Below are 54,483 nucleotides of genomic sequence, written 5' to 3'. Positions count from 1 at the left end.
CGAATTCCGGCCAGCGTGGTTTAACGGGGCGCCTGAGATCAAGATCAAAAGCAGAGCAAGAGCAAGAGCGGCTCGCTTCGCATCGTGGTTACTGTTGGTCGTTATTGAGCTGTCTATCGGGCAAATAGGCCAACTGACCCACCGCTATCGCAGGCAAGCCAGCTCCCACAGGGGGGGCGGTGCTTCTAGAGTTGGTTGAGAGGGATTTTCAGGTACGTCACGCCGTTCTCTTCTGCCGGCGGCATATTTCCAGCCCGCACATTCACCTGGATCGCCGGCAGCAACAACGTTGGCATGCCCAATCCAGCATCACGCTGGGTGCGCATCTGTACAAACGCCGCTTCATCCACGCCATCATGCACATGAATATTCCCCGCTCGTTGTTCCGCCACGGTGGTCTGGCACTTGGCCTCTCGACCCTCGGGCGGGTAGTCATGACACACGTACAACTTGGTGTCCGAAGGGAACGCCAACAGCTTGCGCATCGATGCGTACAACTGCCGCGCATCGCCGCCGGGGAAGTCGCAACGGGCGGTGCCGACGTCGGGCATGAACAGGGTGTCGCCCACCAGGATCAAGCGGCCGTCGATCAGATAGGCCATGTCGGCGGGGGTGTGTCCGGGCACATGCAACGCCTGGGCCTTCAAGTTGCCGATATGAAAGATCTCATCCGGCGCAAACAGGTGATCGAACTGCGAGCCGTCCACTCGAAATTCCGGCTCCAGGTTGAACAGGTTCTTGAACACACCCTGCACCTTGCTGATGGATTCGCCGATCGCGATCTTGCCGCCCAAGGTGCGACGCAGGTAGGGCGCGGCGGACAGGTGGTCAGCATGGGCGTGGGTTTCCAGCAGCCACTGCACGTGCAGGCCATGCTCTTGCACAAAGGCAATCACCTTGTCGGCCTGGGCGGTGTCGGTGCGGCCGGACGCCGGGTCGTAATTGAGTACCGAGTCGACAATGGCGCAGGGGCCGCCATCGGCCTCATAGACGATATAGGTGTAGGTCGACGATGCGTCATCCAGAAAGGCTTGAATCAACGCTGGCATGGCGGCTGTCTCTGCTTGGGAAAAAAGTGGTTACAATCAGTTTACGTTTACACATAATGTTTTGAGCTTAAGTGACATAAAGGACCCGAGGCAAATGGAATCTACGTTGAGTGAGGGCGAGGTCGCCCAGTTGCGTGCTTCGGCGTCCAAGGCCTGTGCCTTGCTCAAGGCCCTGGCCAATGAAGACCGCTTGTTGATCCTGTGCCAGTTGACCCAGGGCGAGCGCAACGTCGGTGAGCTGGAAGCCCTGACCGGCGTACGCCAGCCCACCCTGTCACAACAGTTGGGCATCTTGCGCGATGAAGGGTTGGTCGCCACCCGTCGGGAAGGCAAATACATTTTCTACGGGCTGGCCAGCCACGAAGTGATTCAAGTGATGAAGACCCTGTCCGGCCTGTATTGCGGCGCGGTCATAAAAAGTTGGGCGTGACGCCATCCGGCAGCGACCCTTGTGTGCATTGACTCAAAAAGGCAGTAGACAATGACCGAACAACACTGGGGACCCACCATCAGTGGCGATATCGTAGTCATCGGCGGCGGCTCGGCAGGCATCGGCCTGCTGGCCAGCCTGCTCAAGCGCGACCCGCACCTGAACATCACCCTCATCGAACCTAACGACTACCACTGCTACCAGCCGGCCTGGACCCTGGTCGGCGGCGGCGCCTACGACCTGCACAAGACCCGCCGGCCCCTGGCCGATGTGCTGCCCAATGGCGTGAGCTGGGTGCAGGCCGCTGTCAGCGAAGTGCTGCCCGATGAAAGCACCCTGGTGCTCGACAACGGCCAACGCGTCACCTGGAAAGACCTCATCGTCTGCCCTGGCCTGCGCCTGGCCTGGGAAAGAATCGAAGGCCTGCAAGACACCTTGGGCCAACACGGCGTCACCTCCAACTACAGCTATGAGCACGCCGCGTACACCTGGCAGTTGGTGCAGCAGCTCAAGGGCGGCAAGGCGTTGTTCACCCAGCCGGCCATGCCGATCAAATGCGCCGGCGCGCCGCAAAAAGCCATGTACCTGTCCTGCGACCACTGGCTCAAGCAGGGCAACCTCAAACACATCGACGTCGAATTCAACCTGGCCGGTGCCGCGTTGTTTGGTGTGCCGACCTTTGTGCCGCCCTTGATGAAGTACGTCGAAAAATACAACGCGCGCCTGGCGTTCAATTCCAACCTGGTGAAAGTCGATGGCCCGGCGCGCAAAGCCTGGTTTGAAGTCAAAGACGCCCAAGGTAACGCGACGGTCGAAGAGAAAACCTTCGACATGCTCCACGTCGTACCGCCGCAGTTGTCCCCGGACTTTATCCGCCAGAGCCCACTGGCCGACGCCGCCGGCTGGTGTGAAGTGAACCCCCACAGCCTGCAACACCTGCGCTACCCGCATATCTTCGGCCTGGGCGATGTGTGCGGCACCACCAACGCCAAGACGGCGGCAGCGGTGCGCAAGCAGATCGTGGTGGTGGCGGAAAACCTGCTAGCCCTGCGCAAACAGGCGCCATTGCCGCTCAAGTACGACGGTTATGGTTCCTGCCCATTGACGGTGGAGAAGGGCAAGGTGGTGCTGGCCGAGTTTGGCTATGGCGGCAAGTTGCTGCCGACTTTTGCTCTCGATCCAACGCAGGCGCGCCGTTCGATGTGGTTCCTCAAGGCCACGCTGCTGCCGTGGTTCTACTGGAACGGCATGCTCAAGGGCCGCGAGTGGCTGACCCGCCTGAGCAAGGTGGACTGAATGCTGCTCGCCAGTCTGTTAGGGGTATTGATGGGCCTGGTCATGGGCCTGACCGGCGCGGGCGGCGGCATCCTCGGGGTGCCGGCGCTGGTGCTGGGGCTGGGCTTGACCATGACCCAGGCCGCGCCCGTGTCATTGCTCGCGGTGGGCGCAGCGGCAGCGGTGGGGGCCATTGATGGCTTGCGTCATGGCCTGGTGCGTTACCGCGCGGCACTACTGATCGCCTTGCTCGGCGCGCTGTTTTCGCCGTTGGGCGTGTTCGTCGCCCACCAACTCTCGGAACCGGTGCTGATGGGCCTGTTCAGCGCGCTGATGGTGCTGGTGGCCTGGCGCATGCTGCAACGGGAAAAGCGCGAGGCCGGGCCGAGTGACCATGGCTCGGCGTCGTGGGGCCAGAAGAACTGCATGCTCAACCAGCAGACCGGGCGCCTGGCCTGGACCGCCAAATGCAGCGCCACTTTGGCAGCGTTGGGGGCGGTGACCGGCGCCGTGTCGGGGTTGCTGGGCGTGGGTGGCGGCTTCCTGATTGTACCGGCGTTCAAGCAACTGACCGACGTGCAGATGCGCGGCATCGTCGCCACTTCCTTGATGGTGGTCAGCCTGCTGTCGCTGATCGGCGTGGCCGGTGCCTTTCATGCGGGCGTGAGTATCGAGCCAGTGGGTTGGGTGTTTATCGGCGCGAGTATCGTCGGCATGTTGGCGGGACGGCGGTTGTGTTCGGTGATCCCCGCGCGGGCCTTGCAAGTGGGGTTTGCTAGCCTGTGTGTGGTGGTGGCAGTCGGTATGTTGCTTAAAGCCTCTCTCTAAGAACGGCATGGATTGCAGTGTGGGAGCGGGCTTGCTCGCGAAGTCGTCGTGTCAGTCAATGCATCAGCAACTGATCTACCGCATTCGCGAGCAAGCCCGCTCCCACATTTAGCTGTGTCTGCCTGGGGATCAAATGCGTCCTCAAGATGGCAACATGAACGCCTCTCAGGTTACTGTTCCTCTGTGTAACGGATTCACCGGCCTTGCACCCCGGCTTACCAAGGTCACCGAATGGATAAATACACCCCCCACACCTGGCAACCCCACGAGCGGCCGAGCCTGCCTGGCTCGCCGTCGACGCCGCTGCACCCTACGCATAAGCGCTGGCTCTTCGCGATGGTCGGCGTGCTGGTGGCAATTACCGGCGGCTTGGGTAACGCCCTGGTTATCGCCAACCTGCAATACCTGCAAGGCGCCCTGGGCGCGACCACCGCGGAAATGGCCTGGTTGCCCGCCGCCTATGTGATGACCAACGTGTGCATGAACCTGCTGCTGGTGAAGTTTCGCCAACAGTTCGGCCTGCGTGCGTTTACCGAGGTGTTCCTGGTGCTCTACGCGCTGGTGACCTTCGGGCATTTGTTCGTCAATGACCTCAGTTCGGCGATTGCGGTACGGGCCGCCCACGGCATGGTGGGTGCGGCGCTGAGTTCGTTGGGCTTGTACTACATGATCCAGGCATTCCCGGCCAAGTGGCGGTTGAAAGCCCTGGTGCTGGGGCTGGGCACCGCGCAGTTGGCGTTACCGCTGGCGCGGCTGTTTTCCGAAGACTTGTTGCAAATCGCTGAATGGCGGGGGCTGTATTTGTTCGAACTGGGCCTGGCGCTGATCTGCCTGGGCTGCGTGTTCCTGCTCAAGCTGCCGCCGGGCGATCGCTTCAAAACCTTTGAAAAACTCGACTTCCTGACCTTCGCCATCCTCGCCAGCGGCGTGGCCTTGCTCTGCGCAGTGCTATCTTTGGGGCGCATCGACTGGTGGCTGGAAGCGCCGTGGATCGGCGTGGCCTCGGCCTGTTCCCTGGTGCTGATCATGGCCGGGCTGGCCATCGAGCATAACCGCAGCAACCCGATGCTGATGACGCGCTGGCTGGGCAGCGGCGTGATGATCCGCCTGGCGCTGGCGGTGGTTCTGATTCGCATGGTGCTGTCCGAGCAGTCCACCGGTGCGGTGGGGTTCATGCAGATGCTGAACATGAGCTACCAGCAGATGCATACCCTGTACGTGGTGATGTTGGCCGGCGCGATTGCCGGGCTGGTGGTCAGCGCGCTGACGATCAACCCGGCGCACCTGCTGATGCCGCTGATCATCTCCCTGGCGCTGATGGCGACAGGTTCGGTGATGGACAGTTTTTCCAGCAACCTGACCCGCCCGCAGAACCTCTATATCAGCCAGTTCCTGCTAGGCTTCGGCGGTACGTTCTTCCTGGGGCCGACCATGGTGCTGGGCACCAAGAATGTGCTGACCAACCCACGCAACCTGGTGAGCTTCTCGGTGATGTTCGGGATCTGCCAGAACCTCGGTGGCCTGATCGGCGCGGCGTTGCTGGGCACCTTCCAGATCGTGCGCGAGAAGTACCATTCGAGCATGATCGTCGAGCACCTGACCCTGATCGACCCGCTTGTGGCGGCGCGGGTGCAGAGTGGTGGGGCGGCCTATGGCAAGATCGTCGCCGACCCGGAACTGCGCAACCTCATGGGTATCCGCAGCCTGGCCACGGCGGCGACCCGTGAGGCGAACGTCATGGCTTACAACGATGTCTTCATGCTGATCGCGATTATCGCGATCCTGACCATGCTGTGGATCTTCACCCGCAGCCTATGGCTGATGAGTACCACCAAGGCAACTCCTCCTGTTCAACCCAGCGGCGCGACTTCATGACTGAACCTTCAACCACCACCACGACCGCCATTGCCGCCACGCCGGAAGGCAGCACGCCACCGGGCGCGGTGCCGACCCAATTGCGGCCCTTGCGCGTGCGGATCATCTCGTCCCTGGGCTTTGCCGCCATCGCCATCATCGGTGTGCTGATCGTGTTATACGCCTGGCAACTGCCGCCGTTCAGCAGCGCGGTGGAAACCACCGAAAACGCCCTGGTGCGTGGGCAGGTGACGATTATCGGCCCACAGCTCAGCGGTTATGTATTCGAAGTGCCGGTGCAGGACTTCCAGTACGTCAAGACCGGCGACCTGCTGGTGCGCCTGGACGACCGCATCTACAAGCAGCGCCTCGACCAGGCCCTGGCGCAACTGGCGGTGCAGAAAGCCTCGTTGGCCAACGTGGTGCAGCAACGCAACAGCGCCGAAGCGACCATTAAGCTGCGCCAGGCCGCTCTGGTCGACAGCCAGGCCCAGGCGCGCAAGAGCACTGCGGATTTGCGCCGCAATGAAGAACTGATCAGCGATGGTTCGGTCTCCAAACGCGAACTGGACGTGACCCGTGCTGCCAACGCGCAGACCATCGCTGCCGTGGCCCAGGCCCAGGCCAGCCTGGAAATTGCCCGCCAGGATTTGCAGACGGTGATCGTCAACCGCGGCTCCCTGGAGGCCGCTGTCGCGAGTGCCGAGGCGGCGGTGGAACTGGCGCGCATCGACCTGTCCAATACCCGCATCACGGCACCACGGGATGGTCAGCTCGGGCAGATCGGCGTGCGCCTGGGCGCGTACGTCAATTCCGGCGCGCAACTGATGGCGCTGGTGCCCAAGCAGTTGTGGGTGATTGCTAATATGAAAGAAACCCAGATGGACAATGTGCAGGTCGGCCAACCGGTGACGTTCACCGTGGATGCGCTGAACCACCGCAAATTCCATGGCACGGTGCAGCATATTTCCCCGGCGACCGGTTCCGAGTTCAGCCTGTTGCAGGCGGACAACGCCACCGGCAACTTCGTGAAGATCGCCCAGCGGGTGCCTGTGCGCATCACCGTAGACCCGGACCAGGCCGAAAGTGAACGCTTGCGACCGGGGTTGTCGGTGGTGGTGAGTATCGACACGGCGGGGCGCCTGAAAAACAGCCCACCCTGACACTGACGCATCCTCCAACTGTAGGCGCGAGCTTGCTCGCGAAAAACGTCAACGATAACGCGTGTTTTCTGAATGAACGCGGCGCCTGTGAGTTTTTCGCGAGCAAGCTCGCTCCTACAGTTCAGGCATTTGGCGTGTATTTCAGGTTGAATGCCAGGTGGGTTGACTGGCCTTGCTCCAGCAGTTTCAGTCCAGGCCTGCCTGGAAGGTGATGGGCATTCACCGGATGACTCACCGGCTCGATGCAGAAAAATTCCAACCCCGGCGGGCAGTACAGCAGGAAGTAATCGGCGCCCCTGGCCTGGCATTCAAGGCGGTAGCCAAGCTCCGGTTGCTCGATCAGGCAGTGCCCATCCCAGCCGCAAAAGCCGTTGTCCACCAGCCCGTCTGGCAGTTCCTTCAGTTGCCGGAAATCCCAATCTTCTGGAACCGGTGCCAACCCTGTGGGCAGCTTGGCTGCATCACTCATCCACACTTGCCTAGCCTTGGCCTGCAGCCGCGTACCCGGCCGGCGCGGCAAGTACGGATGCAAGCCCAACCCATGCCACGCCGGTTGCTCGGCCAAGTGAGTCACGCACAAATCGATATTCAACTCACCGTTGTCCAAGTGCACCCGCTGGCGGGCGTGATAGGCGAAGGGCGTTTCGCAGCGCAGCTCCAACACCACTTCATGTTCTGACTGGCTTGTCACCTGCCACGGCTGCTGCCAGGCTGAACCGTGAATCGGTAGAGGGTCAGTGAGGCTATTGGGTGCCAGTGCCAGCCAGCCATCGGGGTTGTCGAACCCACCTTGAGCGATTCGGTTGGACCAGGGTGCCAAGGGATAGCAGCCCAGCTTGCCCGGCAGTCCGGTATTGATCGCCTGTGCATCGCTGTGCCGTAACAGCGGCTGCCCGGTGGCGCGCACCGTCCAGTTGACGAGGCTGCCGCCGATGGCCGGGGCGAGCACCAGATGGGTGAATTTATCCGAAAGCTCAATCACGATTGACCTGCCTGATGAAGTCAAAACAAACACTGAGGATGCAAGTGTGGGAGCTGGCTTGCCTGCGATAGCGACCTGTCAGTCAATGCATCCGTGACTGATACACCGCTATCGCAGGCAAGCCAGCTCCCACAGTTGCTCACCTTGTTTCTGAAAGAAGGTTTACAGCACCAAATGGGGCAACCACAGCGACAACGCCGGGATGTAGGTCACCGCAATCAGCACCAAAAACAACACCGCATAAAACGGCAGCAGTGCCTTCACGGTTTTTTCAATGCTGGTCTTGCCCACCGCCGCCCCGACGAACAGCACCGCGCCCACCGGCGGGGTGATCAGGCCGATACCCAGGTTCACCAGCATGATCATGCCAAAGTGCACCGGGTCGACGCCGATGCCCAGGATCACCGGCATCAGAATAGGCGTGAGGATCAGAATCAGCGGCGCCATGTCCATCACCGTGCCCAGCAACAACAGCATGACGTTGATGCACATCAGGATCACGTAGCGGTTATCCGACAGGGTCAGGAACAGCGTGGTGATCTTCGCCGGGATCTGCATCAGGGTCATGATGTAGCCGAAGCTGGCGGCGAAGGCGATCAGGATCATCACGATGGAAATGGTGCGCACCGTGCGATGCATCAGCTTGGGGAGTTCGCGCCATTTGTAGTCGCGGTAGATGAACATGGTCACGAAGAACGCCCACAACACCGCAATCGCCGCCGACTCGGTGGCGGTGAAGATGCCCGACAGGATGCCGCCCAGGATGATCACCATGGCCATCAGGCCCCAGAGCGCATCGGCGGCGATCTTCAGCGCCTGCTTCAAGGGGATGACTTCGCCTTTGGGGTAGTCGCGTTTTTTCGCGAAGATCAGGCACAGCACCATCAGGCACGCGCTCATCAACAGGCCTGGCACCACACCGGCCATGAACAGCGAGGCGATGGAAACCGTGCCGCCAGCGGCCAGGGAGTACAGCACCGAGTTATGGCTGGGTGGCGTCAACAGCGCCTGCACCGAACCGCTGACGGTCACTGCGGTGGCGAATTCGCGCGGATAACCACGCCGTTCCATCTCTGGAATCAGCACCGAGCCGACCGACGCGGTATCGGCCACGGATGAACCGGAAATCGCGCCGAAAAACGTCGAGGCCATGATGTTGACCAAGGATAAGCCACCGCGTACAAAGCCCACCAGCACCCCGGCAAAGGCCACCAGGCGCCGTGACATGCCGCCCTCGGCCATGATCGCCCCGGCCAGTACGAAGAACGGAATCGCCATCAGCGAAAACTTGTTCACCCCACCGGCAATCTGAATCATCAGGGCCTGGAACGGGATGTCGATCCACCACGCACCAATCAACGCCGACAGCCCCAACGCATAGGCCACCGGCATGCCGATCAGGATCAACGCAACAAAGCTACCCAACAGAATCAACGCGTCCATATCAGGCGGCCCCTTCGTTTTCTTCAACCAGGTCGAAACGCACCACCTTGCGGTTGCTCTGGTCACCGAGCAGCAGCTTTTCGACCACGAACACCAGGGTCAGCACCCCGCCAATCGGGATCGGCATATAGGTAATGCCCACGCGCAGGGTAGGGATGGCGCTCATGAACTGGTTCCAGGTGGACAGGCACAGCTTGGTGCCCCAAATCGTCATGAACACGCAGATGGTGCCCATCAGCAGTTGCGAGAGGATGCCGACGAGGCGGCGTTGGGTTGGCGGCAAGCGGTCAGTAACCATCGCCACCGACATGTGCGCACCGGCACGGTAACTGGCAGCAGCGCCGATAAAGGTGAACACCAGCATCAGCAGGATAGCGGTGGGCTCCGGCCAGCTGGAACCGGTGCCGAGGGCGTAGCGGGTGAAGATACCCCAGGGAATGATCAAGGCGACCCCCAATACCGACAGGCCGGCGACCCAGATGCAGGTCATGTAGAGGCGGTCATTGAAGCGCAGCAGTAAAGTCTTCATGGCGTTCACCGTGACCGGGCGCGTCGATACCGACCGCGCCGGGCCTTATGCAGGGCAGGGGAGGTTATTGAACCGCGTCGATGCGCTTGATCATGTCCGCATACGGCGCACCGTACTTGGCACGCACCGCGGCGGTGGCCTCATAGAAGGGCTTTTTATCGACGGTGATGAACTCCACGCCGGCCTTCTTGAGTTTCTCTTCACTGCTGGCGGACTTGGCGTCCCAGAGCACGCGCTCATCGGCCTGGGCGGCCTTGGCGGCGGCCTTGACCATGTCCTGCTGGGCGGGGTCGAGCTTGTTCCAGGTGATTTTCGACATCACGATGGGTTCGGGCAGGATCAGGTGTTCGGTGAGGGTGTAGTACTTGGCGTTCTGGAAATGGTTGTGTTCCAGCAAGGTCGGCGGGTTGTTTTCCGCGCCGTCGATAACCCCGGTCTGCAGGGCGCTGAAGATCTCGCCGGTGTCCATGGCGATGCCATTGGCGCCCATGGCGTTGAAGGCTTCGATGAAAATCGGGTTGCCTTGCACGCGGATCTTCATGCCCTTGAGGTCTTCGATCTTGCGCACCGGTTTCTTGGTGTAGAGGTTGCGCGTGCCGCCATCCATCCAGGCCAGGGCCACCAGGCCGAACTCGGAGTTGGTGATCTTGGCGAGGATCTCGTCGCCGATCTCGCCATCGATGACCTTGCGCATATGCGCCTGGTCGCGGAACACGAACGGCAGGTTGAACACGTTCACGTCGGGCACCACCGGGCCGACGATACCGAGGCTCACGCGGGTCATCTGCACGGCGCCGACCTGGGCCTGTTCGACCACTTCCTTCTCGGAGCCCAGCACACCGCCGGGGAAATACTTGAAGGTCAGCTCGCCGTTGCTCGCCTTGGTCAGGGCCTTGCCCATGTTTTCTTCTGCGACCACGGTGGGGTAGCCAGCGGGGTGGATATCGGCGAACTTGATTTCCAGCGCGTGGGCGGCGCTGCTGAGGGTGAAGATTGCAGCGGCGAGCAAGGTGCGTTTGAAGTCCATGGAAGTCACTCCTGTCTTGTTATTGTTGTATTCAAGGCACAGCGATTAAACGATGAAGCGGGGTTCGGGCAGCCCTTGGACGCCGGGGTTGAGGGCGAACACGCCACCGGACAGCGACTGTTCACTCGGGTCGTCACGGATGGAAGTGACGTACAGAGTGTCCAGGCGGCTGCCACCGAAGGCGCACATGGTGGGTTTTTTCACCGGCACGCTCAGGGAGCGGTCCAGGCGACCGTCGGGGGTGAAACGGTGGATCAGCCCGGCGTCGTTGGCGCAGATCCAGTAGCCGCCCTCGGCGTCCACGGCCGCACCGTCGGGGCGCCCAGGAAAGTCGTTCATATCAATGAACAGGCGGCGATTGGACGGTGTACCGGTCTCGATGTCGTAGTCGAACGCCCAGACCTGTTGCACCCGCGGGTGTGAATCGGAGGCGTACATCGTGCGGCCATCGGGGCTGAAGGCCAGGCCGTTGAGGGTGATGAACCCGCCCAGTTGCGCGTGGGGCGCAGTCCCGGACGCATAGCGATAAAGGACGCCCTCGGCGGCGTTCAAGCCCATGTCCAGCACCATGCTGCCGGCCCAGAAACGGCCCTGGCGATCGCAGCGGCCATCGTTCAAACGCATGTCCGGGCGTGAATGCTCGATGCTGGCCAGCGGCACGGTGTCGAGGCTGCCGTCGTTGTGGGCCGTGAGTTGAAAGAAGCCGGTTTGCATCCCCGCGACCCAATTGCCCGCTTGGGTGCGCGCAATACAGGCGAGCATCTCTGGGGCTTTCCACGCCGCCAGATGGCCGGTGGCGGCGTTCCAGCATTGCAGGCCGCCGTTGGGGATATCCACCCAATACAGCGCGTTTTCTTCAGGCACCCACACCGGGCATTCGCCCACGGCGTTACGGGCGTCGACAATCAATTCAGCACACATGGTCATTCCCTTGGGTTGCTGGGCACTCAGTCACCGAACGGCCCCGCCGCGCAGAACGCACCGCCCTGGTAGACCTTGGCCGGGTCATCGGCGGCCACAGGCGGTTGGGCTTCAACCTCGGCGCGGAACACTTCGGAGCTGTCCTTGGGCGCAAAGCCCAGGTGCGCGGCGTAGCGGTTGTCCCACCAGGTATCGAGGTTGGCCGACATGCCGTACACCACGGTGTGGCCGACGTTGGGCGTGTACAGCGCGCGTTCGAGCAGTTGAGTCAGGTCGTCGAAGCTCAGCCAGGTGTGCATCATCCGGCGGTTCTGCGGTTGCGGGAACGAGGAGCCGATACGGATGCTCACGGTCTGTATGCCATACCGGTCGAAGTAGAAGCTGGCCATGTCTTCGCCGTAGGATTTGGACAGGCCGTAGTAACTGTCCGGACGGCGAGGGGAGTGGGCGTCGAGTTGCTCGCCCTGTTTGTAGAAACCGATCACGTGGTTGGAACTGGCGAAGATCACCCGCTTGACCCCGTGGCGGCGGGCGGCTTCGTAGATATGGAAAATGCCACTGATGTTCGCGCCCAGCACCTCTTCGAACGAGCGCTCCACCGACACACCGCCAAAGTGCAGGATGGCGTCGACGCCCTCTACCAGCTGATGCACGGCGTGTTTGTCGGCCAGGTCGCAGGTTTGCACTTCTTCGCGAGCATCGGTGGCGGGGGCCATTTCAGCGATATCCGAAAGGCGCAGCACCTGGGCATAAGGACGCATGCGTTCACGCAGGACTTTGCCCAGGCCACCGGCGGCACCGGTAAGCAGCAGGCGGTTGAAGGGAGTGGGAGTGGTGGTGGTCATGGGCCTTCCAGATTTTTGTTGTAGGTTGTCGTATGACTATGGGGAAATAGTGTTAGGGATTCCTGGTGTTGTCAACTTCCTTCCCGGCGCATGAGATCAAATGTGGGAGCTGGCTTGCCTGCGATAGCGGTGGGTCAGAAAAGGGTGTGGTAACTGACCCACCGCCATCGCAGGCAAGCCAGCTCCCACATGGATGTGCGGCACCTTTGAGATCGAGTTCGACACTGGAACCTACAACAATGAAATCGGATAACTGATAAAAATCCGATTCTCATCGAACTCGTTATTGCTGAAGTCCCGGCGCATGGTTGAGTTGCGCCACTTTACATTCAGGTTCTTCAGCGCACCGCTCTGCACCGTGTAGGCCAGCTCCGACTCACGCCCCCACTCTTTGCCGTCGGTGATCGCCCCAGTGTGTACGTTGCTGCCGCTGATATAACGGTTCATCAGGGTCAGCCCCGGAACCCCGAGCACCACAAAGTTAAAGTCATGGCGCACCTGCCAGGACTTTTCCTTGGCGTTGTCGTAGCTGGCGTTGTAGCTGTCGTTGGCCAGGGTGCCGCCGCTGGTGCCGTTGATGCGCATCCAGGCGCTGTCGCCACTGAGTTTTTGCAGGCCAACGTAGAAGGTGTGGCCGTTGTATTTGGCTGAGAGCAGGGCGAACAGGGTTTTGTTATCGAGGTCGCCGGCCAGGGCGCTGCCGTCTTCCTTGCCGTTGAAGAAGCCGAGGTTGGCCCCCAAGGTCCAGTCGCCCACCGGCTGGCTGTGGGTGAGGTTGAGGTACTGCTGCTGGTAGATATCAGTCAGTTCGGCGTACCACAGGCCGACCTGGGTACGTTTGTCATTGAAGGTGTATTCGCCGCCGCCGAAGTTGAAACGGTCCGAGGTGAACGCGGCTTTGCCGTTCATGAACATGTCTTCCATGCTCGCGTCGTTGCGCGGGCTGTTGCCGCGAAACTGACCGCCATAGAGGGTTAGCCCGGCAATCTCATTGGAGGTGATTTGTCCGCCACGAAAGGTCTGGGGCAGAGAACGGCCATCGTCGGAACGCAGGATTGGCAGCACCGGCATCCATTCGCCAACCTTCAACTCGGTTTTCGACAGCCTGGTTTTCAGTGCGACACCCAGGCGCCCGAAATTGTCGGCGGGGCGGCCATCGTCATGTACCGGTAGCAGTTGCGTGCCGGCGGTGCCTTTGCCGCCATCGAGCTTTTGCGAATACAGGCCCAACACGTCTATCCCGAAGCCGACCGTGCCCTGAGTAAAGCCGGACTTGGCATCGAGGATAAAATTCTGCGTCCACTCTTCGGCCTTGCCCTGGGGGTTGGTCGGGTTGGTGAAGTTGCGGTTGAAGTAGGCGTTACGCAGATTGAGCGTGGCCTTGGCGTCGTCGATAAAGCCTTCGGCATGGGCACCCAGCGGCAGGGTGACGGCCAGGCTGCCGAGACCGAGAAGGCCCAGGCGCGTGCAGGAATGGCGGGCGGATTGACTCACAGTGAGGCTCCCTTTGTTTTGTTGTTTTTATTATTTGTTATACGTCGTCGTACAACATTGGGCGCGATATTTGCGAGGTTTTCGGGGCGTGTCAAGCAGAAGTTATATGATGACTTGGGTGAAACGATTCAACGCAGCGGCACGGCTGCCCTCTGTAGGAGCGAGCTTGCTCGCGAAAAACGTCAACGATAACGCGTGCTTCCTGAATGAACGCGGCGCCTGTGAGTTTTTCGCGAGCAAGCTCGCTCCTACATGGATTGCATTGCGACGCAGGTTTCAGTCAGCCATCACCATCGGCGGTAACGTTCCAAGCAGGGAAACCGCCGCCACCGCTGCAAGGCCCAGCAGCCACTCCATCATCACACTGGCTTTCAAACTGCCCAGGCGTTGCTCGCAGCGCTCGATACGCAACCGGTTCAACAACGCCAACCCCAGCATACCCAGCACCAGCCCCACCTTGATCAGCAAAATCAAGGCAAACCCTTGGAATAGCGGGGTAGGCCATAGTTGCCCGGTGAGCACGCGCACGTTGATCAGCCCGGTTACCAGCAAGCCGCCGACCAGGCCATATCCCACACCACTGAAGCGACGCAAAATCGGCTCCAGGCGCTGGCCTTGCGCCTGCTGGAGGATCAGCACCAACACCAGCAACCCCCCGAGCCAGGCCCCAACGCACAGCAGGTGCACCACCTGGTTGAGAATCAGCAACTGTCCACTCAGCCCGTCGAGCATGGCGCCGTGACCTACGGGTGCCAGGGTTGCCAGCAGCAGGGCGAGCAGCGGCAAGCGCAAGGCCGGCCAGGGCTTGATCAGCACGATCACCAGCAGCAGGTTCAGCAGCAGATGCCAGGCCCATACCTGACCAAAAAAGGTCTTGCCCAGCACCAACTGGAGGGTGGCCGGTTGCAGCGCCGCGTCCCAACTGCCGGCCATGCTGGCGGTGATCAACAGCAACCACGCAACACCGGTGACGAGCCCCAACCCAGCCAGGCCACGGGTGATGCGCAGCAGTTGCCGGTCCAGTGTCGGTTGCACATCAGCGCCGAGCAGCCAGGGCCTCAACCCCCAGGCCCCGAACATCAACAGCACGACGATGAAATGCAGGAAGCGGCACAGCACCAGCAGGGTTGCCATGGGTTATTGGCCGACCTTGAAACTGTAAGTGCCTTCGCTTTTGTGAGTGTCGACGGACACTGCATGCCATTCGACTTTATAGGTGCCGTTTGCCAGCGCAGCGGCAGGCGTGACCACCAGGGTCTTCTTGTCGGCGTCCGGAGTTTCCAGGCCCTTGATCGCAATTTCGGTGCCGTCCTTGCTCAGGGACACCTTGGTGAAGGTGGCTTCGACGCCTTCGCTGAAGGTCAGGCGCAGGTCTTTCGGCGCGGCGACATTGCTGTCAGCCGCAGGCTCCGCGCTCTTGAGGTGGGCGTGGGCAAACGCCGTGGAGGCGCCCAGCAGGGCAGTGAACAGGACAGCAGCGGTCAGGGACTTCTTGAGCAACATTGTTCAACACCGATCAGAGGATAGGAGTCGGCAGTGTACGAAGTTTCGGCTTGGCCTGTCGCCCCGATCTAGAGCCGGTGGTAGTCTTTAGGCCGTGTTGTTGTCAGGGAGCCCTTATGGGCAATCACAAGATCGGAATTCGTCGGGTCAACGTCGAGAAAATCCTGCTGGCGGCGGAGAAGGTCTTCGCCAACAAGGGCTATGGCAGCACCGCCATGGCCGACATCGCCGAAGAAGCGCAACTGCCGCGCTCCAACCTGCATTACTACTTCACCACCAAAAGCGAGCTGTACAGCGCGGTGCTGTTCGACCTGCTGGAGTTGTGGAAGCAGGACGCCCTGAGCTTTGAAACCTTTGACGACCCTCGTGTGGTGCTCAGCAGCTACATCCGCGCCAAGATGCAGCGCTCGCGCACGCGCCCGTATGGCTCCAAGGTCTGGGCCAATGAAATCATCCACGGCGCGCCCACACTCGGCGAGGCCCTGGATGAAAGCCTGTACGACTGGGCCAAGATGAAGGAAGCGAAGATTCGCCAATGGGTGCAAGACAAACGCATCCTGCCGGTGGAGCCCTCGAGCCTGTTGTACATGATCTGGGCCTCGACCCAGCACTATGCCGACTTCGACCACCAGGTGAAGATTTTGAATGATCACCAGCCGTTGTCGGACAGGCAGTTCGAGAAGGCCATTCAGACAGTGACCAGTGTGATTTTGCGCGGGATTGGCTTGGAACCTTGAGCTGATCGTTCCCACGCTCCGCGTGGGAATGCCGCCCTGGACGCTCTGCGTCCGCTCTTGCCAGGGTGACGCGGAGCGTCACAGGATGCGTTCCCACGCGGAGCGTGGGAACGAGGGGCAAGGATTACACCGCCTCCCGGTAAGGATTGCGCGGGTCCTGCGTCCAGTTCAAAAACGGCTTGCCGGTATCGATCGGCACCATCTCGATGCAGTCGGCCACCGGGCAAGTGATCTGGCACAGGTTGCAGCCCACGCATTCATCATCGATCACCTCATACAGATGCGTGCCATCGGCCTGCTTCAAGCTGGCAATGGCCTGGTGCGAGGTGTCCTCGCAGGCAATATGGCAACGCCCACAGCCAATGCACGCCTCTTGGTCTATCTTGGCGATGACCTGGTAGTTGATGTCCAGGTACTTCCAGTCTGTGGTATTGCCCACCGCCCGCCCGGAAAACGCCTGCAGGTTGGCATGGCCCTGGCTGTCCATCCAGCGCGACAAGCCGTCCTTCATCTCTTCAACGATGCGAAACCCATGCAGCATCGCCGCCGTGCACACCTGTACCGCGCCGCAGCCCAGGGCGACAAACTCCGCCGCATCCCGCCAGGTGCCGATACCGCCGATGCCGCAGATCGGCAGGCCGTGGGTCTGTGGGTCGCGGGCGATTTCGGCGACCATGTTCAACGCAATCGGCTTGACCGCCGAGCCGCAGTAACCGCCGTGGGTGCTCTGGGTGCCGACCACCGGCAGCGCGACCATACGTTCCAGGTCCACGCTGGTGATGGAGTTGATGGTGTTGATCAGCGACACCGCATCGGCGCCGCCGCGATAGGCCGCCCGCGCCGCCACGCGGATGTCGGTGATGTTCGGCGTGAGCTTGACGATCACCGGCAGTGAGCAATACGTCTTGCACCAGCGCGTCACTTGCTCCACGTACTCCGGTACCTGGCCGACGGCGGCGCCCATGCCCCGTTCGGGCATGCCGTGTGGGCAGCCGAAGTTCAGCTCGATGCCGTCGCAGCCGGTCGCCTCCACCAAGGGCAGGATGTTCTTCCAGGACGCTTCGACACAAGGCACCATCAGCGAGACGATCAGCGCGCGGTCCGGCCAGTCCTTTTTCACCTGGGTGATTTCCCGCAGGTTGATCTCCAGGGAACGGTCGGTGATCAGTTCGATATTGTTGATGCCCAGCACTTCACGGTTGGCGCCATAGTGCGCGGAGTAGCGCGACGACACGTTCACCGCCGCCGGATCTTCCCCCAGGGTTTTCCACACCACGCCACCCCAGCCGGCCTCGAAGGCGCGCACCACATTGTAGGCTTTGTCGGTGGGCGGCGCGGAGGCCAGCCAGAATGGGTTGGGCGCTTTGATTCCGGCGAATACAATCGAGAGATCGGCCATTACGCAGCCTCCACAGTCAGCATGAGTTGAGCATGCATGGCTTCGGCGGCCCGCTTGCCATGTTGTACTGCCTGGACGGTGAGGTCCTGGCCGAGGCTGACGCAATCGCCGCCGGCATACACCCCAGGGATGCTGGTGCGCAGTTGCTCATCGACGAAGATGCGCTCGCCGACGCGGTGCAACTGCTGGGCCAGCGGGTCGTGCAGGGCGTCGTTGTCGAAGCCTTGCCCGATCGCCTTGAAGATCGCATCGGCGGCCAGTTCGAAGGTTTCCCCGGTCGGCAACAGGCGACCGTTTTCCAGGCGGGTGCGGGCAAAGCGCATGCCGCGTACGCGGCCTTGGTCGTCGAGCAGAACTTCGTCGGGTTGGGCCCAGGTCAACAGCCGTACCTGATTGGCCTTGGCGATGTCCTGTTCGTGGTGGGTCGCGCCCATGTCGGCCAGGCCACGGCGGTACACTAGGTTGACATCGCGGGCACCGAGGCGGGCCATCTGCACGGCCATGTCGATGGCGGTGTTGCCGGCGCCGAGCACAATGCAACGGTCGGCCAGGGGCAGTTGGGTGAGGTCGTCGGCCTGGCGCAGTTCGCGGATATAGTCGGTGGCGGCGAGCAGGCCGGGGGCGTCCTCAAAAGGCAGACCCAGCTGTTTGCTGGCAGCGAGACCCAGGCCGAGAAACACCGAGTCGAATTGCTGGTGCAGTTCGCTCAAGGTCAGGTTGTCGCCCAGACGCTGGCCGTGGCGAACCTCGATGCCGCCAATCTGCAGGAGGAAATCCAGTTCCCTTTGAGCGAAGTCGTCCACCAGTTTGTATTTGGCGATTCCGTATTCATTCAGTCCGCCGGCTTTTTCCCGCGCTTCGAAAATCACCACGTCATGACCGTGCAAGGCGGCGCGGTGGGCGCAGGCCAAACCGGCTGGCCCGGCACCGACCACGGCGATGCGCTTGCCGGTGGGCGCGGCGCGTTGGAACGGGTGTTCGCTGAAGTGCGCGTTGTCGATGGCGTAGCGTTGCAACAGGCCGATCAGCACAGGGGCGCATTCTTCGGCGTTATTGCGCACGCACGCTTGCTGGCAAAGGATTTCCGTCGGGCACACCCGCGCGCAACTGCCACCGAGGATGTTGGCCGAGAGGATCTTCTGCGCGGCGCCTTGCACGTTGTCGGTGTGGATGTTGCGGATGAACGACGGAATGTCGATCTCGCTGGGGCACGCATTCACACAAGGCGCGTCGTAGCAGTACAGGCAGCGCGAGGCTTCAAGCTGGGCCTGGCGGGCGTTGAGGGGCGGTGCCAGGTCGGTGAACTGGCTGGCGAGGGTGGCCCCGTCTTCGCGGGGGTGGGGGAGGTGGGTCAGGGTCTGGATCACGGTGTTGGCCTCACGGTTATTGAGGTGCTGCCTCTGATGGGCGATCGTTCCCACGCTCTGCGTGGGAATGCCTCACTGGACGCTCCGCGTCCGCTTTTTTTGGACTCAGCGGTTCACAGCCACTGGCTTGCAAAGCGCTGCCCGCTTGCTCAACTGCTCGAACACCGACGGATACGCCGGCCGCTCCACATACCGTCCGGCCCCTCGCTCGGCGCGCAGGTCGCCATCGGCCCACACCAGCTTGCCCTGGCTGATGGTATGGCTGGGCACGCCGCGTACGGTCTTGCCTTCGAAGATGTTGAAGTCCACCTGCTGATGGTGGGTCTTGGCCGAAATGGTCCGCGTGCCCTCGGGGTCCCATAGCACCAGGTCGGCATCGGCGCCCACACGTATCGCGCCTTTGCGGGGGTAGAGGTTGAAGATCTTCGCGGTGTTGGTGGAGGTCAGCGCGACAAATTCCTGCATCGACAAACGCCCGGTATTGACGCCTTCGTGCCACAGCAGCGCCATGCGGTCTTCAATGCCGGCGGTGCCGTTGGGGATCTTGCTGAAGTCATCACGCCCGGCGGCTTTTTGCTCGGCGCAGAAGCAGCAATGGTCGGTGGCGGTGGTGTGCAGGTTGCCCGCTTGCAGGCCATGCCACAGTGCCTCTTGGTGCCCGCGCGGGCGGAACGGCGGGCTCATCACATAGCCGGCGGCGGTCTGCCAGTCGGGGTGCTGGTACACACTGTCATCGAGCAACAGGTGGCCGGCGAGCACTTCACCGTACACCGCCTGGCCCTTGCCTCGGGCATAGGTGATTTCATCCAGGGCTTCCTTCGTCGACACATGCACCAGGTACAGCGGCGTGCCGATGGTTTCGGCAATCCGGATGGCACGGCTGGCCGCTTCGCCTTCCACTTGAGAGGGGCGCGACAGCGGATGGGCTTCCGGCCCGGTGATGCCCTGGGCCATCAGTTTGCGTTGCAGGTGATACACCAGTTCGCCGTTTTCGGCATGCACGGTGGGCACCGCGCCGAGTTCCAGGCAGCGTTCGAAACTGGCAACCAAGGTGTCGTCGGCCGCCATGATCGCGTTCTTGTAGGCCATGAAATGCTTGAAGCTGTTGATGCCGTGATGGCTGACCAACTCGGCCATTTCCTCGCGAACCTGCTCGCTCCACCAGGTGATTGCTACATGAAACCCGTAGTCGGCGGCAGACTTTTCGGCCCAGCCGCGCCACTGGTGGAAAGCTTCCATCAGCGATTGCTGCGGGTTGGGAATCACGAAGTCGATGATCGAGGTGGTACCACCGGCCAAGCCTGCCGCCGTACCACTGAAAAAGTCTTCACTGGCCACGGTGCCCATGAAGGGCAATTGCATATGGGTATGGGGGTCGATGCCGCCCGGCATCAAGTATTGGCCGCTGCCATCGAGTACTTCGCAGCCTGCGGGAATATCCAGATTCGTGCCAATGGCGCGAAGTAGACCCTCTGCGCATAACACATCGGCGCGGTAACTTTCATCATGGGTAATAACGGTGGCGCCACGGATCAACAGCGACATGTCGAGTTCCTCACAGGCTTGACCGGCTTGTGCCAGTTCTAAGTGTTGTAATACTGCGTACCGATGACGGGTTAATTCCTGTCATTGGTGACAGGAATAGAAACTAGCCCGAGTTTTTCGAATGAGCAAGAAGATTTTTCGCAAGTCTTTATAGTTTTTATATTATTGATATACATAAGGAAAATCCTGTTTTCACCAAAATGAAGCACGCCCACCCTGTTTTGACGCACTTGACAGGTTCTTGATCTGATCAATATTTCTTATTGCAAATCAGGCGCTTGAGATATGCCGCTTGACGGCGTCGAGAAATAAAAATAATTGTGATGCACCAGATTGAGACCTGAAGGTTCGAGCAACTTGTGAGTTGTTTAGCCTGACGCATACGGCAAGTACCGCAGGCTCAATTGGAAAGCTGATAAACATCAGTACGTTATATAAGCGGTACGGGCTCAGAGGCGGTTGTCGGCACGGTTATTGAGTGCACGGGCAGTTGGCCGGAACCCTGGATGTCATGTTGTCGATGCGGTACTCCGGCCACCTGAACCTAGCGTGCAGGTGAGCAACAATAATTTTAAAAAAACCGTGGAGCGGCCATGCAACAGAACAGATCGCAAGTCATCGAGCGCAACGGCCTGTACGAACTCGACGCCGGCCCCGACGTCCTCGACAGCCCTCGCTACAACCACGACATGGCACCTACCAAAGTGCACGAGCGCACCTGGAACAAATGGCACATCACGGCGCTATGGGTCGGTATGTCGATCTGCGTGCCCACCTACACCCTGGGCGGGGTGCTCACGGCGTATTTCGGGCTGTCGGTGGGAGAGGCGCTGGTAGCGATCCTGCTGGCCAATATCGTGGTGTTGATCCCGCTGACCCTCAACGCGTTTCCCGGCACCAAGTACGGCATTCCGTTTCCGGTGCTGTTGCGTTCGTCCTTTGGCATCCTCGGCTCCAACGTGCCGTGCCTGATTCGTGCGCTGGTGGCTTGCGGCTGGTTTGGTATCCAGACGATGTTCGGCGGGCTGGCGATCCACCTGTTTTTAGGCTCGATTTTCGACGGCTGGAAAGCCCTCGGCGGTACCGGTGAGGTGATCGGTTTCATGCTGTTCTGGTGCTTGAACCTATGGGTGGTGCTGCGCGGCGCCGAGTCGATCAAGCGCCTGGAAACCTTGTCGGCGCCGCTGTTGGTCGCCGTGGGAGTTGGCCTGCTGGTATGGGCGATGCCGAATGTGTCCCTCAGCGAGCTGATGGCGATCCCACCCAAGCGCCCCGAAGGCGCAAGCCTCACCGGTTACTTTATGGCGGGGCTTACGGCGATGGTGGGTTTCTGGGCCACGTTGTCGCTGAACATTCCCGACTTCAGCCGCTACGCCAACAGCCAGAAAGACCAGATTCTGGGGCAGATCTTCGGCTTGCCGCTGACCATGTTCCTGTTCGCCGCCCTCGGCGTGGTCATGACCGCCGCCTCGGTGAAACTGGTGGGGGTCAGCGTCTCCGACCCGGTGAGCCTGATCGGTCATATCCAGAGCCCGGTGTGGGTGGCCATCGCCATGGCGCTGATCATCGTCGCGACCTTGTCCACCAACACCGCGGCGAACATCGTCTCGCCCACCAACGACTTCCAGAACATCGCGCCCAAGTTGATCAACCGTACCACGGCGGTGATCCTCACCGGCCTGGTAGGGCTGGCGCTGATGGCCCATGAACTGCTGAAAAAACTCGGGCTGATCGTCTCGGACGTGAGTCTTGAAACCGTGTATTCCAATTGGCTGCTGGGTTATTCGAGCCTGCTGGGGCCGATTGCCGGGATCATGGTGGTGGACTACTTCATTACTCGAAAACAGCAGCTGGACCTGGCCGGCCTGTACCGCGATGACGTGTACCCGGCCTGGAACTGGAGCGGCTTTATCGCCTTTGGCGTACCGGTGGTGCTGACGCTGCTGTCGCTGGGCAGCGATGCGTTCAGCTGGTTCTACAGCTACGGCTGGTTCACCGGCTCGGCGTTGGGCGGGGTGTTGTATTACGGGCTCAATGCCAAGCGCGCTAGCAGTCCACTCACCGCCAAATCCCCGTTGTAAACACGGTTCAGGTGGGAGCTGGCTTGCCTGCGATAGCGGACTATCAGTTAAAGCCGTGTCGCCTGACACACCGCTATCGCAGGCAAGCCAGCTCCCACAGTTGACCGCGTTAATTCATAAGAACCTGTAGCCTGAGGAGACCCCCATGAACGCTGCCCTCGACGTTCTGCAATCGACCCATCAGCACATCAACCGCGACCGTCTGTGGCAGTCGCTGATGGACCTGGCCAAACTTGGCGCCACCCCCAAGGGCGGTGTGTGTCGCCTGGCCCTCACCGACCTCGACCGCAAGGCTCGCGATCTCTTCGTGCAGTGGTGCGAAGCGGCCGGTTGCACCGTGACCATCGACGGCATCGGCAATATCTTTGCGCGTCGCCCCGGCCGCAACCCCGACCTGCCGCCAGTGATGACCGGCAGCCATATCGACACCCAGCCCACCGGCGGCAAGTTCGACGGTTGCTTCGGCGTGCTGGCCGGTGTGGAAGTGCTGCGCACCCTTAACGACCTGAATGTGGAAACCGAGGCGCCGCTGGAAGTGGTGGTATGGACCAACGAAGAAGGCTCGCGCTTCCCGCCGTGCATGATGGGCTCAGGGGTGTTTGCCGAGAAGTTCACCCTGGCCGATACCCTGGCCAAAGTGGATGCCGATGGGGTCAGCGTGGGGGAGGCGTTGAACGCGATTGGCTATGCGGGAACGCGGCCGGTCAGCGGGCATAAGGTCGGCGCTTATTTCGAGGCCCATATCGAACAAGGGCCGATTCTGGAGGATGAACACAAAACCATCGGCGTGGTGCTCGGCGCCCTCGGGCAAAAGTGGTTTGACCTGAAGCTGCGCGGTGTTGAGGCCCATGCCGGCCCTACACCCATGCACTTGCGCAAGGACGCCCTGGTCGGCGCGGCCGCGGTGGTGGCCGCCGTGAACGCGGCGGCGTTGGCGCACCAGCCCCATGCGTGCGGCACGGTGGGCTGCCTGCAAGCGTATCCGGGATCGCGCAACGTGATTCCCGGTGAAGTACGCATGACCCTGGATTTTCGTCACTTGGAACCGGCACGGCTGGATTCGATGATTGCCCAGGTGCGCCAGGTGATCGAAGACACCTGCGCCAAACATGGCTTGAGTTTCGACCTGCAGCCCACGGCGGACTTCCCGCCGCTGTACTTTGACAAAGGCTGTGTGGAGGCGGTGCGCGATGCCGCCAATGGCTTGGGCTTATCGAACCTGGACATCGTCAGCGGGGCAGGGCACGACGCGATCTTCGTGGCTGAGCTGGGCCCGGCGGGGATGATCTTTGTGCCGTGTGAAGGCGGCATCAGCCACAACGAAATCGAAAATGCCGCGCCGGATGACTTGGCGGCAGGGTGTGCGGTGTTGTTGCGCGCCATGCTAGCCGCTTCAGCGGCCATCGCCAGCGGCAAACTCGCGGCCTGATCGTTCCCACGCTCCGCGTGGGAATGAACCCTGTGACGCTCCGCGTCACGATTTTAAGGGCAGACGCAGAGCGTCCTGAACGACGTTCCCACGCAGAGCGTGGGAACGATCAGTAGTCAGCAGGTTATTAGCCCGGCTGCCAGCCGCCGCCGAGTGCGGTCAAGAGTCCCACGCTTGCCTGCAATTGCCGGGTCTGCACCGCCTGCAACGTTCGCTGTGCCTGCAACGCGGCGGTTTGGGCGGTGACCACGTCCAGGTAACTCACCGCCCCGGCCTGATAGCTATTCATCGCCAAAGCCTGGGTATGTTGCGCCGCCTCTGCCGCCGCTTGCTCGTCCTCGGCTTGCTGCTGCAGGTCTCGCAGTTGTGCGAGGTTATCCTCCACCTCACGCACGGCTTTCAAGACGTGGCTACGGTACTGTGCCGAGGCCTCCTCGAACTCGGCCTTGGCCTGGCGCTCGTTGGCGCTCAAGCGCCCGCCGTCGAAGATCGGCAGGTTCATCAGCGGCCCCAGCGCCCAGTACCGGTTGCCGGCGGACAGCAGGTTGCCGACGCCTTGGGTCTGCCCGCCCAGCACACCGGTCAAACTGAAATCCGGAAACCAGGCTGCCTTGGCCACGCCGATCGTCGCGTTGGCTGCAAACACGCGACGCTCAGCGGCGGCAATGTCCGGGCGACGCTGCAGCAGGTGGCTGGGCAACTGCGCCGGAATGCCTGGCAACGCCATTAATTGCGAACTGGACGGCAGTGAAAAATCACTGGCCGTTACGCCCACCAATGCACCGATGGCATGCTCGACGAGGTTGCGCTGGCCACGCACTTCGTCCAACTGTGCCTTGGCTTCGGCCAGTTGGTTTTGCGCGCGGGTCAGGTCCAGTTCCGACGCAATCTGGCCTTCATAACGGCTGCGGGTCAGTTGCAGCGCCTGGCTGAATTCCTCCAGTGAACTGTTGAGTATCCTGCTTTGTGCATCCAGCCCATTGAGCTGCACATACAGGCTCGCCAACTGCTGTTGGAGGCTCAAGCGCACCACCGCCAAATCATCAAAGGACGCTTGTGCCTGGGCATCGCCCGCGGCGACCTGATTGCGGATTCTGCCCCACAGGTCGAGGTCGTATCCCAGGGAGAACCCAGCGGTATTGCTGTTGTACACCGACGGCTGTGTAGTGCCGCGTAACGGTCGTGAATCCGATTGACGCTGGCGCAGCGGTTGCGCGCTGGCGGTGATTTGCGGGAAAAGGCCCGCGTGCAATTGGCTGGCGTAGGCCTGGGACGCATCGAAGTGCGCGAGCGCCGCGGCCAGGTCCGGGTTGGCCTTGAGCAGTTGCTGTTGCAGCGCGTTCAGGCGCGAATCGTGGTAAAGCTGCCACCACTGGGGCGCCAATTGGTCCGACGGTTGCGCACTGTGCCAAGGGCCATCGCTGGTTTGTTCACGGTAGTTCGCGGGCAGGTCAATCGACGGCACTTTATAGCTGGGTGCTATCGAGCAACCCTGCAACGCCAGCAGCACCAACGCCGCCAGCGGCTTAAGCTTTGGGCGCATGGGCACCTCCCGAGGCGTCGGCCAGTTGCACCGGGTCGCCTTCGCGCAGGGCGTCGGGCGGGTTGTCGATGATACGGTCAGCAGGCTTCAGGCCCTGGTCGATCACCAGGCGCTCGCCGAGGTCCAGGCCAATATGAATGTCTTGCAGGTGCACATGGTTGCGACCGTCCAGTATCGCAACCTGGGTGCCCTGGGCGCGGAAGATCAAGGCGCTGGCCGGGATGCTCACGCCATGGGTGTCAGCCGGAATCGGCAGGGTGACTTCGGCGTAATCGCCCGGCAGCAGTTCGCCGTTGGGGTTGTCGGCGACGAACTGAGCGAGCAGGGTGCCGGAGCGGCGGTCGATGGCGGTGGAGTCACCGATCAGACGTGCCTTGAAGTGCTCGCCGGGGTGCTCGGGGACGGTCAGTTCGGCCTCAAGGCCTGTATGGATGACCGCTGCATAGTTCTGCGGCACCGGCACATACAAGCGCAATTGGTGGGTGTCGGCAATGTTGAACAGTTCCGGATCGCTGGCGTTATCGGCCTTGATCAACTGGCCGATGTCGGTGTTACGGGCGGTGATGGTGCCGGCGAACGGCGCGCGAAGGGTCTTGTAGCTTTCCAGGGCGCACAGTCGCGCATAGTCTGCTGCAGCGGCTTCGGTGTTGGCCTTGGCGGCTGCGGCGTTGGAGGTTTTTTCATCGGCGTCCTGGCGCGATACCGAATGGCTGGCCAGCAGGTTTTGCCAGCGGGTCGCCGTGGTGGCTGCCAGGTGTGCATTGGCTTGTTGCTGGATCAGGCGCGCATGGGCCTGGGCCAGTTGTTGGTCAAGGTCGGGGCTGTCGATTTCGGCGAGGAGTTGCCCGGCCTTGACCTGGGCGCCGATGTCGACTTTCCAGTCCTTCAAGTAGCCGCTGACCCGCGCATGGATCGCCGCCTTGCTCCACGCCTCCAGGTGAGCGGGCAGGCGTAGGGTGTCACCGCCGGCGTTTGGCTTGGGTTGGAACACCATCACCTGGGGGACGGCGGCGGCTTCGGTCCAGGCGGTGACCGATTGCTCGTGCAGCGTACGCGCGTGCAGGCCGCTGGCGACCAACAGGGCAGCCAACGTCAGGCCACCGACACCCAGGAGCATCAGGCGCTTGCGCGAGGGTTTTTGATCAGGCGACATGGGGCGTTTCTCCAGCAGTTGCGCGAGTAGGATGACGGCCGTGGACCAGGCTGAAGACCACGGGAACAAACAACAAAGTGGCGATGGTGGCGAAGATCAAGCCGCCGATGACTGCCCGGCCGAGCGGGGCGTTCTGCTCCTCGGAAATCGCCAGGGGCAGCATGCCGATGATCATCGCCAGGGCGGTCATGCACACCGGGCGAAAGCGTGTGTAGCCCGCTTCCAGCGCGGCTTTCAACGCATCGCCATGTTCGGCCAGGCGCTCACGGCAGAAGCTCACCACCAGGATCGAGTTGGCGGTGGCCACGCCCATGCACAAGATGGCGCCGGTGAGTGCTGGCACCGACAACGAGGTGCCACTGAGGAACAGCATCCACACGATGCCCGCCAATGCTGCAGGCAACGCCGTGATGATCACAAAGGGGTCGGCCCATGACTGGAAGTTGACCACGATCAGCAAGTAGATCAGCACCACCGCGCCGAGCAGCCCGAAGCTCAAACCACTGAACGCCTCATGCAGCGCATCGATCTGCCCGTGCAGGCTGATGGTCGCGCCTTTGGGACGCATGGACGCCGTGTCATCCAGCACTTTTTGCACATCGCGGGCCACACCGCCGAGGTCGCGGCCTTGCACGTTAGCGTACAGGTCCAGGGTCGGTTCGATGTTGTAGTGGGTCACCACGGCCGGGCTTTGTACCCGGGAGATGGTTGCCACGCCGCCGAGGATTTGCGCCTGCCCGTTTGCCCCCGTCACCGGCAGCGCTTCCAGGGACGGCAAGCTGTCGAGGCGGTATTGCGGGGTGGCAGCGACGATGGAATAAGACACGCCGTTGGCCGGGTTGAGCCAGAAGGTCGGCGCGGTTTGCGAGCTGCCGGCGAGGGAGGCGACCATGCTGTTGGTGACATCACGCTCGGTAATGCCCAGGCCGTTGGCGCGCATACGGTCCACGTTTACTTGCAGCGAGGGGTAGCCGGTGGACTGCTGGATACGCAGGTCGGCAATCCCCGGTACATGCTGCAAGCGCCGTTCAAGTTCGACGGCATAAGCGCGGTTTTCTGCGTCATTGCGCCCGGAGATTTTGACGTCCAGCGGGGCGGGGGCGCCGAAGTTGAGGATCTGGCTGCTGATGTCGGCGGGCAGGAACGCAAAGTGGCTGCCGGGGAAACTTTGCGGCAGGGCTTCGCGCAGTTTTTTCACATAGTCGGCGGTGGGCGCGTGGTGCGTTTTCAAGCTGACTTGAATATCGCCATCCTGCGGGCCGATGGTGCCGCTGCTGCTGTAGGCCATGTCGATGCCGCTGAGCGGAATGCCAATATTGTCGACGATGGTGTCCAGTTCTTCGGCCGGGATGACCTCGCGAATCCGCGCTTCGATGCGGTCGAACGCCGCGGCGCTTTCCTCGATGCGCGTGCCCAGGGGCAAGCGCACATGCAGGGCCAAGGCACCCGCATCGGTGGCCGGAAAAAAGTCCTGGCCCAGGCTCGGCAACAGCAGGAACGACGCGAGTACGCAGGCCAGGAACCCGACAATGAAGCGCTTACGTGCGCCCAGTGCCAGCGTCAGCAGGCCATGGTAGGTGTCGCGGACATTGGAAAAGTGCCGCTCGAATCCCTGTTGAAAATTCAGCACCGATTGCAGCAATGCATTACGTGGTTTCAGGTGCTGTTCGCCCTCGTGGTGGTTGATGAATGCATCTTCCGGATGATGCCCAGCGCCTGACTCCGGCCGATGTGGTTTGAGCAAAAACATCGCCAGCGTCGGCACCAGGGTGCGCGAGAGAATGAACGAACTGGCCATGGCGAAGATCACCGCCAATGCCATCGGCCGGAACAGGTAACCGGCAATGCCTTGCAGCAAAAACATCGGCACGAACACGATGCAGATGCACAGCAGTGAGACGAACGCCGGGCCGACGATTTGCGCGGCGCCGTCGAGAATCGCGGTCTTCACCGTCTTACCTTGCTCCAGGTGCCAGTTGATGTTTTCGATGGTCACCGTGGCGTCATCCACAAGGATGCCCACGGCCAACGCCAGCCCGCCCAGCGTCATGACGTTGAGGGTTTGCCCGCTGACGGCCAGCAGCGCGATGGCCGAAAGCACCGCCAGGGGAATCGAGGCGGCGATGATCAAGGTCGAGCGCCAACTGCCAAGAAACAACAGGATCATTGCACTGGTAAGCAGGGCGGCAATGATGCCTTCCTGGGCCACGCTGCCCACCGACTGTTTGACGAACACTGAGGCATCGCCCAGCAGCGAGGTTTTCAATGACGGCGGCAGGGTTTCGTTGATGCGCGGCAGCATCTGGCGGATACCGTCGATGATCGACAGCGTGGAAATGCTGCCGTTTTTCAGCGCCGGCATGAGCACGGCGCGATGGCCGTCGACCCGCACGATGTTGGTTTGCGGCGGTGCACCGTCGCGCACGTGGGCCACTTGGCCGATGGTGATCAGCGCCCCGTCGACGGTCTTGATCGGCAAGTCGTTGAGCTCATCAATGGCCTTGGGGCTGTTGTTGAGCAGGATCGTGTATTCGTTGGGCCCCAGCTTGGCGGTGCCCACCGGAATGATCTGGTTCTGCAGCGCCAGGGCATTGCCCACATCCTGGGCCGACAAGCCTTTGGCGGCGAGGGCTTGGGGGTCGAGGTCGAGCGTAATCTGCCGCTGCTTGCCGCCCATCGGCGTGGGCATGGCCAGGCCGGGCAGGGCGCTCAAGGGCAGGCGGATATTGTTCTGCACCAGGTCACGAATTTTGGCTTCCGAAAGGCTGGGGCTGGAGAACGCCATTTGCAGGATCGGCACCGTGGAGGCGCTGTAGTTGAGGATCAGCGGCGGGGTGATGCCCGGTGGCATTTGCTTGAGCACGGTTTGTGACACCGCCGTGACCTGGGCATTGGCGGTACGGATGTCCACGCCAGGCTGGAAGAAGATCTTGACGATGCCCATGCCGGGCAACGATTGCGACTCGATGTGTTCGATGTCGTTGACGGTGGTGCTCAGGGAGCGTTCGTAGGTGTAGATCACCCGGCCGGCCATGGCGTCCGGGGACAGGCCGTTGTACTGCCAGACCACGGCGACCACGGGAATGCCGATATCGGGAAAAACATCCGTGGGCGTGCGCAGGGCCGCCATCGGCCCGATGATGCAGATGAATATAGCCAGCACGATGAAGGTGTACGGCTTGTGCAGTGCGGTCTTTACCAGCCCGAGCATGCGTGAGTCTCCGAGAAGAGCAGGATTGCAAACCCCGGCAGTCTTGCCCGACCCACCTAACACGCACCTTTCAGCCAGGTGAAGGAAGTTTTAGTTAACGGCTGAAGATCCTTTCATAGGGATTCATTTGTTCCAGGAGAGGCGGCTGATCAAGCTTGTCAGTCATCGGATACGACCTTTTCATTCATGCCCTTTGGAGCCCTGTCATGTCACTTAAACCATTGTTGTTAGTTCCCGTCCTTGGCTTTGTCTGCTTTCTATCGGCATGCGCCGGCCCGATCCCCAAGGCGGACCCCAGCCAAGCCTGGATCGGCTTGCAGGAAGAAGCGCCGAATGACCTGATGGCCGAGCGTGTCGATGGCAAACGTGTGGACGATGGGCGCTATTTTGAAGTGACCCCGGGGGACCATCGCCTGGACGTGACCTTATTTGAAGACGAGCCGGGTGACGACAACCAGCAGGACTGCCAGGGCCGCATCGAGTACAAGCATTTCAAGGCGGGTGAGCACTACACCCTGGTGGAGTCGAGCCTGGGCACCACGGTGCGCGCGTCCCTTGAGGACGGCCACGGCAAGGAAATTGCCGCGACCCAGGACTTCAATTGCATGCCTGGCTAGGCGTGATGCGCCGTCGTCTTGCGTGGCTCGGCGGGTTCAGCAGGTTTGACGTGGGGGTGATGATGCCGGCGCGTCACGCGCATGACCCCCCACAGCATGGCGGCGGCGACGGCCAGCCAACCACAGATCAACAGGAAAATCGTTGTCGCAAGGCTCATTCGGGCCTCCTTTCGCCCACTTGGGGCACACACAGTCTTCTCAATGGACAGTCTAGTCAGCTGACGGTTGCCTGCTATTGACCAATGGTCGAGTCCGTCCAACTTGTTTGCTCTATCGTCACCGCTTTATTGCACGCGTCGGCTATAGATATCTTGCGCCGCCCCCTGTAGGAGCGAGCTTGCTCGCGAAAAACGTCAACGATGACGCAGGCTTCCTGAATAAACGCGGCGCCTGTAAGTTTTTCGCGAGCAAGCTCGCTCCTACGGGATAGAGAAAGCGCGATTGGGCTATGATCGGGGCCTTTACCGGCAGTTGATCAAGAGAGTGAAAAAATTGCGCTTACGGTCGAACCTTAAAACTTCCTTGCTACTGGCCGTTGCCCTTGGGTTGGCGGCCTGTTCCAGCAACACTCCATCGAAACTGCCTGGCTTGCCCGAGCGCGTCGAACTCAATGGCGTGCCGACCTTTCGCAGTGAGGCTTATCAGAGCGGTCCTACGGCACTTGCCAGCATGCTGTCGCAACAAGGCGTTGTCATGACACCGGGTTTGCTTGATAAGCCGCTGCGCCTGCCCGGCGCCGAGGCGGGCCTTGAGCGCAACATGCAGGTGCTGGCGCGTGAGTACGGGCTGATGGTGTACCCATTGGAGGCCAAGCTGACCGCCGTGCTGGCGCAGGTGGCGGCGGGTTACCCGGTGATGGCGCGGATCAACGCCAGCTATTGGTCCGGGGCGCGTTATGTCGTGGTGGTGGGGTTCAACCAGCAGAAGAGTACGGTGCTGTTGCGCTCAGGCAATGAGCGCCGCTTGAGCATGAGCTTCAGCGACTTTGAGTCGGCGTGGAAGGGCGCGGGCCATTGGGCCATCCTGACCCAGCGCCCGAGCCAGTTGCCGGCCAATGTGGACGCGCAGCGCTGGCGCGATGCGGCCAATGCCACGGCCCAGGCGGGGCAGGAGCAAGCGGCGGCCCAAGCGCTCAAGGTGTTGGCAGAGAAGAAGTGAAACTCAAATGTGGGAGCGGGCTTGCTCGCGAAGGCGCAGTGTCAGTCGCTGAATGCTTAGGCTGACCCACCGCATTCGCGAGCAAGTCCGCTCCCACACTAAAATCGCTGTTTATCGACGTACTTCCGTAGCGGTCGCTCGATTCTTGAGGTTTTTATCGGCCTTGTAACGCAGCGCCACATCCGGCACTGCGCCGCCTTTGCCGGTCTCGACCCAGCTACGAATACGGCTGGCATCGGCAAAATGGGTGAACTTGCCAAAGGCATCCAGGATCACCAGCGACACCGGGCGATTGCCCATGCTCGTCACCAGCACCAGGCAGTGGCCGGCCTGGTTGGTGAAGCCGGTCTTGGTCAGCTTGATATCCCAGTTGGCGCGGTTGATCAGGTGGTCGGTGTTGGAGAAGCCCAAGGTGTAGTTGGGCTTGCGGAACGACACGGTCTTTTCCTTGGTGGTGCTCAGCTGGCTCAGCATCGGGAATTTACGCGCATAGGCCAGCAGCTTGCTCAGGTCGCGGGCGGTCGACACGTTATGGATCGACAGGCCGGTGGGCTCCACGTAGTGGGTGCTGGTCATGCCCAAGGACTTGGCCTTGGCGTTCATCGCCGCGATAAAGGCTGCGTAACCGCCAGGATAATGGTGGGCCAGGCTCGCAGCGGCGCGGTTTTCCGAAGACATCAGCGCGATCAGCAGCATTTCCTTGCGCGGCATCTGGCTGCCGATCTTCACCCGGGAGAACACGCCTTTCATCTCGGGCGTGTCGGTGATGTTGATGTCGATGTACTCGTCCATATTCTGCTTGGCTTCGAGGACGATCAGGCCGGTCATCAGCTTGCTCACCGAGGCGATAGGTACCACCACGTCGGGGTTGCTGGAATAAATGACTTTATTGGTCTGCAAATCGACCAGCATGGCGCTGCCGGAGGCGATTTGAAGCTTGGAGGCGTCACGCGGGGCCAGGGTGGATTCGGCGGCGTGGGCGAAGGTGCCTGCCAAAGCAAAAAACAGGCTGACAATAGAAAGACGAATTTTCACGCGGATGAACTCGCTAAAAAGTAAGGAAATGCCGTTGTGAAACGGATTTTGTGACAAATGGCGTTACATTTTAGGAGTATGGATCATAAAGTGATAGAGAGCCTTTAAATAAAGGCTGTAAGCCGATGATTGGTTAGGCTGTGCCGATTTTAAACCTATGGCTTTGTTATTTTTTCTCGCGTGTCCTCATCGATAAGCTGTCGAAGTTGCTCAAACAGGGGATCGGCATCGGTGTACTTCTTGCCGTAAGCTAGATTGAACTCGTAATTGAAGCCCGGTGGGTTCTTGCCCTGATTGTGCTGGAGCAGCGTTTCCAGCTTGTCCAGCGCCTTGACGGCTCTTGCCTCCGCAGACTGTGCGTGCTCATAGTCATCCCAGAGCGCCAATATCTCAGCTTTCAGCGGCTCATCCAGCGCAGAGGTCAGAAGCACAAGATCGTCTCTCTCTTGCTCGCCCTTGTTGGGAAACGCCGCCTGACTGACTGCTGGGATGTCTCCGTTGATGGCCTCCCCCAGATCGTGAATGACGCACATCTTGAGGATCTTCAGCATGTCGGGCTCGGCCAGTTGATCTTCGAAAACAATGGCCATCAGGCAAAGACGCCAACTGTGTTCCGCCGTGCTTTCGGTGCGCCCGGAAGAGGTGTGTGCACTTCTGAGTACATCCTTGAGTTTTTCCGTTTCGCGGAGGAATTCTAGGCGCCCTTTGATTTTGTCGATGTTCATGACGTTCTCTGTCTCCAGTGGCGAAGGCTATGCTAGTGGAGTCAGATTAAGCCCGGGTAGTCTGAACGTCCACGCATACAATATGCACAGCGCAGGGCAGTCAAAGCGTCTCCACCAAACGCGCCGATGTACCGTCTGAAAGAGGAATGCGCGTCCACCGACAGGCGCTCTGGCTGATAGGCACAACAAGCGAGTCATTGTGGCCGGTAACGAACTCGATCGCCGGTGGCGCACTGACTTCCCTCCACCCGGTTTCATCCAGGGAGAGCTCCTTGCTGATGATCTCCGGTGTCGCAAAGCGCCATAGCGAACGCCCCAGCAATTCGCTCACGGGGCTTGCGAACTGGGCTGCGCGGGCAGGGGAGCAAGCCAGCAGACGGTGGGTCAGGTCGCACATGAGATGAACGGGCCGTGAGCTTTCCCTGACCAGGCGAGCCAAGGCTTGATCGGCGGCCGCATCAAGGCGGGCGGCGAGCAATTGCTCAAGCTGTTGGTGCGCGCAGGGGTCGATTGCCTGTACGCCGCTTTCCCAGCGCGAAATAGTGGATTGGGTAACGTTGAACAACTGCGCAGCGTGGGCTTGTTTGACTCGGTGCAACAAGCGCCACCGCCTGAGCGCGATGCCAGGCAAGGCTGGCTTTGGGAAGATGCCAGGCATTTCGAATTCCGGAAGGGTGACGGCCTTTGGCTAGTTTGTTTAATGCGTTAACAGCCTGCAACAAGGGTTTTTCACGGGCAATAAAAAGCCCTGCGATAAAGCAGGGCTTTTTCAACATGCCTGGTTATCAGCCGTGCAGAGTTTCTGCGGCATACAGCGTATTTTCCAACAGGCACGCCCGGGTCATCGGCCCGACACCGCCTGGCACCGGCGTGATCCAGCCAGCGCGGGGCAGGGCGGTTTCATACACCACGTCACCCACCAACTTGCCGTCTTCCTGGCGGTTGATGCCCACGTCGATGACGATGGCGCCTTCCTTGATCCACTCACCCTTGACCAGGCCCGGCTTGCCGGCGGCGACTACCACCAGGTCAGCGCGGCCGACGTGGCCGGCCAGGTCCTTGGTGAAGCGGTGGGTGACGGTCACGGTGCAGCCGGCCAGCAGCAGTTCCATGGCCATCGGGCGACCGACGATGTTCGATGCGCCCACCACGACGGCGTCGAGGCCGTACAGGTCGACACCAGTGCTTTCCAACAGCGTCATGATGCCTTTGGGGGTGCATGGGCGCAGCAGGGGAATGCGTTGGGCCAGGCGGCCGACGTTATAAGGGTGGAAACCGTCGACGTCTTTGTCCGGGCGGATGCGCTCCAGCAGTTTGGAGGCGTCCAGGTGCTCAGGCAGTGGCAGTTGCAGCAGGATGCCATCCATGTCCGGGTCATCGTTGAGGCTGTCAATCAGGTCGGTCAGGGCCTGTTGAGTGGTGTCCGAAGGCAAGTCGTAGGCCTTGGAAATAAAGCCGACCTCTTCACAGTCTTTACGCTTGTGCGAGACATAAACCTGAGAGGCAGGATCGCTGCCGACCAGGATCACCGCGAGGCCAGGCGTGCGCAGGCCTTGCTGGCTGCGCTCGGTGACTCGTTTGGCTATCTGCTGGCGCAGGCTGGCGGCGATTGATTTGCCGTCGATAAGTTGTGCAGTCATTACGCGTGATTAACCATCGAGAGGGGGAAGAAAAGTGCGCGCATTCTCGCATGCCAAGGCGCGAGGGCAAAGGCGCTTGGTCTGCAAATTGCCCTAACCCCTTAAATAAAATCAGTTTTTTTCAAAAAAGATTTGACGGGTTTCCGGGGCATCTATACTATTCGTCGCACTTGTCGGGCACAGCCTAGCACTGGTTAAGAAGGTCGAGCAGAATAGTTGTACTGCAAGGCTGGAAGCACTTAGTTTGTAATCCTCCAAGAGTACAGATTAATAAGGCGCCCGTAGCTCAGCTGGATAGAGCATCCGCCTTCTAAGCGGATGGTCGCAGGTTCGAGTCCTGCCGGGTGCGCCATTAGGCAGCTTTGGCACAAGTAGCGCTATATGGTGGGCGTAGCTCAGTTGGTAGAGCACGGGATTGTGACTCCCGTTGTCGAGGGTTCGATCCCCTTCGTCCACCCCATATTCTGAAAGGCGCCAGATTTAACAGTCTGGCGCCTTTGCTTTAAGAGTTTCAAGCGCGGATGTGGTGGAATTGGTAGACACACTGGATTTAGGTTCCAGCGCCGCGAGGCGTAAGAGTTCGAGTCTCTTCATCCGCACCAATTAAAGCTTTTGCCGGTCGTCAGGCGGGCAGGGCTCAACAAAGAAGTGGTTTGGTTTCTTTGTTAACGCAATATGGTGGGCGTAGCTCAGTTGGTAGAGCACGGGATTGTGACTCCCGTTGTCGAGGGTTCGATCCCCTTCGTCCACCCCATATTCGAAAGGCGCCAGATTTAACAGTCTGGCGCCTTTTTTGGTTTTGGCGGTTTGAGATTGGGTGGCCGCAGGTGCTGGGCTGCCCCGGCAGGGCGTGTCGTCGTATTTGTGTATCTCGATGATGCCGCTTTGCTTGCCTGCTCTGTTCGCGGGGCGGGTCGTCAGGGAGATGAATGGTTGTTCCTTCTATATATAGAGAGGGACGGCGCAGAGCCCTGGCGCAATTTGGCTGTATTTGTCACCGGGGCGAGGTACTTCAGTGCTTTCGTACCGATAAATTGCCGGTTGTTTTCCGCTGTGTTTTCAGTAGGGTGACTTCTTGAGTTTGACCCACTAGAATGCATGCCCTTGATTGGGGTCGGAAATGGCCGGCTAATGTCTGTGCAACGAGGAATATCCATGCAAGTTTCTGTTGAAAATACTACTGCTCTCGAGCGCCGCCTGAGCATCACCGTGCCGGCAGAGCGTATCGAGACTGCGGTCAACAAGCGTCTGCAGCAGACTGCCCAGAAGGCCAAGATCGCTGGTTTCCGTCCAGGCAAAGTGCCGATGAGCGAAATCAAGCGTCGTTTTGGTGCCGATGCGCGCCAGGAAGCTGTAGGTGACGTGATCCAGGCTTCTTTCTACGAAGCCGTTGTCGAGCAAAAGCTGAACCCGGCTGGCTCGCCTTCGATCGAGCCCAAGTCCCTGGAAGCGGGCAAGGACCTGGAATACGTTGCCGTATTCGAAGTGTTCCCGGAATTTGAAGTGGCCGGTTTCGACGGTATCGAAATCGAGCGTCTGAGCGCCGAAGTGGCTGATTCGGACCTGGACAACATGCTGGAAATCCTGCGCAAGCAGAACACTCGTTTCGAAGTGGCCGACCGTGCCGCCCAGAACGAAGACCAACTGAACATCGATTTCGTTGGCAAGGTTGACGGCGAAGTCTTCGCTGGCGGCTCCGCCAAGGGCACTCAGCTGGTGCTGGGTTCCAACCGCATGATCCCTGGTTTCGAAGACGGCCTGGTTGGCGCTAAAGCTGGCGAAGAGCGCGTTCTGAACCTGACGTTCCCTGCTGACTACCAGAACCTGGACCTGGCTGGCAAAACCGCCGAGTTCACCGTGACCGTCAACAGCGTTTCCGAGCCTAAGCTGCCAGAGCTGAACGAAGAGTTCTTCGCCCAGTTCGGCATCAAGGAAACCGGCATCGAAGGCTTCCGCACCGAAGTTCGCAAGAACATGGAGCGTGAGCTGCGCCAGGCCATCAAGTCCAAGGTCAAGAACCAGGTCATGGACGGTCTGCTGGCCGCCAACCCGATCGAAGTGCCTAAGGCCCTGCTGTCCAACGAAGTGGATCGCTTGCGCGTTCAAGCGGTTCAGCAGTTTGGTGGCAACATCAAGCCTGACCAGCTGCCGGCCGAGCTGTTCGAAGAGCAAGCCAAGCGCCGCGTTGTGCTGGGCCTGATCGTGGCTGAAGTGGTCAAGCAGTTCGACCTCAAGCCAGACGAAGACCGCGTTCGCGAAATGATCCAGGAAATGGCTTCGGCCTACCAGGAGCCTGAGCAGGTCGTGGCTTGGTACTACAAGAATGAGCAGCAGATGAACGAAGTACGTTCGGTTGTGCTGGAAGAACAAGTTGTGGATACTGTTCTGCAGAAGGCTAAGGTGACCGATAAAGCGGTCTCTTACGAAGAAGCAGTCAAACCGGCGGAAGCAGCACAAGCCGACTGATTGTCCAACTCGTTGGAAATTCAACCATAAGCCAGCCTCGCGCTGGCTTATGCGTTTTCAAGACATGACTATTTGGGAGTAACTGCAGAGCATGTTCCGTAATTCCTATATTCAGCAGAACTCTGATATCCAGGCCGCAGGCGGCCTGGTCCCGATGGTTGTCGAGCAGTCCGCTCGTGGCGAACGCGCCTACGACATCTACTCGCGCCTGCTCAAGGAGCGAGTGATCTTTCTGGTTGGCCCGGTAGAGGACTACATGGCCAACCTGATCTGTGCGCAGCTGCTGTTCCTTGAAGCGGAAAACCCGGACAAGGACATCCATCTCTACATTAACTCGCCGGGTGGTTCGGTGACTGCGGGCATGTCGATCTACGACACCATGCAGTTCATCAAGCCAAACGTGTCGACCACCTGTATTGGCCAGGCGTGCAGCATGGGCGCCTTCCTGCTGACCGCGGGTGCCGAAGGCAAGCGTTTCTGCCTGCCGAACTCGCGCGTGATGATTCACCAGCCACTGGGCGGTTTCCAGGGCCAGGCGTCGGACATCGAAATCCACGCCAAGGAAATCCTCTTCATTCGTGAGCGTCTCAACACGCTGATGGCCAAGCACAGCGGGCGCACCCTGGAAGAAATCGAGCGCGATACCAACCGTGACAATTTCATGAGCGCTGAAGCCGCCAAGGAATACGGGTTGATCGACGCAGTGATCGACAAGCGCCCCGCATAATATAAGCCGCTCAAAATAGGGCTGGTCGGCATGTCCGACCACTGGCGGGCTTGAAAAAGCCCGCATAAGCCTTCATCTTGTGTTGCAAGCCTATCGGATTTGGATCGAACGAATGACTGACACCCGCAACGGCGAGGACAACGGCAAGCTGCTCTATTGCTCCTTCTGTGGCAAAAGCCAGCATGAAGTACGCAAATTGATTGCCGGCCCCTCGGTGTTTATCTGCGACGAATGCGTCGACCTGTGCAATGACATCATCCGTGAGGAGGTGCAGGAAGCCCAGGCCGAGAGCAGTGCGCATAAATTACCTTCGCCTAAAGAAATCAGTGGCATCCTTGACCAATACGTCATTGGTCAAGAGCGTGCAAAAAAGGTTCTGGCCGTAGCGGTGTACAACCACTACAAGCGCTTGAACCAGCGTGACAAGAAAGGTGACGAGGTTGAACTCGGCAAGAGCAACATCTTGCTGATCGGTCCTACAGGCTCGGGTAAAACCCTGCTTGCAGAAACCCTCGCTCGCCTGCTGAACGTTCCGTTCACCATCGCCGACGCCACCACCCTCACCGAGGCTGGCTACGTGGGTGAAGATGTCGAGAACATCATTCAGAAACTGCTGCAGAAGTGCGACTACGACGTAGAGAAAGCCCAGATGGGTATTGTCTACATCGACGAGATCGACAAGATCTCGCGCAAGTCGGACAACCCGTCGATCACTCGGGACGTTTCCGGTGAAGGCGTGCAGCAGGCCCTGTTGAAGCTGATCGAAGGCACGGTTGCGTCCGTACCGCCGCAAGGTGGTCGCAAGCACCCGCAGCAGGAATTCCTTCAGGTTGATACGCGCAACATCCTGTTCATTTGTGGCGGTGCGTTCTCGGGTCTCGAGAAGGTGATTCAGCAGCGTTCCACCCGTGGCGGCATTGGTTTCAGTGCGGAAGTGCGTAGCAAGGAAGAAGGCAAGAAGGTGGGCGAGTCCCTGCGTGAAGTCGAGCCTGACGATTTGGTCAAGTTCGGTCTGATCCCGGAATTCGTTGGCCGTCTGCCGGTCCTGGCCACGTTGGACGAGTTGGATGAGGCGGCTTTGATCCAGATCCTCACCGAACCGAAAAACGCCCTGACCAAGCAATACGGCAAATTGTTCGAGATGGAAGGTGTAGACCTGGAGTTCCGTACCGACGCGCTGAAATCGGTGGCCAAGCGGGCACTGGAGCGCAAGACCGGTGCACGTGGTCTGCGTTCTATCCTCGAAGGCGTGTTGCTCGACACCATGTACGAAATCCCCTCGCAGTCCGAGGTGAGTAAAGTGGTGATCGACGAAAGCGTTATCGAAGGCAAGTCCAAGCCGCTGTATATCTATGAAAACAGTGAGCCGGCTGCCAAGGCTGCACCCGACGCGTAAGCGTTCAGCAGTTGTGGTACAAGCAAGGGGCCTTTAGGGGCCCCTTGTTTTTTGGGGCGTTTTTTCGAGACGGTGGTTAAATTCGCGTTTATTCATGCGTTTAACTGCTGGCATTGAGCTTGTTTTTTTTGCAGGTAACCCCCATCTTGGTTTCAAGCTTATTTTTGAACTGTCATAGAGGCGAAATCATGAAGACAACCATCGAATTGCCTCTCCTGCCGTTGCGTGATGTCGTCGTCTATCCGCACATGGTTATCCCGCTGTTCGTGGGGCGCGAGAAGTCTATCGAAGCCCTCGAGGCCGCGATGACGGGCGACAAGCAAATCCTGCTGTTGGCCCAGAAGAATCCTGCTGATGATGATCCGGGCGAAGATGCCCTGTATCGCGTCGGCACCATTGCCACTGTCCTGCAATTGCTCAAGCTGCCCGATGGCACCGTCAAGGTGCTGGTCGAAGGCGAGCAGCGCGGTGCCGTAGAGCGCTTCATGGAGGTGGACGGCCACCTGCGCGCGGAAGTGGCACTGATCGAAGAAGTCGAAGCCCCGGAGCGTGAATCCGAGGTGTTCGTGCGCAGCCTGCTGTCGCAGTTCGAGCAGTATGTGCAGTTGGGCAAGAAAGTCCCGGCTGAAGTCCTGTCGTCCCTCAACAGCATTGATGAGCCAAGCCGCCTGGTCGACACCATGGCCGCGCACATGGCGCTGAAAATCGAGCAGAAGCAAGACATCCTCGAAATCATCGACCTGTCGGCCCGTGTCGAACACGTACTGGCGATGCTGGATGGCGAAATCGACCTGTTGCAGGTTGAAAAACGCATCCGTGGTCGCGTGAAAAAGCAGATGGAGCGTAGCCAGCGCGAGTACTACCTGAATGAGCAGATGAAGGCCATTCAGAAGGAACTCGGCGACGGCGAGGAAGGCCACAACGAAATCGAAGAGCTGAAAAAGCGCATCGATGCCGCTGGCCTGCCCAAAGACGCCCTGACCAAGGCCACCGCCGAGCTGAACAAGCTCAAGCAGATGTCGCCGATGTCGGCTGAAGCCACCGTGGTGCGCTCGTATATCGACTGGCTGGTGCAAGTGCCGTGGAAGGCCCAGACCAAGGTGCGTCTGGACCTGGCCCGTGCTGAAGAGATTCTCGACGCTGACCATTACGGCCTGGAAGAGGTCAAGGAGCGCATCCTTGAGTACCTCGCTGTACAAAAACGCGTGAAGAAAATCCGCGGCCCGGTGTTGTGCCTGGTTGGGCCTCCGGGCGTGGGTAAAACCTCCCTGGCGGAATCGATTGCCAGCGCGACCAACCGCAAATTCGTGCGCATGGCCTTGGGTGGCGTGCGTGACGAAGCGGAAATTCGCGGTCATCGCCGTACCTACATCGGTTCGATGCCGGGAAGATTGATTCAAAAGATGACAAAAGTGGGTGTACGCAACCCGCTGTTCCTGCTCGATGAAATCGACAAAATGGGCAGCGACATGCGTGGCGACCCGGCGTCGGCTTTGCTCGAAGTGCTGGACCCTGAGCAGAACCATAATTTCAACGACCATTACCTGGAAGTCGACTACGACTTGTCTGACGTAATGTTCCTGTGCACCTCCAACTCCATGAACATTCCGCCAGCCTTGCTGGACCGGATGGAGGTGATTCGTCTGCCGGGCTACACCGAAGACGAGAAGATCAACATCGCGGTCAAGTACTTGGCGCCCAAGCAGATTTCGGCCAACGGCCTGAAGAAGGGCGAGATCGAATTCGAGGTCGAGGCGATCCGCGACATCGTGCGCTACTACACTCGCGAGGCCGGTGTGCGGGGCCTTGAGCGCCAGATCGCGAAGATCTGCCGCAAAGCGGTGAAGGAACACGCGTTGGAAAAACGCTTCTCGGTGAAAGTGGTTGCCGACTCCCTGGAGCACTTCCTGGGCGTGAAGAAATTCCGCTACGGCCTGGCCGAGCAACAGGACCAGGTCGGCCAGGTGACTGGCCTGGCGTGGACCCAGGTGGGTGGCGAATTGCTCACCATCGAAGCTGCGGTGATTCCGGGCAAAGGCCAGTTGATCAAGACCGGCTCCCTGGGTGACGTGATGGTCGAATCCATTACCGCCGCGCAGACCGTGGTACGCAGCCGCGCCCGCAGCCTGGGCATCCCGCTGGACTTCCACGAGAAGCACGACACCCATATCCACATGCCGGAAGGGGCGACCCCCAAAGACGGCCCTAGCGCGGGCGTAGGCATGTGCACGGCCCTCGTGTCGGCCTTGACCGGCATTCCCGTGCGCGCTGATGTGGCGATGACCGGGGAAATCACCCTGCGTGGCCAGGTATTGGCGATCGGTGGTCTCAAAGAGAAATTGCTCGCCGCGCACCGGGGTGGAATCAAGACTGTGATCATTCCTGAAGAGAATGTTCGCGACTTGAAGGAAATTCCTGACAACATCAAGCAGGATCTTCAGATTAAACCGGTTAAATGGATTGACGAGGTCCTGCAAATTGCGCTGCAATACGCGCCGGAGCCCTTGCCGGATGTGGCCCCGGAGATTGTCGCGAAGGACGAAAAACGCGAGTCCGATTCCAAGGAAAGAATTAGCACGCATTAATGTGTTGGAGCCTGGGGGCTTCCTTGACAGCTTTTTAGAGCCCTTGTTATAAAGCGGCTCTTAAGTGTCTGTAGGCCATTCAGCACTGGTTTTGCTTTTTACCAAAAAACTTAGAATCATACTCAATAGATATATAAGGGGACTTAGAGTGAACAAGTCGGAACTGATTGATGCTATCGCTGCATCCGCTGATATCCCGAAAGCTGCTGCTGGCCGTGCGCTGGACGCAGTAATCGAATCCGTCACTGGCGCTCTGAAGGCCGGCGACTCCGTGGTACTGGTAGGCTTCGGTACTTTCTCTGTGACTGACCGCCCAGCTCGCACTGGCCGTAACCCACAGACCGGCAAAGCACTGCAAATCGCTGCTGCCAAGAAACCAGGTTTCAAAGCCGGTAAAGCCCTGAAAGAAGCCGTTAACTAAGCTTCGTTCAAGCCTTTGCTTACCCGGGTCGGACGCAGGTCTGGCCTGGCAGCGGAGCGGTAGCTGACCCACGTATCGGGTCGCCACGCCGGGGGTGCAGATTCGAACCCCCGTCCGCTCCGCCAGTTACGAGAAGGCGCATCCTCGGATGCGCCTTTCTTCTATCCGGACTCTACCCACGCTCCACGGTTGCCTAATTTTTGAAGTTCAACCGTTTCTGGGGGACGCATGCTGCAAAATATCAGGGACAATTCACAAGGCTGGATTGCCAAGACTATCATCGGGATCATCGTCGCATTGATGGCGTTCACCGGTATCGAAGCCATTTTCCAGGCTTCGGGTAATAACAAGCAGGACGTGGCCAAGGTCAACGGTGAAGAAATCACCCAGACCGAACTGAGCCAGGCTGTCGACATGCAACGGCGCCAGCTGATGCAACAGTTGGGCAAGGATTTCGACGCTTCCCTGCTGGACGAAAAGCTGCTGCGCGATGCTGCCCTCAAGGGCCTGATCGACCGCAAGCTGCTGCTGCAAGGCGCTGCTGATTCCAAGTTCGGCTTCTCGGAAGCTGCGCTGGACCAGGTGATCCTGCAGACGCCGGAATTCCAGGTGGACGGCAAGTTCAACGCCGAACGCTTTGACCAGGTGGTTCGTCAGCTGGGCTATAGCCGCATGCAATTCCGTCAGATGCTGACCCAGGAAATGCTGATCGGCCAGGTTCGTGCAGGCATCGCCGGCAGTGGTTTCGTGACCGACGCCGAGGTGCTGGCATTCGCCCGCCTGGAAAAACAGACCCGCGACTTCGCCACCGTCAACATCAAGGCTGACCCAGCGGCGGTGAAACTCACCGACGACGAGGTCAAGGCCTACTACGACCAGCACGCCAAAGAGTTCATGACCCCGGACCAGGTGGTCATCGACTATCTGGAATTGAAGAAGTCGTCCTTCTTCGACCAGGTTACTGTCAAGGACGATGAGCTGCAGGCTGCCTACGAGAAGGAAACCGCCAACCTCGCTGAACAGCGTCGTGCCGCGCACATCCTGATTGAAGTCAACGACAAGGTCACCGAGGCGCAAGCCAAGGCCAAGATCGAAGACATCCAGGCGCGCCTGGCCAAGGGTGAGAAGTTCGAAGCCCTGGCCAAGGAGTTCTCCCAGGATCCAGGTTCGGCCAACAATGGCGGCGACCTCGGTTTTGCCGGCCCTGGTGTTTACGACCCGGACTTCGAAACCGCGCTGTACGGCTTGAAGCAAGACCAGGTGTCGACGCCGGTGCGCACCACCTTCGGTTGGCACCTGATCAAGTTGCTGGGCGTTGAAGCGCCTGAGGTGCCATCGTTCGCCAGCCTGAAAGACAAGCTGACCCGCGAGCTCAAGGCCCAGCAGGTTGAACAGCGTTTTGTCGAAGCGACCAAGCAATTGGAAGATGCGGCATTCGAAGCCTCTGACCTGGCCCAGCCGGCGTCTGACTTGAAGCTGACCGTCCACACCTCGGCGCCGTTTGGCCGTGAAGGTGGCGAAGGTGTTGCGGCCAACCGTGCCGTGGTCACTGCAGCCTTCAGCCCGGAAGTGCTGGATGAAGGTGCCAACAGCAGCGCTATCGAGCTGGACCCGGAAACCATCATCGTGCTGCGTGCCAAAGAGCATCTCAAGCCGGCCCAATTGCCGCTGGAGAACGTTGCTGCGGCCATTCGCACCCAGATGACCAAGGAGCGCGCGAGCGCTGCCGCCAAAGCCCGTGCCGACGAGTTGATCGCCAGCCTGCGTGATGGCAAGACCGCGCTGGACCAGCCGGTTGACGGTCAGGCCTGGAAGGTGACTGAGGCGGCTACCCGTGGCCAGGAGTCTATCGACCCGGCCGTGCTGCAAGCCTTGTTCCGCATGCCCAAGCCTGCGGCCAAGGACAAACCGACCTTCACCACCGTGACCCTGCGCGATGGCAGCCTGATGATCGTGCGCTTGAACGGCGTGAACGAAGCGGCGGCCCCTACGGACGAAGAAAAGGCGCAATACCGCCGCTTCCTCGCTTCCCGTATTGGCCAGCAGGGCTTCGCGGCCTACCGCAAGCAGCTGGAAACCCAGGCAGACATCAAGAAGTACTGATGCCGGCCTGAATAAAAAGACCCCGACCTGAAAAGGCCGGGGTCTTTTTTTGCCTTTGATAAAGTGAGTGCTGAATGCGCTTTAGGCGTTCTTGGCTGCAAACTTGAGCTTGCCCCACGTCAACCCGATCACCGCCGCCAGGGTTGAAGCCGCCAACACGCTCAGCTTGGCAGCCGACAGCAGGGCCGGGTCGGAGAATGCCAGGGACGAGATAAAGATCGACATGGTAAAACCGATCCCCGCCAACAGGCCGACCAGGCCAACGCCCGTCCAGGTCACACCGTCCGGCAGCTTGCAGATGTTGAGCTTGACCAGCGCCAGGCTCGCCAGCATCACGCCCAGAGGCTTGCCGAGCACCAGGGCGAAGATGACGCCCATGAACACACCGTGGGCCAGCGGGTCATCCAGATTGAAACCGTCCAGGCTTACACCGGCGTTGGCCAAGGCAAACAGCGGCATCACGCCGAAGGCTACCCAGGGGTGCAGCGCTGATTGAACCCGCTGCACCGGCGGCAGTATTTCCCGCTGGGCTTCGCGCAATTGCTTGAGGGGGGCGGCGACTTGCTGGGCCCCTTCGGCTGGCTGCGAGAACCGGTCCATCAGCTCGTTGAAGGTACGTTCGATGGTTTCCAGCGGGCGTTCCCGGGTGGGCTTGGAATTGACCGGGGTCATCAAGCCAAGGATCACCCCGGCCAGCGTTGGGTGCACGCCGGTCTTGAGCAGGCCAAACCACACAATAGCGCCCGGCAGCAGGTAGATCGCCGCCTTGCTGATCCCCATGCGTTGGAACACCAGCACCAGGGCCAGCCCGCCTGCGGCAATCACCAAGCCCATGTAGTCGAGGCTGGCGGTGAAGAAGATCGCGATGATCAAGATCGCCACGATGTCATCGATGATCGCCAGTGCCAGCAGCAGGATACGCACGCCACTGGGGATCGACTTGCCCAGCAGCGCGAGCACGCCCACGGCAAAGGCGATGTCGGTCGCGGTGGGCACCGCCCAGCCACTCGCGGCGGCGGTACCGTGGTTGAGCAGGGTGTAGATGAGTGCCGGCATCAGCACACCGCCCAACGCCGCGCCCAGCGGCAGCGTGGCCAGCTTCAGGTTGGCGAGGGCGCCGTCTTTGATTTCCTGGCGGATCTCGGCACCCACCACCAGGAAGAAGATGGTCATCAGCCCGTCATTGACCAGAAAATGCAGGGAGCGCGACACGCTGTAGTCGCCCAGCCCGAGGGTGATGGGCGTGTTCCAGAAATGCTCGTAGGTCGCGGCGGCGGGGCTGTTGGCCCACACCAGCGCAACGATGGCGGCCAGCAACAGCACGATACCGCTGACGGCTTCAATATGTGAAAAGCGCTCAAGGGCGGACAGCGCGCCCTCAGTCAAACGCTGGGGGCGGGGGATGGCGGGGCGTTTATCAGGCACGACAAATCTCCATTGGCGGCCCGACCAATGCTTGGCTTTTAACCTGCGCCGTACTTTATGCAGCAACGCACCCAGGGACGATGATAGAAAGGTGAGGAATAAGTTGTAAACAAACTTGTCATAGAACCGCGCACATTACGGATCTTTATCGATCCTATGTGTGCCAGGCTTTTTCCTACTGATGCTGCTGTCTAAGCCTGAGATGTTTTACCGACAGGAATCGCGCTTCAATGTCGTGTTCTGTTGCACAATACCGTCCGGACCGTTTTCTTCAGGATTTTCAATGTCGACATCATTTCACTTGCGCACTCTCGGGTTGGCGCTGGTGCTGGCGGGCGCTGCGGGCTGCTCGTCACCCAAGACCGCTATCTACGAACATGAGAATTTCGACGACTCCGGTACGTTTTCCCGCGATTACCCGGTGAGCGATGTGGCGGCCTGTGAGGCTGCGCGCCGTGCCCTGCTGAGTCAGGGCTACATCATTACCAGTAGCGATCCGAAGTTGGTGGCCGGCAACAAGAGCTTCCAGCAGACCGGCGAGACCCACCTGCAGATCAGTTTCAATGTGGTGTGCGCCGCTGATGGCAAGGGCAGCAATCACTCGACGATGTTTGCCAACGCCTTGCAGGACCGCTATGCGCTGAAGAAGGTCAACAACTCCGCGAGCCTCGGCGTGGGCGTGCTGGGCTCGGTGTCGATGCCGATTGGCTCCACCGATGATTCGATGGTGAAAGTGGCCAGCGAGACCGTCTCGGCACCCAAGTTCTACGAGCGCTACTTCGCGCTGGTGGACGTGTTCCTGCCGCAGGAAGTGAAGCAGGCCGAGCATATCCCCGAGCAGCCCAAGGCCGACCTGGGCGTGCCCGAGCCCAAGGCCGCTCCGGCAGCCGAGAAGGTCGAGGCGCCGAAGGAGGTGCCTGTAGCGCCCGCCGCTGCAGAGCCGCTTGCGCCACCACCTGAGGCAGCACCGATCGCGCCGGTGACAGAGCCTGCTCCGGTGGCGCCGGCGCCGACTGATCCTACGTTGCCGGCGCCGACAGAAGCGATTCCACCGCTTCCGATGCCTGCGCAATAACGCAATGCTCGAATGTGGGAGCGGGGTGTCAGGTAGAGAAGCGTCGGCTGACAGGTCGCTATCGCAGCATAGGTATCGACACAACTCTGTAGCGCTCAACAGTAACCACGATGCGAAGCGAGCCGCTCTTGCTCTTGATCTGCTTTTGATCTTGATCTTAAGCGCCCCGTCAAACCACGCTGGCGGATTACGGGCACACCGAGCCCGAGCGAGGTGCCGAGTGGTGGGGCAAGAGCGTTTTGCTTACTTTTGACTGGGCCGGCAATCTGGCTTTTCAAAAGTAAGACGCCGTCAGGGCGGAACCCTAAGTGGCCGTTACCGCAGGGATGGATATGTACTCATTCCAGCCCAACTAAATGGCCGACCACAAGGCCGCCTTCGCGAGCAAGCCCGCTCCCACAGGTTGATCGTGGGGGGTGTCAGGTAGATAGGTGTCGGCTGGCAGTGCGTCATCGCAGGCAAGCCAGCTCCCACAGTTGGACCGTGGGGTGTCAGGTGGATAGGCGTCGGCTGTCAGGCCGTCTTCGCAGGCAAGCTAGGTCCCACATGTTGTGCGAGGTTGCGGTTAAGCTAAATCCTGTGATCGCTGCTACGTTTAATCCTGAAGAGCAGGAATGTCACGACGTCGACATTTTTTCGTCATGACGGCACTTTAGGCTGGGTTCGCAGGTCATTAATCTGCAACCGCTTTCAACATGAAGAAGGAGTCCACCATGGACGATTACCAGGAAGAACTGCTGGAGTACCAGGCATTCGAGCTAGACCCACTGGACCCAGCCGACGATGCCACCGAGCTGTAACACCGACTTCAGGCGGAGTGGCGCTGACTGCGGCGAAATTCCCCTGGGGTCTGGTTGTTCCAGCGCCTGAAGGCCCTTTGGAAGGCTTGGGCTGAAGCAAAACCGAGCAAGTAGGCGATCTCGCCGAACGCCAGTTCCGTGTCGCGAATGTAGGTCATGGCCAGGTCGCGACGGGTGTCATTGAGAATCGCGCGAAACTGCGTACCTTCCTCGGCCAGTTTGCGCCGCAATGTCCAGGTGGGCAGCTTCAAGCGTGCCGCCACTTCCTCCAGGTCGGGTTCCCGGCCACCATTGAGCATCGGCCCGAGCAAACGGGTAATGCGCTCGCGCAGGCTGCGGGTGCGAGTCAGTTGCTCCAATTCCCTTTCACACAGTTGTAGCAACAGGTGCCAGGTGCTTGGGCAATGCTGTGGGTTGCGCAGCGCCAGGGTCGGTTGGCTGAGGCGCAGTTGATTGACCTCTGCGCCGAAGTGCACCACACCCTCTCCCAGCACCTTGTAGTGGTCGTGGTAGTCCGGCGCGTCGAACTCGATTTCAATCCGCTGGGCCTGCACCGGCTGTTGCGCCAGGCCGGACAGCTGCTGCAACCAGCCGGCGATGATCGAATCCACCACAAAGCGGTTGTAGGCGTTGTAGGGGCTGATGGAATAAAACCGCAGCCACGCGCCATCGGCGTCTTCATGAAAGCTTGATTGCCCGCGATAGTTGGAACCGTAAAGCGCTTCAAAGCGTGTGAGCGTGCGTGCGGCTTCGCGCACAGTGGGCGCTTGTGCGGCGGTGACGCCGGCAAGGCCGGCCTGGCTCAAGCGGCTGAGCTGGCCCATGCGCAAGCCCAGGCCGGGGTTGCCGGTCAGTTGGATGGCCGCGTGGCCCAGGCGCATGTAGCGCGGGATCGACAAGCGTGCACCGGCTTCAGCCAGGCGCGCCGGATCAAGGCCGTATTGCAGCAGCAGGGGCTGCGGGTCCAGGCCGTGGCTGTGGATGGCGTCGGCCAGGGTATGCACGAAGCCCACCGACAGATCCCCCAGGCGCACCGGCTTCACGGCGCTACAGCCAGATATTCAGCAGGCGCGCACCACGAGCGTCGCCATCGGCGAAGACTTGCCCATTGCGGCTGAGAAAACTCTGGCCGGCGCTGCCCAGGTCCCAGAACTGCCCGCGCAGAAAGACGCTCATGCCCGCGGTGGCTTGGCTGACGGGTGGCTGGCTGATCAGGGTGAGGCGACGCCAGGCTGCGCCCTCGCTGGTTTCTTCAGGCTTGAGGCTCACTTCAGAGGGCGTGGATACGCTCTTGAAGCCACGCCACGGACGCTCCCAGGTGTCGCGGCCGGTCACAAAAGCGGGCACCGCGATCAATTGCGCGCCTTGCTCGTTGAGCTTGCGGTAGTTGTCCGGGTACCAGCTGTCGCTGCCCACCAGGATGCCCAGGCGCCCCGCGGGAGTATCGACAACGTTGACGGCATGCTCATCACCCGGCTCGATAAAGCCACGCTCATCGTAGATCGGGTAAAGCTGGCGCTGCGGTTGGCCCAGCGGCAAGCCGTCGGCGGCAAACACCACGCTGGCGTTGTACAGCGCGCCATGGCCGATTTCCAGTTGGCCCTGGATCACGCTTGGGTTGGGCAGGGCGATGGAGCCGGCCACCAGGGTCACGCCAAATTCTTTGGCGAGGCCGCCAAACAACACTTGATAGTCGCGGGCCATGGCCGGGGCTTTCATGCGCAGGTACGCATCATCCATGCGGTTGTCGCCGGTGGCGCTGATCCAGGCTTTGGCAAATTGCAGCGGGTTGCTGATCGACAGCCAGTTCATGGCGTCCTTGAGGTGAGCGGCCTGGTACAGCTCGTTTTTTTCGCCGCCGAGCATCAGCCAGGTGCCGATATGTTCCGGCAGCACCACCACGGTCTTGGCATTGATCAGCCCCAGGTCCCGAGCGTTTTGCAGGTAGGCCGACAGCTTCAGGTGCAGGCGTTCCAGGCTCTGGTAATCGGCAGGGAACAGCTCCGGCTGGATGCCCAGCAGGTTGCCCCGGTCGGCCGGTTCGCCCTCATTGACGGCGAGGGTGATGCGCAGGTCGGACAGGTAATGCGCCACGGGGCGCTCCTGGGTCCAGACCAAGTACGCGGCGAGGGAGGCAACCAGGGCCATGATGACGGTGAACGCTAGAAGTTTACGCATGGGGCAACAGACAACAGACCAAGTGCAGGGTTCGCGACTAGGGTAGGGCCCATGGCGTGGCTTGCCAAGGGGCGCTGTGCATTTGGATCAATAACTTGTCAGTTTCAGTCATTGAGCCGTGGTCCACCGCCTCTTAGTCTGTGGGACATAAACCGATGGCACGCCGTTCGAGTGCGCCACGTCCCGTGATGATCCGTTGTGGAGCTGTACCATGACCGCTGCTGCCTACCCGCACCTGCTGGCCCCGTTGGACCTGGGTTTTACCACCTTGCGCAACCGTACCCTGATGGGGTCGATGCACACCGGCCTGGAGGAAAAGCCCGGCGGTTTCGAGCGCATGGCGGCCTATTTTGCCGAGCGTGCCCGTGGCGGCGTGGGCCTGATGGTCACCGGCGGTATTGGCCCCAATGATGAAGGTGGCGTGTATGCCGGTGCGGCCAAGCTGACCACCGAAGACGAGGCGCGCAAGCACAAGATCGTCACCCAGGCCGTGCACGACGCGGGTGGCAAAATCTGCATGCAGATCCTCCACGCTGGGCGTTACGCCTACAGCCCCAAGCAGGTGGCACCGAGCGCTATCCAGGCGCCGATCAACCCGTTCAAGCCCAAGGAACTGGATGAAGAGGGCATCGAAAAACAGATCCAGGACTTTGTCACCTGCTCGCTGCTGGCCCAGGTCGCCGAGTATGACGGCGTTGAAATCATGGGTTCCGAAGGCTACTTCATTAACCAGTTCCTCGCCGCCCACACCAACCATCGCACCGACCGTTGGGGTGGCAGCTTTGAAAATCGCATGCGCCTGGCCGTGGAAATCGTGCGCCGCGTACGCGAAGCCGTAGGCCCGAACTTCATTATCATCTTCCGCCTGTCGATGCTCGACCTGGTGGAAGGCGGCAGCGTCTGGGAAGAAATCGTGCAGTTGGCCAAGGCCATCGAACAGGCCGGCGCGACGATCATCAACACCGGTATCGGCTGGCACGAAGCGCGTATCCCGACCATCGCCACCAAGGTGCCCCGTGGTGCGTTCAGTAAAGTCACGGCCAAATTGCGCGGTTCGGTACAGATTCCGCTGATCACCACCAACCGCATCAACACCCCGGAAATCGCCGAGCAGATCCTGGCCGAAGGCGACGCCGATATGGTCTCGATGGCGCGGCCGTTTCTCGCCGACCCCGAGTTCGTCAACAAGGCCGCCGCCGGGCGCGCCGATGAGATCAATACCTGCATCGGCTGCAACCAGGCCTGCCTGGACCACACCTTTGGCGGCAAGCTCACCACGTGCCTGGTCAACCCGCGGGCGTGCTACGAAACCGAGCTCAATTACTTGCCGGTCAAGCAGATCAAAAAAGTTGCGGTGGTCGGCGCCGGCCCTGCGGGCCTGGCCGCTGCCACCGTGGCCGCCGAGCGCGGGCATCAGGTGACCTTGTTCGACTCCGCCAGCGAGATCGGCGGCCAGTTCAATATCGCCAAGCGCGTGCCGGGCAAGGAAGAGTTCTTCGAGACCCTGCGTTATTTCAAGCGCAAATTGCAGACCACCCACGTCGAGCTGTGCCTCAACACCCGTGTGGATGTTGCGCAACTGGTGGCGGGCGGTTATGACGAGGTGATCCTGGCCACCGGCATCGCACCGCGTACCCCGGCGATTCCCGGTGTCGACAATGCCAAGGTCCTGAGTTACCTGGACGTGATCCTCGAACGCAAGCCGGTGGGCAAGCGCGTGGCGGTGATCGGCGCCGGTGGCATTGGTTTTGACGTGTCTGAATTTCTCGTCCACCAAGGCGTATCCACCAGCCTGGATCGCGAGGCGTTCTGGAAAGAATGGGGCATCGACACCCAACTGCAAGCCCGTGGCGGCGTGGCCGGGATCAAACCCGAGCGCCATGCGCCGGCCCGTGAAGTGTTCCTGCTGCAACGCAAGGCTTCCAAGGTGGGCGACGGCTTGGGCAAGACCACGGGCTGGATCCACCGCACGGGTTTGAAGAACAAGCAGGTGCAGATGCTCAACAGTGTCGAGTACCTGAAGATCGACGATGAAGGGCTGCATATCCGCATCGGCGCCGAGGGCGAGCCGCAGGTACTGGCGGTAGACAATATCGTCATCTGTGCCGGCCAGGACCCGCTGCGCGAATTGCACGACGGCCTGGTCGCTGCCGGCCAGAACGTGCACCTGATCGGCGGCGCCGATGTGGCGGCCGAACTGGACGCCAAGCGCGCCATCAACCAGGGCTCGCGCCTGGCGGCCGAGCTGTAAGGCGTCAAGAGGGGCGGTGGTAGACTACCGCCCCTTTTTTCATTCAGATACCTGCCGATGGGCCCTTTCGACTGGCTTCCTCACGCACTCCTTGAACCTTTGCAACTGGACTGGCTGAACGGAGTCGAGTTGGCCGTGCTGCGCCTGGACTGTATCGACCCGCTGATCAGCGGCAACAAGTGGTTCAAACTCACCAAGCACTTGGCGCAGGCCCGACACGCCGGGGCCACGGGGGTGATGAGTCTCGGCGGCGCTTACTCCAACCATCTGCATGCACTGGCGGCAGCGGGCAAGCGCTTTGGTTTTCCCACGGTCGGCCTGCTGCGGGGTCATCCTCAAGACACCCCCACGGTTCTCGACCTTAAAGCCTTCGGCATGCAGCTGCATTGGCTGGGTTATGGCGGTTATCGGGCGCGGCATGAAGCGGGTTTCTGGTTGCCTTGGTGCGAGCAGTATCCTGGCTTTCATCCGATACCCGAAGGCGGCGGTGGGCTGGCCGGTGCGCAGGGCTGTGGCGTATTGGTCGAGCAGGCGCGGGCGCAGTTGGGCAAGCTCGGTTGGAGCGATTACGATGCCTGGTGGTTGGCGGCGGGTACCGGCACGACAGTGGCGGGGCTGGCGCTGGCGGAGGCGGGTGCGCATCGGGTGTATGGCGCCATGGCGGTGCCGGATGACCACGGTGTGGCGCAGAACGTGAGTGCCATCGTGCAGGACGGTTATACATTGCTGGACGCCTGTCGCGGTGGCTTTGCCAAGGTCGATCCGCTGTTGCTCAACTTCATCCAGCGCACCGAACAAGCGTACGGTCTACCGCTGGAGCCGCTCTACACCGGCAAGGCGCTGCTGGCGTTGAAACAGCAGATTAAGGCCGGACGCTTCGCCCCCGCCACTCGCCTGATCTTCGTCCATACCGGCGGCTTACAAGGCCGCCGAAGTGTGGCGCCCATTTGAAGGGGCTGATAAATATCAGGCAATGAGGCGTCGGCTGCCTGCTGGTCCCCTCAAATAGATATATGGCTTTCAATGAAGTGGGCACTCAGGGCAACCACCTCCTTGTATTGCAGGTCTACCGTAATCATGTGATAGCAGTTATCCAACAGCACTTTGGTGACAGGGCCTGCGAGTTTCTGTTCGGTGTAATCGGCGTTCCACCTGCCACTGACATCATCCTCGATGGAGTGGATGATCAGCGCGGGTGCGTTGATCAACGGCATGCGCCGTTTCACTCGTGTCGTCAGTTTATGCATTTGCCGCAGACTCTTGCCAGACATGCTCAGCAAGCCTGCAGCACTGCTTTCACCCATTTTCATCTGCCGTTCGACAATGGCTCGCAACCGCCTGTTTTTAATACCGAACGGCGGCCGCTCATTGAAGACGCAAAAGTCCAACACAAAGGGAATTCGAGTTACCCAAGGCATTAACCGTGTGACGGGTGAGGCGTTCCAGCCATCGTTACGCAAGGTCAGGGAATATAACAACAGCCCGGCAACTTGCCCTGGGTGTTCGGACGCCACATACATCGACATCACCGCGCCCATGGACAAACCGCCGACAAACACCTGCCCATGGCGTTGCTTGACCTGTACGAAGGTCTTGCGCACGCCTTCGTACCAGTCCTGCCAGCCAGTGGCCTGCAAGTCGCTGTTGTCGCCGCAGTGCCCGGCCAGCGTGGGCACATACACCGTGCAGTTACCCGCCTTGGCCAGGCCCTTGGCGACCTGGCGCAACTCGGTCGGTGTGCCGGTCAGGCCGTGGATCAACAGGATCCCGACCGGACCATTACCGAGAACGAAACCGGCAGTGCCTTCACCGAGGTCGATCCCTTGAGCATTCACCGCGTGGTCGCTCGCACCAGCAGTTGCTCCAGCAACTTCAGGCCCAGGTCGATTTCCGGGTAGCTGATTTCCAGGGACGGCGCCAGGGTGATCACGTTCTTGTAGTAACCGCCCACGTCGAGGATCAGCCCCAGTTTCTGGCCGTCTACCACCATATCGCCTTTCATGCCTTCTTCGACCATATAGTCCAGGGTCGCCTTGTCCGGGGTGAAGCCATCCGGGCCGCAGATCTCGCAGC

44 protein-coding genes, 4 tRNA genes and 1 pseudogene are annotated in these 54,483 nt (G+C 60.4%); 23 read left to right on the top strand and 26 right to left on the bottom strand.

Annotation, left to right across the window (positions count from 1 at the left end):
- Positions 1 to 185: 185 nt before the first annotated feature.
- Positions 186 to 1,049: an MBL fold metallo-hydrolase gene (locus QK296_RS23750; RefSeq protein WP_003192304.1), complete on the bottom strand. Its 864-nt coding sequence runs from the start codon at positions 1,047 to 1,049 to the stop codon at positions 186 to 188.
- A gap of 94 nt (positions 1,050 to 1,143) precedes the next feature.
- Between QK296_RS23750 and QK296_RS23745 the strand changes: the two genes are divergently transcribed.
- The 5 genes from QK296_RS23745 (at position 1,144) to QK296_RS23725 (ending at position 6,599) form a co-directional block, all read left to right on the top strand.
- Positions 1,144 to 1,479, top strand: coding sequence for a metalloregulator ArsR/SmtB family transcription factor (locus tag QK296_RS23745; protein WP_003174875.1), 336 nt, complete (start codon positions 1,144 to 1,146; stop codon positions 1,477 to 1,479).
- A 51-nt stretch (positions 1,480 to 1,530) separates the two neighbouring features.
- A complete protein-coding gene (locus QK296_RS23740; RefSeq protein ID WP_282391406.1) occupies positions 1,531 to 2,775 on the top strand; it encodes an FAD/NAD(P)-binding oxidoreductase in 1,245 nt (414 codons plus the stop codon).
- Complete coding sequence (locus QK296_RS23735; RefSeq protein ID WP_003192301.1) at positions 2,776 to 3,582, top strand: sulfite exporter TauE/SafE family protein; 807 nt, start codon at positions 2,776 to 2,778, stop codon at positions 3,580 to 3,582.
- 231 nt (positions 3,583 to 3,813) lie between these two features.
- Positions 3,814 to 5,457 carry an MFS transporter gene (locus QK296_RS23730; protein ID WP_003192300.1) on the top strand — a complete coding sequence of 548 codons (1,644 nt, stop codon included), beginning with the start codon at positions 3,814 to 3,816 and terminating at the stop codon, positions 5,455 to 5,457.
- Positions 5,454 to 6,599: an HlyD family secretion protein gene (locus QK296_RS23725; RefSeq protein WP_003192298.1), complete on the top strand. Its 1,146-nt coding sequence runs from the start codon at positions 5,454 to 5,456 to the stop codon at positions 6,597 to 6,599. The genes QK296_RS23730 and QK296_RS23725 overlap by 4 nt, the downstream gene beginning before the upstream one ends.
- Positions 6,600 to 6,720: 121 nt before the next feature.
- On the opposite strand, the gene QK296_RS23720 is transcribed toward QK296_RS23725, so the two are convergent.
- The 9 genes from QK296_RS23720 to copC all read right to left on the bottom strand — a co-directional run bounded on the left by QK296_RS23720 (position 6,721) and on the right by copC (position 15,343).
- Complete coding sequence (locus QK296_RS23720; RefSeq protein WP_282391403.1) at positions 6,721 to 7,581, bottom strand: aldose 1-epimerase; 861 nt, start codon at positions 7,579 to 7,581, stop codon at positions 6,721 to 6,723.
- Positions 7,582 to 7,743: 162 nt separating this feature from the next.
- Positions 7,744 to 9,024 carry a TRAP transporter large permease gene (locus QK296_RS23715; RefSeq protein WP_003192294.1) on the bottom strand — a complete coding sequence of 427 codons (1,281 nt, stop codon included), beginning with the start codon at positions 9,022 to 9,024 and terminating at the stop codon, positions 7,744 to 7,746.
- A gap of 1 nt (position 9,025) precedes the next feature.
- Entirely contained in the window at positions 9,026 to 9,553 is a 528-nt protein-coding gene (locus tag QK296_RS23710; RefSeq protein ID WP_003192293.1) for a TRAP transporter small permease, read from the bottom strand.
- Between the two features lie 64 nt (positions 9,554 to 9,617).
- On the bottom strand, positions 9,618 to 10,580 hold the full coding sequence (locus QK296_RS23705) for a TRAP transporter substrate-binding protein (protein ID WP_003192291.1): 963 nt from the start codon (positions 10,578 to 10,580) through the stop codon (positions 9,618 to 9,620).
- A gap of 45 nt (positions 10,581 to 10,625) precedes the next feature.
- Positions 10,626 to 11,501: an SMP-30/gluconolactonase/LRE family protein gene (locus tag QK296_RS23700; RefSeq protein ID WP_282391401.1), complete on the bottom strand. Its 876-nt coding sequence runs from the start codon at positions 11,499 to 11,501 to the stop codon at positions 10,626 to 10,628.
- A 26-nt stretch (positions 11,502 to 11,527) separates the two neighbouring features.
- Entirely contained in the window at positions 11,528 to 12,346 is an 819-nt protein-coding gene (locus tag QK296_RS23695; RefSeq protein ID WP_003192287.1) for an NAD(P)-dependent oxidoreductase, read from the bottom strand.
- A gap of 231 nt (positions 12,347 to 12,577) precedes the next feature.
- The gene (locus QK296_RS23690; protein ID WP_032896494.1) at positions 12,578 to 13,840 is read right to left on the bottom strand and encodes an OprD family porin; all 1,263 of its coding nucleotides are present in this window, start codon (positions 13,838 to 13,840) and stop codon (positions 12,578 to 12,580) included.
- A gap of 276 nt (positions 13,841 to 14,116) precedes the next feature.
- Positions 14,117 to 14,974, bottom strand: a complete 858-nt coding sequence (copD, locus tag QK296_RS23685) for a copper homeostasis membrane protein CopD (protein WP_003192285.1) — start codon at positions 14,972 to 14,974, stop codon at positions 14,117 to 14,119.
- A gap of 3 nt (positions 14,975 to 14,977) precedes the next feature.
- Positions 14,978 to 15,343, bottom strand: coding sequence for a copper homeostasis periplasmic binding protein CopC (copC, locus tag QK296_RS23680; protein WP_282391398.1), 366 nt, complete (start codon positions 15,341 to 15,343; stop codon positions 14,978 to 14,980).
- 116 nt (positions 15,344 to 15,459) lie between these two features.
- Between copC and QK296_RS23675 the strand changes: the two genes are divergently transcribed.
- Positions 15,460 to 16,080: a TetR/AcrR family transcriptional regulator gene (locus QK296_RS23675; RefSeq protein ID WP_003192282.1), complete on the top strand. Its 621-nt coding sequence runs from the start codon at positions 15,460 to 15,462 to the stop codon at positions 16,078 to 16,080.
- Positions 16,081 to 16,204: 124 nt separating this feature from the next.
- Here QK296_RS23675 and preA read toward each other — a convergent pair whose 3' ends face one another.
- The 3 genes from preA to hydA form a co-directional block, all read right to left on the bottom strand.
- Complete coding sequence (gene preA / locus QK296_RS23670; RefSeq protein ID WP_003192280.1) at positions 16,205 to 17,479, bottom strand: NAD-dependent dihydropyrimidine dehydrogenase subunit PreA; 1,275 nt, start codon at positions 17,477 to 17,479, stop codon at positions 16,205 to 16,207.
- A complete protein-coding gene (locus QK296_RS23665) occupies positions 17,479 to 18,846 on the bottom strand; it encodes an NAD(P)-dependent oxidoreductase (RefSeq protein ID WP_003192279.1) in 1,368 nt (455 codons plus the stop codon). The genes preA and QK296_RS23665 overlap by 1 nt, the downstream gene beginning before the upstream one ends.
- Positions 18,847 to 18,951: 105 nt before the next feature.
- Entirely contained in the window at positions 18,952 to 20,391 is a 1,440-nt protein-coding gene (gene hydA / locus QK296_RS23660; RefSeq protein WP_169912700.1) for a dihydropyrimidinase, read from the bottom strand.
- A gap of 593 nt (positions 20,392 to 20,984) precedes the next feature.
- On the opposite strand from hydA, the gene QK296_RS23655 reads away from it, so the two are divergent.
- Together QK296_RS23655 and QK296_RS23650 are read left to right on the top strand one after the other, a co-directional pair.
- Complete coding sequence (locus tag QK296_RS23655; RefSeq protein ID WP_034134296.1) at positions 20,985 to 22,472, top strand: NCS1 family nucleobase:cation symporter-1; 1,488 nt, start codon at positions 20,985 to 20,987, stop codon at positions 22,470 to 22,472.
- 145 nt (positions 22,473 to 22,617) lie between these two features.
- On the top strand, positions 22,618 to 23,901 hold the full coding sequence (locus QK296_RS23650; protein WP_003192274.1) for a Zn-dependent hydrolase: 1,284 nt from the start codon (positions 22,618 to 22,620) through the stop codon (positions 23,899 to 23,901).
- Positions 23,902 to 24,028: 127 nt separating this feature from the next.
- Here the strand turns inward: QK296_RS23650 and QK296_RS23645 are convergent, their stop codons facing one another.
- From QK296_RS23645 to QK296_RS23635, 3 genes are read right to left on the bottom strand one after another with little or no spacing between them, the layout of a single operon-like run.
- Complete coding sequence (locus tag QK296_RS23645; protein WP_282391392.1) at positions 24,029 to 25,444, bottom strand: efflux transporter outer membrane subunit; 1,416 nt, start codon at positions 25,442 to 25,444, stop codon at positions 24,029 to 24,031.
- Positions 25,428 to 26,597 carry an efflux RND transporter periplasmic adaptor subunit gene (locus tag QK296_RS23640; protein WP_003192272.1) on the bottom strand — a complete coding sequence of 390 codons (1,170 nt, stop codon included), beginning with the start codon at positions 26,595 to 26,597 and terminating at the stop codon, positions 25,428 to 25,430. The genes QK296_RS23645 and QK296_RS23640 overlap by 17 nt, the downstream gene beginning before the upstream one ends.
- A complete protein-coding gene (locus QK296_RS23635) occupies positions 26,587 to 29,808 on the bottom strand; it encodes an efflux RND transporter permease subunit (protein WP_282391388.1) in 3,222 nt (1,073 codons plus the stop codon). The genes QK296_RS23640 and QK296_RS23635 overlap by 11 nt, the downstream gene beginning before the upstream one ends.
- Before the next feature lie 206 nt (positions 29,809 to 30,014).
- On the opposite strand from QK296_RS23635, the gene QK296_RS23630 reads away from it, so the two are divergent.
- Positions 30,015 to 30,425, top strand: coding sequence for a hypothetical protein (locus tag QK296_RS23630; RefSeq protein WP_034134300.1), 411 nt, complete (start codon positions 30,015 to 30,017; stop codon positions 30,423 to 30,425).
- Here QK296_RS23630 and QK296_RS23625 read toward each other — a convergent pair.
- Positions 30,422 to 30,583: a hypothetical protein gene (locus QK296_RS23625; RefSeq protein ID WP_003192266.1), complete on the bottom strand. Its 162-nt coding sequence runs from the start codon at positions 30,581 to 30,583 to the stop codon at positions 30,422 to 30,424. The two genes, QK296_RS23630 and QK296_RS23625, sit on opposite strands and share 4 nt — an antisense overlap.
- Positions 30,584 to 30,917: 334 nt before the next feature.
- On the opposite strand from QK296_RS23625, the gene QK296_RS23620 reads away from it, so the two are divergent.
- The gene (locus tag QK296_RS23620) at positions 30,918 to 31,583 is read left to right on the top strand and encodes a peptidase C39 family protein (protein WP_003192265.1); all 666 of its coding nucleotides are present in this window, start codon (positions 30,918 to 30,920) and stop codon (positions 31,581 to 31,583) included.
- A 111-nt stretch (positions 31,584 to 31,694) separates the two neighbouring features.
- Here the strand turns inward: QK296_RS23620 and pbpG are convergent, their stop codons facing one another.
- The 4 genes from pbpG to folD form a co-directional block, all read right to left on the bottom strand.
- Entirely contained in the window at positions 31,695 to 32,618 is a 924-nt protein-coding gene (gene pbpG / locus QK296_RS23615; protein WP_003192264.1) for a D-alanyl-D-alanine endopeptidase, read from the bottom strand.
- 155 nt (positions 32,619 to 32,773) lie between these two features.
- The gene (locus tag QK296_RS23610) at positions 32,774 to 33,343 is read right to left on the bottom strand and encodes an HD domain-containing protein (RefSeq protein ID WP_034134301.1); all 570 of its coding nucleotides are present in this window, start codon (positions 33,341 to 33,343) and stop codon (positions 32,774 to 32,776) included.
- A 100-nt stretch (positions 33,344 to 33,443) separates the two neighbouring features.
- Positions 33,444 to 34,001: a helix-turn-helix transcriptional regulator gene (locus QK296_RS23605; protein ID WP_057711247.1), complete on the bottom strand. Its 558-nt coding sequence runs from the start codon at positions 33,999 to 34,001 to the stop codon at positions 33,444 to 33,446.
- Positions 34,002 to 34,128: 127 nt separating this feature from the next.
- Complete coding sequence (folD, locus tag QK296_RS23600; protein WP_034134302.1) at positions 34,129 to 34,983, bottom strand: bifunctional methylenetetrahydrofolate dehydrogenase/methenyltetrahydrofolate cyclohydrolase FolD; 855 nt, start codon at positions 34,981 to 34,983, stop codon at positions 34,129 to 34,131.
- A 275-nt stretch (positions 34,984 to 35,258) separates the two neighbouring features.
- Here folD and QK296_RS23595 point away from each other — a divergent pair.
- The 10 genes from QK296_RS23595 to QK296_RS23550 all read left to right on the top strand — a co-directional run bounded on the left by QK296_RS23595 (position 35,259) and on the right by QK296_RS23550 (position 44,681).
- Positions 35,259 to 35,335 (top strand) — tRNA-Arg (locus QK296_RS23595).
- Positions 35,336 to 35,367: 32 nt separating this feature from the next.
- Positions 35,368 to 35,443 (top strand) — tRNA-His (locus QK296_RS23590).
- Between the two features lie 57 nt (positions 35,444 to 35,500).
- Positions 35,501 to 35,585: transfer RNA gene (locus QK296_RS23585), tRNA-Leu, on the top strand.
- Between the two features lie 76 nt (positions 35,586 to 35,661).
- Positions 35,662 to 35,737 (top strand) — tRNA-His (locus tag QK296_RS23580).
- A gap of 401 nt (positions 35,738 to 36,138) precedes the next feature.
- A complete protein-coding gene (gene tig / locus QK296_RS23575) occupies positions 36,139 to 37,449 on the top strand; it encodes a trigger factor (RefSeq protein WP_003192257.1) in 1,311 nt (436 codons plus the stop codon).
- Between the two features lie 91 nt (positions 37,450 to 37,540).
- Positions 37,541 to 38,176: an ATP-dependent Clp endopeptidase proteolytic subunit ClpP gene (gene clpP / locus QK296_RS23570; RefSeq protein WP_003192255.1), complete on the top strand. Its 636-nt coding sequence runs from the start codon at positions 37,541 to 37,543 to the stop codon at positions 38,174 to 38,176.
- Between the two features lie 112 nt (positions 38,177 to 38,288).
- Complete coding sequence (clpX, locus tag QK296_RS23565; protein ID WP_003192254.1) at positions 38,289 to 39,572, top strand: ATP-dependent Clp protease ATP-binding subunit ClpX; 1,284 nt, start codon at positions 38,289 to 38,291, stop codon at positions 39,570 to 39,572.
- Between the two features lie 188 nt (positions 39,573 to 39,760).
- A complete protein-coding gene (gene lon / locus QK296_RS23560) occupies positions 39,761 to 42,157 on the top strand; it encodes an endopeptidase La (protein WP_003192252.1) in 2,397 nt (798 codons plus the stop codon).
- A 148-nt stretch (positions 42,158 to 42,305) separates the two neighbouring features.
- Positions 42,306 to 42,578 (top strand): HU family DNA-binding protein, encoded by a 273-nt coding sequence (locus tag QK296_RS23555; RefSeq protein ID WP_003174819.1) that lies wholly within the window; start codon positions 42,306 to 42,308, stop codon positions 42,576 to 42,578.
- A 228-nt stretch (positions 42,579 to 42,806) separates the two neighbouring features.
- Positions 42,807 to 44,681, top strand: a complete 1,875-nt coding sequence (locus QK296_RS23550; RefSeq protein WP_282391382.1) for a SurA N-terminal domain-containing protein — start codon at positions 42,807 to 42,809, stop codon at positions 44,679 to 44,681.
- 81 nt (positions 44,682 to 44,762) lie between these two features.
- On the opposite strand, the gene nhaA is transcribed toward QK296_RS23550, so the two are convergent.
- Positions 44,763 to 46,106 (bottom strand): Na+/H+ antiporter NhaA, encoded by a 1,344-nt coding sequence (gene nhaA / locus QK296_RS23545; RefSeq protein ID WP_057711252.1) that lies wholly within the window; start codon positions 46,104 to 46,106, stop codon positions 44,763 to 44,765.
- A gap of 283 nt (positions 46,107 to 46,389) precedes the next feature.
- Here nhaA and QK296_RS23540 point away from each other — a divergent pair, with 283 nt between their 5' ends.
- On the top strand, positions 46,390 to 47,181 hold the full coding sequence (locus QK296_RS23540) for a DUF2242 domain-containing protein (RefSeq protein WP_003192248.1): 792 nt from the start codon (positions 46,390 to 46,392) through the stop codon (positions 47,179 to 47,181).
- Positions 47,182 to 47,989: 808 nt separating this feature from the next.
- Here the strand turns inward: QK296_RS23540 and QK296_RS23535 are convergent.
- Positions 47,990 to 49,024, bottom strand: coding sequence for an AraC family transcriptional regulator (locus QK296_RS23535; RefSeq protein ID WP_282391378.1), 1,035 nt, complete (start codon positions 49,022 to 49,024; stop codon positions 47,990 to 47,992).
- A 4-nt stretch (positions 49,025 to 49,028) separates the two neighbouring features.
- Positions 49,029 to 50,159: a carbon-nitrogen hydrolase family protein gene (locus QK296_RS23530; RefSeq protein ID WP_003192245.1), complete on the bottom strand. Its 1,131-nt coding sequence runs from the start codon at positions 50,157 to 50,159 to the stop codon at positions 49,029 to 49,031.
- Between the two features lie 211 nt (positions 50,160 to 50,370).
- Here QK296_RS23530 and QK296_RS23525 point away from each other — a divergent pair, with 211 nt between their 5' ends.
- The gene (locus tag QK296_RS23525; protein ID WP_057711254.1) at positions 50,371 to 52,410 is read left to right on the top strand and encodes an NADPH-dependent 2,4-dienoyl-CoA reductase; all 2,040 of its coding nucleotides are present in this window, start codon (positions 50,371 to 50,373) and stop codon (positions 52,408 to 52,410) included.
- Positions 52,411 to 52,467: 57 nt separating this feature from the next.
- Positions 52,468 to 53,361 carry a pyridoxal-phosphate dependent enzyme gene (locus QK296_RS23520; protein ID WP_120248843.1) on the top strand — a complete coding sequence of 298 codons (894 nt, stop codon included), beginning with the start codon at positions 52,468 to 52,470 and terminating at the stop codon, positions 53,359 to 53,361.
- Positions 53,362 to 53,411: 50 nt separating this feature from the next.
- Here the strand turns inward: QK296_RS23520 and QK296_RS23515 are convergent, their stop codons facing one another.
- Together QK296_RS23515 and QK296_RS23510 are read right to left on the bottom strand one after the other, a co-directional pair.
- Positions 53,412 to 54,245, bottom strand: a complete 834-nt coding sequence (locus tag QK296_RS23515; protein WP_198757916.1) for an alpha/beta fold hydrolase — start codon at positions 54,243 to 54,245, stop codon at positions 53,412 to 53,414.
- Positions 54,242 to 54,483: pseudogene (locus tag QK296_RS23510) on the bottom strand (aspartate aminotransferase family protein); the annotation flags it as partial. The pseudogene QK296_RS23510 and the gene QK296_RS23515, both read right to left, overlap by 4 nt.

Origin of the sequence: Pseudomonas sp. AL10 (assembly GCF_029960685.1) — a bacterium.
Lineage (GTDB): Bacteria > Pseudomonadota > Gammaproteobacteria > Pseudomonadales > Pseudomonadaceae > Aquipseudomonas > Aquipseudomonas lactis.
The sequence above is the reverse complement of the archived record's forward strand: the minus strand, read 5'-3'. Positions and strand labels throughout refer to the sequence as shown.

Bases quoted from the DNA above. Each gene is read 5' to 3' on its own strand.
- hydA (WP_169912700.1), bottom strand. From the start codon at position 20,391: ATGTCGCTGTTGATCCGTGGCGCCACCGTTATTACCCATGATGAAAGT.
- QK296_RS23675 (WP_003192282.1), top strand. From the start codon at position 15,460: ATGGGCAATCACAAGATCGGAATTCGTCGGGTCAACGTCGAGAAAATC.
- lon (WP_003192252.1), top strand. From the start codon at position 39,761: ATGAAGACAACCATCGAATTGCCTCTCCTGCCGTTGCGTGATGTCGTC.
- QK296_RS23520 (WP_120248843.1), top strand. From the start codon at position 52,468: ATGGGCCCTTTCGACTGGCTTCCTCACGCACTCCTTGAACCTTTGCAA.
- QK296_RS23625 (WP_003192266.1), bottom strand. From the start codon at position 30,583: ATGAGCCTTGCGACAACGATTTTCCTGTTGATCTGTGGTTGGCTGGCC.
- clpX (WP_003192254.1), top strand. From the start codon at position 38,289: ATGACTGACACCCGCAACGGCGAGGACAACGGCAAGCTGCTCTATTGC.
- QK296_RS23645 (WP_282391392.1), bottom strand. From the start codon at position 25,444: ATGCGCCCAAAGCTTAAGCCGCTGGCGGCGTTGGTGCTGCTGGCGTTG.
- folD (WP_034134302.1), bottom strand. From the start codon at position 34,983: ATGACTGCACAACTTATCGACGGCAAATCAATCGCCGCCAGCCTGCGC.
- QK296_RS23725 (WP_003192298.1), top strand. From the start codon at position 5,454: ATGACTGAACCTTCAACCACCACCACGACCGCCATTGCCGCCACGCCG.
- QK296_RS23710 (WP_003192293.1), bottom strand. From the start codon at position 9,553: ATGAAGACTTTACTGCTGCGCTTCAATGACCGCCTCTACATGACCTGC.
- QK296_RS23635 (WP_282391388.1), bottom strand. From the start codon at position 29,808: ATGCTCGGGCTGGTAAAGACCGCACTGCACAAGCCGTACACCTTCATC.
- QK296_RS23740 (WP_282391406.1), top strand. From the start codon at position 1,531: ATGACCGAACAACACTGGGGACCCACCATCAGTGGCGATATCGTAGTC.
- QK296_RS23605 (WP_057711247.1), bottom strand. From the start codon at position 34,001: ATGCCTGGCATCTTCCCAAAGCCAGCCTTGCCTGGCATCGCGCTCAGG.
- QK296_RS23730 (WP_003192300.1), top strand. From the start codon at position 3,814: ATGGATAAATACACCCCCCACACCTGGCAACCCCACGAGCGGCCGAGC.
- QK296_RS23540 (WP_003192248.1), top strand. From the start codon at position 46,390: ATGTCGACATCATTTCACTTGCGCACTCTCGGGTTGGCGCTGGTGCTG.
- QK296_RS23640 (WP_003192272.1), bottom strand. From the start codon at position 26,597: ATGTCGCCTGATCAAAAACCCTCGCGCAAGCGCCTGATGCTCCTGGGT.
- QK296_RS23695 (WP_003192287.1), bottom strand. From the start codon at position 12,346: ATGACCACCACCACTCCCACTCCCTTCAACCGCCTGCTGCTTACCGGT.
- QK296_RS23655 (WP_034134296.1), top strand. From the start codon at position 20,985: ATGCAACAGAACAGATCGCAAGTCATCGAGCGCAACGGCCTGTACGAA.
- QK296_RS23650 (WP_003192274.1), top strand. From the start codon at position 22,618: ATGAACGCTGCCCTCGACGTTCTGCAATCGACCCATCAGCACATCAAC.
- tig (WP_003192257.1), top strand. From the start codon at position 36,139: ATGCAAGTTTCTGTTGAAAATACTACTGCTCTCGAGCGCCGCCTGAGC.
- QK296_RS23745 (WP_003174875.1), top strand. From the start codon at position 1,144: ATGGAATCTACGTTGAGTGAGGGCGAGGTCGCCCAGTTGCGTGCTTCG.
- QK296_RS23530 (WP_003192245.1), bottom strand. From the start codon at position 50,159: ATGCGTAAACTTCTAGCGTTCACCGTCATCATGGCCCTGGTTGCCTCC.
- copD (WP_003192285.1), bottom strand. From the start codon at position 14,974: ATGGCAACCCTGCTGGTGCTGTGCCGCTTCCTGCATTTCATCGTCGTG.
- QK296_RS23630 (WP_034134300.1), top strand. From the start codon at position 30,015: ATGTCACTTAAACCATTGTTGTTAGTTCCCGTCCTTGGCTTTGTCTGC.
- QK296_RS23705 (WP_003192291.1), bottom strand. From the start codon at position 10,580: ATGGACTTCAAACGCACCTTGCTCGCCGCTGCAATCTTCACCCTCAGC.
- copC (WP_282391398.1), bottom strand. From the start codon at position 15,343: ATGTTGCTCAAGAAGTCCCTGACCGCTGCTGTCCTGTTCACTGCCCTG.
- QK296_RS23610 (WP_034134301.1), bottom strand. From the start codon at position 33,343: ATGAACATCGACAAAATCAAAGGGCGCCTAGAATTCCTCCGCGAAACG.
- QK296_RS23700 (WP_282391401.1), bottom strand. From the start codon at position 11,501: ATGTGTGCTGAATTGATTGTCGACGCCCGTAACGCCGTGGGCGAATGC.
- QK296_RS23715 (WP_003192294.1), bottom strand. From the start codon at position 9,024: ATGGACGCGTTGATTCTGTTGGGTAGCTTTGTTGCGTTGATCCTGATC.
- preA (WP_003192280.1), bottom strand. From the start codon at position 17,479: ATGGCCGATCTCTCGATTGTATTCGCCGGAATCAAAGCGCCCAACCCA.
- QK296_RS23525 (WP_057711254.1), top strand. From the start codon at position 50,371: ATGACCGCTGCTGCCTACCCGCACCTGCTGGCCCCGTTGGACCTGGGT.
- QK296_RS23550 (WP_282391382.1), top strand. From the start codon at position 42,807: ATGCTGCAAAATATCAGGGACAATTCACAAGGCTGGATTGCCAAGACT.
- QK296_RS23750 (WP_003192304.1), bottom strand. From the start codon at position 1,049: ATGCCAGCGTTGATTCAAGCCTTTCTGGATGACGCATCGTCGACCTAC.
- clpP (WP_003192255.1), top strand. From the start codon at position 37,541: ATGTTCCGTAATTCCTATATTCAGCAGAACTCTGATATCCAGGCCGCA.
- QK296_RS23735 (WP_003192301.1), top strand. From the start codon at position 2,776: ATGCTGCTCGCCAGTCTGTTAGGGGTATTGATGGGCCTGGTCATGGGC.